Annotated in this window: 45 protein-coding genes (1 of these 45 running past the window's edge); 18 read left to right on the top strand and 27 right to left on the bottom strand. The window is 72.9% G+C overall.

Annotated features, from left to right (window positions below):
* From ACFP1K_RS27190 to ACFP1K_RS27175, 4 genes are all read right to left on the bottom strand, one after another.
* Positions 1–601, bottom strand: the beginning of a protein-coding gene (locus tag ACFP1K_RS27190) for a deoxyguanosinetriphosphate triphosphohydrolase (protein WP_380758398.1). Its footprint begins 704 nt before the window's first position; 601 of the gene's 1,305 nt are visible here — the first part of the coding sequence; its start codon is at positions 599–601; its stop codon lies beyond the left edge, outside the window.
* A gap of 147 nt (positions 602–748) precedes the next feature.
* The gene (gene ppdK / locus ACFP1K_RS27185; protein ID WP_380758396.1) at positions 749–3,409 is read right to left on the bottom strand and encodes a pyruvate, phosphate dikinase; all 2,661 of its coding nucleotides are present in this window, start codon (positions 3,407–3,409) and stop codon (positions 749–751) included.
* A gap of 220 nt (positions 3,410–3,629) precedes the next feature.
* On the bottom strand, positions 3,630–4,487 hold the full coding sequence (locus tag ACFP1K_RS27180; protein WP_380758394.1) for a PHP domain-containing protein: 858 nt from the start codon (positions 4,485–4,487) through the stop codon (positions 3,630–3,632).
* 46 nt (positions 4,488–4,533) lie between these two features.
* Positions 4,534–5,835, bottom strand: a complete 1,302-nt coding sequence (locus ACFP1K_RS27175) for a cytochrome P450 (RefSeq protein WP_380758391.1) — start codon at positions 5,833–5,835, stop codon at positions 4,534–4,536.
* Between the two features lie 117 nt (positions 5,836–5,952).
* Here ACFP1K_RS27175 and ACFP1K_RS27170 point away from each other — a divergent pair, with 117 nt between their 5' ends.
* From ACFP1K_RS27170 to ACFP1K_RS27155, 4 genes are all read left to right on the top strand, one after another.
* Positions 5,953–7,011 (top strand): alpha-hydroxy acid oxidase, encoded by a 1,059-nt coding sequence (locus ACFP1K_RS27170; protein ID WP_380758389.1) that lies wholly within the window; start codon positions 5,953–5,955, stop codon positions 7,009–7,011.
* A gap of 22 nt (positions 7,012–7,033) precedes the next feature.
* Positions 7,034–7,708 (top strand): sulfotransferase family protein, encoded by a 675-nt coding sequence (locus ACFP1K_RS27165; protein ID WP_380758387.1) that lies wholly within the window; start codon positions 7,034–7,036, stop codon positions 7,706–7,708.
* 39 nt (positions 7,709–7,747) lie between these two features.
* Positions 7,748–9,019 (top strand): serine hydrolase domain-containing protein, encoded by a 1,272-nt coding sequence (locus ACFP1K_RS27160; RefSeq protein WP_380758385.1) that lies wholly within the window; start codon positions 7,748–7,750, stop codon positions 9,017–9,019.
* A 79-nt stretch (positions 9,020–9,098) separates the two neighbouring features.
* The gene (locus ACFP1K_RS27155) at positions 9,099–10,667 is read left to right on the top strand and encodes a serine/threonine-protein kinase (RefSeq protein WP_380758383.1); all 1,569 of its coding nucleotides are present in this window, start codon (positions 9,099–9,101) and stop codon (positions 10,665–10,667) included.
* A 39-nt stretch (positions 10,668–10,706) separates the two neighbouring features.
* On the opposite strand, the gene ACFP1K_RS27150 is transcribed toward ACFP1K_RS27155, so the two are convergent.
* The 14 genes from ACFP1K_RS27150 to ACFP1K_RS27085 all read right to left on the bottom strand — a co-directional run bounded on the left by ACFP1K_RS27150 (position 10,707) and on the right by ACFP1K_RS27085 (position 34,419).
* Positions 10,707–11,570 carry an FHA domain-containing protein gene (locus ACFP1K_RS27150; RefSeq protein ID WP_380758381.1) on the bottom strand — a complete coding sequence of 288 codons (864 nt, stop codon included), beginning with the start codon at positions 11,568–11,570 and terminating at the stop codon, positions 10,707–10,709.
* A gap of 218 nt (positions 11,571–11,788) precedes the next feature.
* Positions 11,789–13,816, bottom strand: a complete 2,028-nt coding sequence (locus ACFP1K_RS27145) for a hypothetical protein (protein ID WP_380758379.1) — start codon at positions 13,814–13,816, stop codon at positions 11,789–11,791.
* Positions 13,813–14,886 (bottom strand): hypothetical protein, encoded by a 1,074-nt coding sequence (locus tag ACFP1K_RS27140; RefSeq protein ID WP_380758377.1) that lies wholly within the window; start codon positions 14,884–14,886, stop codon positions 13,813–13,815. Before ACFP1K_RS27140 ends, ACFP1K_RS27145 begins: the two co-directional genes overlap by 4 nt.
* Positions 14,879–16,006 (bottom strand): hypothetical protein, encoded by a 1,128-nt coding sequence (locus ACFP1K_RS27135; protein ID WP_380758375.1) that lies wholly within the window; start codon positions 16,004–16,006, stop codon positions 14,879–14,881. Before ACFP1K_RS27135 ends, ACFP1K_RS27140 begins: the two co-directional genes overlap by 8 nt.
* Positions 15,999–18,437 carry a hypothetical protein gene (locus tag ACFP1K_RS27130; protein ID WP_380758374.1) on the bottom strand — a complete coding sequence of 813 codons (2,439 nt, stop codon included), beginning with the start codon at positions 18,435–18,437 and terminating at the stop codon, positions 15,999–16,001. The genes ACFP1K_RS27135 and ACFP1K_RS27130 overlap by 8 nt, the downstream gene beginning before the upstream one ends.
* Positions 18,434–21,568, bottom strand: a complete 3,135-nt coding sequence (locus ACFP1K_RS27125) for a tubulin-like doman-containing protein (protein ID WP_380758372.1) — start codon at positions 21,566–21,568, stop codon at positions 18,434–18,436. Before ACFP1K_RS27125 ends, ACFP1K_RS27130 begins: the two co-directional genes overlap by 4 nt.
* A gap of 31 nt (positions 21,569–21,599) precedes the next feature.
* Positions 21,600–23,819: a VWA domain-containing protein gene (locus ACFP1K_RS27120; protein ID WP_380758369.1), complete on the bottom strand. Its 2,220-nt coding sequence runs from the start codon at positions 23,817–23,819 to the stop codon at positions 21,600–21,602.
* A 339-nt stretch (positions 23,820–24,158) separates the two neighbouring features.
* Positions 24,159–25,979 (bottom strand): dynamin family protein, encoded by a 1,821-nt coding sequence (locus tag ACFP1K_RS27115; RefSeq protein WP_380758367.1) that lies wholly within the window; start codon positions 25,977–25,979, stop codon positions 24,159–24,161.
* On the bottom strand, positions 25,972–26,478 hold the full coding sequence (locus ACFP1K_RS27110) for a hypothetical protein (RefSeq protein ID WP_380758365.1): 507 nt from the start codon (positions 26,476–26,478) through the stop codon (positions 25,972–25,974). The genes ACFP1K_RS27115 and ACFP1K_RS27110 overlap by 8 nt, the downstream gene beginning before the upstream one ends.
* A complete protein-coding gene (locus tag ACFP1K_RS27105) occupies positions 26,475–28,619 on the bottom strand; it encodes an outer membrane protein assembly factor BamB family protein (RefSeq protein ID WP_380758363.1) in 2,145 nt (714 codons plus the stop codon). Before ACFP1K_RS27105 ends, ACFP1K_RS27110 begins: the two co-directional genes overlap by 4 nt.
* A gap of 26 nt (positions 28,620–28,645) precedes the next feature.
* Positions 28,646–30,094, bottom strand: coding sequence for a dynamin family protein (locus tag ACFP1K_RS27100; protein WP_380758361.1), 1,449 nt, complete (start codon positions 30,092–30,094; stop codon positions 28,646–28,648).
* On the bottom strand, positions 30,084–31,685 hold the full coding sequence (locus ACFP1K_RS27095) for a vWA domain-containing protein (RefSeq protein WP_380758359.1): 1,602 nt from the start codon (positions 31,683–31,685) through the stop codon (positions 30,084–30,086). The genes ACFP1K_RS27100 and ACFP1K_RS27095 overlap by 11 nt, the downstream gene beginning before the upstream one ends.
* Entirely contained in the window at positions 31,682–32,500 is an 819-nt protein-coding gene (locus ACFP1K_RS27090; protein WP_380758356.1) for a hypothetical protein, read from the bottom strand. The genes ACFP1K_RS27095 and ACFP1K_RS27090 overlap by 4 nt, the downstream gene beginning before the upstream one ends.
* 8 nt (positions 32,501–32,508) lie before the next feature.
* Positions 32,509–34,419: a hypothetical protein gene (locus ACFP1K_RS27085; RefSeq protein WP_380758353.1), complete on the bottom strand. Its 1,911-nt coding sequence runs from the start codon at positions 34,417–34,419 to the stop codon at positions 32,509–32,511.
* Positions 34,420–35,025: 606 nt separating this feature from the next.
* Here ACFP1K_RS27085 and ACFP1K_RS27080 point away from each other — a divergent pair.
* Positions 35,026–36,687 (top strand): solute symporter family protein, encoded by a 1,662-nt coding sequence (locus tag ACFP1K_RS27080; protein WP_380758351.1) that lies wholly within the window; start codon positions 35,026–35,028, stop codon positions 36,685–36,687.
* Positions 36,688–36,729: 42 nt separating this feature from the next.
* Here the strand turns inward: ACFP1K_RS27080 and ACFP1K_RS27075 are convergent, their stop codons facing one another.
* The 3 genes from ACFP1K_RS27075 to ACFP1K_RS27065 all read right to left on the bottom strand — a co-directional run bounded on the left by ACFP1K_RS27075 (position 36,730) and on the right by ACFP1K_RS27065 (position 40,145).
* Entirely contained in the window at positions 36,730–37,443 is a 714-nt protein-coding gene (locus tag ACFP1K_RS27075) for a hypothetical protein (protein WP_380758348.1), read from the bottom strand.
* Positions 37,444–37,482: 39 nt separating this feature from the next.
* Positions 37,483–38,349 (bottom strand): phosphorylase family protein, encoded by an 867-nt coding sequence (locus tag ACFP1K_RS27070; protein WP_380758346.1) that lies wholly within the window; start codon positions 38,347–38,349, stop codon positions 37,483–37,485.
* A 74-nt stretch (positions 38,350–38,423) separates the two neighbouring features.
* Positions 38,424–40,145 (bottom strand): hypothetical protein, encoded by a 1,722-nt coding sequence (locus ACFP1K_RS27065; protein ID WP_380758343.1) that lies wholly within the window; start codon positions 40,143–40,145, stop codon positions 38,424–38,426.
* Between the two features lie 90 nt (positions 40,146–40,235).
* Here ACFP1K_RS27065 and ACFP1K_RS27060 point away from each other — a divergent pair, with 90 nt between their 5' ends.
* The gene (locus ACFP1K_RS27060) at positions 40,236–40,997 is read left to right on the top strand and encodes an NUDIX hydrolase (protein WP_380758341.1); all 762 of its coding nucleotides are present in this window, start codon (positions 40,236–40,238) and stop codon (positions 40,995–40,997) included.
* On the opposite strand, the gene ACFP1K_RS27055 is transcribed toward ACFP1K_RS27060, so the two are convergent.
* Genes ACFP1K_RS27055 through ACFP1K_RS27040 form a run of 4 tightly spaced genes read right to left on the bottom strand, consistent with a single transcriptional unit; the run spans position 40,892 to position 47,311 of the window.
* Positions 40,892–41,929: a hypothetical protein gene (locus tag ACFP1K_RS27055; protein ID WP_380758339.1), complete on the bottom strand. Its 1,038-nt coding sequence runs from the start codon at positions 41,927–41,929 to the stop codon at positions 40,892–40,894. The two genes, ACFP1K_RS27060 and ACFP1K_RS27055, sit on opposite strands and share 106 nt — an antisense overlap.
* Positions 41,926–44,361, bottom strand: a complete 2,436-nt coding sequence (locus tag ACFP1K_RS27050; RefSeq protein ID WP_380758338.1) for an AAA family ATPase — start codon at positions 44,359–44,361, stop codon at positions 41,926–41,928. The genes ACFP1K_RS27055 and ACFP1K_RS27050 overlap by 4 nt, the downstream gene beginning before the upstream one ends.
* Positions 44,361–45,509, bottom strand: a complete 1,149-nt coding sequence (locus ACFP1K_RS27045) for an exonuclease SbcCD subunit D (RefSeq protein WP_380758336.1) — start codon at positions 45,507–45,509, stop codon at positions 44,361–44,363. The genes ACFP1K_RS27050 and ACFP1K_RS27045 overlap by 1 nt, the downstream gene beginning before the upstream one ends.
* 14 nt (positions 45,510–45,523) lie before the next feature.
* Complete coding sequence (locus ACFP1K_RS27040; protein ID WP_380758334.1) at positions 45,524–47,311, bottom strand: ATP-binding protein; 1,788 nt, start codon at positions 47,309–47,311, stop codon at positions 45,524–45,526.
* Positions 47,312–47,421: 110 nt separating this feature from the next.
* Between ACFP1K_RS27040 and ACFP1K_RS27035 the strand changes: the two genes are divergently transcribed.
* The 5 genes from ACFP1K_RS27035 to ACFP1K_RS27015 all read left to right on the top strand — a co-directional run bounded on the left by ACFP1K_RS27035 (position 47,422) and on the right by ACFP1K_RS27015 (position 50,662).
* Positions 47,422–47,778: a nucleotide pyrophosphohydrolase gene (locus ACFP1K_RS27035; RefSeq protein ID WP_380758332.1), complete on the top strand. Its 357-nt coding sequence runs from the start codon at positions 47,422–47,424 to the stop codon at positions 47,776–47,778.
* Positions 47,779–47,930: 152 nt separating this feature from the next.
* The gene (locus ACFP1K_RS27030) at positions 47,931–48,635 is read left to right on the top strand and encodes a TIR-like protein FxsC (protein WP_380758330.1); all 705 of its coding nucleotides are present in this window, start codon (positions 47,931–47,933) and stop codon (positions 48,633–48,635) included.
* The gene (locus ACFP1K_RS27025; RefSeq protein ID WP_380758328.1) at positions 48,632–49,273 is read left to right on the top strand and encodes a TIR-like protein FxsC; all 642 of its coding nucleotides are present in this window, start codon (positions 48,632–48,634) and stop codon (positions 49,271–49,273) included. Before ACFP1K_RS27030 ends, ACFP1K_RS27025 begins: the two co-directional genes overlap by 4 nt.
* A gap of 124 nt (positions 49,274–49,397) precedes the next feature.
* Complete coding sequence (locus ACFP1K_RS27020) at positions 49,398–50,255, top strand: AraC family transcriptional regulator (protein WP_380758411.1); 858 nt, start codon at positions 49,398–49,400, stop codon at positions 50,253–50,255.
* On the top strand, positions 50,252–50,662 hold the full coding sequence (locus ACFP1K_RS27015) for a VOC family protein (protein ID WP_380758325.1): 411 nt from the start codon (positions 50,252–50,254) through the stop codon (positions 50,660–50,662). The genes ACFP1K_RS27020 and ACFP1K_RS27015 overlap by 4 nt, the downstream gene beginning before the upstream one ends.
* 136 nt (positions 50,663–50,798) lie before the next feature.
* Here the strand turns inward: ACFP1K_RS27015 and ppk2 are convergent, their stop codons facing one another.
* The gene (gene ppk2, locus ACFP1K_RS27010; RefSeq protein ID WP_380758323.1) at positions 50,799–51,614 is read right to left on the bottom strand and encodes a polyphosphate kinase 2; all 816 of its coding nucleotides are present in this window, start codon (positions 51,612–51,614) and stop codon (positions 50,799–50,801) included.
* 128 nt (positions 51,615–51,742) lie between these two features.
* Between ppk2 and ACFP1K_RS27005 the strand changes: the two genes are divergently transcribed.
* The 4 genes from ACFP1K_RS27005 to ACFP1K_RS26990 all read left to right on the top strand — a co-directional run bounded on the left by ACFP1K_RS27005 (position 51,743) and on the right by ACFP1K_RS26990 (position 54,406).
* Complete coding sequence (locus ACFP1K_RS27005) at positions 51,743–51,868, top strand: hypothetical protein (RefSeq protein WP_380758321.1); 126 nt, start codon at positions 51,743–51,745, stop codon at positions 51,866–51,868.
* A gap of 126 nt (positions 51,869–51,994) precedes the next feature.
* Complete coding sequence (locus ACFP1K_RS27000) at positions 51,995–52,342, top strand: hypothetical protein (RefSeq protein ID WP_380758318.1); 348 nt, start codon at positions 51,995–51,997, stop codon at positions 52,340–52,342.
* Between the two features lie 119 nt (positions 52,343–52,461).
* On the top strand, positions 52,462–53,406 hold the full coding sequence (locus ACFP1K_RS26995; RefSeq protein WP_380758316.1) for a hypothetical protein: 945 nt from the start codon (positions 52,462–52,464) through the stop codon (positions 53,404–53,406).
* 148 nt (positions 53,407–53,554) lie between these two features.
* Complete coding sequence (locus ACFP1K_RS26990) at positions 53,555–54,406, top strand: SCO6745 family protein (protein WP_380758314.1); 852 nt, start codon at positions 53,555–53,557, stop codon at positions 54,404–54,406.
* A 539-nt stretch (positions 54,407–54,945) separates the two neighbouring features.
* Here the strand turns inward: ACFP1K_RS26990 and ACFP1K_RS26985 are convergent.
* On the bottom strand, positions 54,946–55,974 hold the full coding sequence (locus ACFP1K_RS26985; protein WP_380758312.1) for an aldo/keto reductase: 1,029 nt from the start codon (positions 55,972–55,974) through the stop codon (positions 54,946–54,948).
* A 134-nt stretch (positions 55,975–56,108) separates the two neighbouring features.
* Between ACFP1K_RS26985 and ACFP1K_RS26980 the strand changes: the two genes are divergently transcribed.
* The 3 genes from ACFP1K_RS26980 to ACFP1K_RS26970 form a co-directional block, all read left to right on the top strand.
* Positions 56,109–56,984 (top strand): helix-turn-helix transcriptional regulator, encoded by an 876-nt coding sequence (locus ACFP1K_RS26980; RefSeq protein WP_380758310.1) that lies wholly within the window; start codon positions 56,109–56,111, stop codon positions 56,982–56,984.
* An 82-nt stretch (positions 56,985–57,066) separates the two neighbouring features.
* Positions 57,067–57,381: a CU044_2847 family protein gene (locus tag ACFP1K_RS26975; protein ID WP_380758308.1), complete on the top strand. Its 315-nt coding sequence runs from the start codon at positions 57,067–57,069 to the stop codon at positions 57,379–57,381.
* A partial coding sequence (locus tag ACFP1K_RS26970; RefSeq protein WP_380758306.1) for a trypsin-like serine protease occupies positions 57,382–57,671 on the top strand: 290 nt, incomplete at its 3' end.

The raw sequence follows: 57,671 nt of genomic DNA, 5'->3' as shown, positions 1-57,671 counted from the left end.
CCATGACCTGGGCCTCGAAGGCGACCTCGCCGGCGGGGATCCCGGCCCGCACCCACTCGAACACCGGCAGGTCGTCGGCGTAGACGCCGTACTTGGGGCCGTGCGCGGAGGTCCAGGGGTACTTGAGCGCGGAGTCCAGCGCGGCGCGGGTGAGGTTCAGGCCCGCGCTGCGGCCGTCGGGGGTGAGGACCTTGGCCTCCAGCCGGGTGAGCAGCCGTAGGCTCTGGGCGTTGCCCTCGAAGCCGCCGCAGCGGACGGCCAGCTCGTTGAGCACCGCCTCGCCGTTGTGCCCGAACGGCGGGTGGCCGATGTCGTGGGCCAGGCACGCCGTCTCCACCAGATCGGGGTCGCAGCCGAGCGCCTTGCCCATCTCGCGGCCGATCTGCGCGCACTCCAGGGAATGGGTCAGCCGGGTACGCGGCACGTGCCTGCCGTGGTCGCTGACGTCTCCCGGCCCGACCACCTGGGTCTTGGCCGCGAGCCGCCGCAGCGCCGAGCTGTGCAGCACCCGTGCCCGGTCGCGCTCGAACGCGCTGCGCTCGGGGTTGCCGGGTGGTTCCGGTACCCATCTGGCCTGGTCGGACTCGTCATAACCTTCCATCGGTAGCGGGATGCTACCCCCGGGACCGCACTCCAACGACGAACACCGGCAAAACTCCCCAAGACCGGCACATTGCGGGTGTCACCGCAGGTCAAGCAGCCCTTAACATCCCCTTACCATCACATCGTCGTACCCCTTACGAGGAGGTCACCGCGTGTCGGAGTCGTCGGATGCCACCACCGCGCGCCCGGCCTCCAGGCGGGCCACCGGCACCCGGAACGGGGAGCAGGAGACGTAGTCGAGGCCGATGCGGTGGCAGAAGCGCACCGACTCGGGGTCGCCGCCGTGCTCGCCGCAGATGCCGAGCTTGAGGTCGCGCCGGGTGGCGCGCCCCTCCCGCACCGCGATGCTCATCAGCCGCCCCACCCCGGCGCGGTCCAGGCTCTCGAACGGCGAGACGCCGAAGATGCCGAGGTCGAGGTAGCGGGCGAAGAACGCGGCCTCGACGTCGTCCCGGGAGAATCCCCAGGTCATCTGGGTGAGGTCGTTGGTGCCGAACGAGAAGAACTCCGCCGCCTCGGCGATCTGCCCGGCGGTGAGCGCGGCCCGCGGCACCTCGATCATCGTGCCGATCATGGCCCGCACCCCGGTGTCGACCAGGATGCGCCGGGCCTCGTCCCGGACGTACTCCAGCTCCTGAACGGCCCCGACCAGCGGGATCATGATCTCTGGCCGGGGGTCTCCCCCGGCGGCGCGCCGCTCGACGGCCGCCTCGGCGATGGCGCGCACCTGCATGGCGAACAGCCCGGGGATGGCCAGGCCGAGCCGTACGCCGCGCAGCCCGAGCATGGGGTTCTGCTCGTGCAGCCGCCGCACCGCCTTGAGCAGCTCGCGGTCGCGCGGCGTGGCGTCGTCCCCCGCCAGGGCGACCTTCACCGACATGCTCGTGAGGTCGGGCAGGAACTCGTGCAGCGGCGGGTCGATCAGCCGGATGGTCACCGGCCGGCCGTCCATCGCCTTGAGGATCCCGACGAAGTCGGCCTTCTGCAGCGGCTCCAGCGCGTCCAGCGCCGCCTGCCGCGCCTCCCCGGGCCCGGCGAGGATCAGGTCCTCCACGAGCTGCCTGCGCTCGCCGAGGAACATGTGCTCGGTGCGGCACAGCCCGATGCCCTGCGCGCCGAACCGGCGGGCCCGCGCGGCGTCCTCGGGGGTGTCGGCGTTGGCGCGGACGGCCATGCGGCGGCGCTCGTCGGCGTGGGACATCACGCGGTGCACCGCGCGGACCAGCTCGTCGTCCGCGTCGCCCACGCCCTCGAAGTACTCCACCACCGGGGAGGCCACGACCGGCACCTCGCCGAGGAACACCTCGCCGCTGCCGCCGTCGATGGAGATCACGTCGCCCTCGGCCACCGTCACGCCGCCCGGGGCGGTGAAGCGGAGCCCCTCGGCGTCCACCTCCAGCTCCTCGGCGCCGCAGACGCAGGTCTTGCCCATGCCGCGCGCGACGACGGCCGCGTGCGAGGTCTTGCCGCCCCTGCTGGTCAGCACACCCCTGGCCGCGATCATGCCGGACAGGTCGTCCGGGGTGGTCTCGCGGCGGACCAGGATGACGTCCTCGCCCTCGTCGGCCAGCTCCTGCGCGCGTGCGGAGGAGAACACCGCCTTGCCGACCGCGGCGCCCGGCGAGGCGTTCATGCCCTTGGTGAGCAGCCGCCGCCCGCCGTTCTCGCCGAAGCGGGGGAACATGAGCTGGGCGAGCTGGTCGCCGGTGACGCGGGTGAGGGCGTCGTCCATGTCGATGAGGCCCTGGTCGGCGAGCTGGACGGCGATGCGGAACGCCGCGGCGGCGGTGCGCTTGCCCACCCGGGTCTGGAGCATCCACAGCTTGCCGCGCTCGATGGTGAACTCGATGTCGCACAGGTCGCGGTAGTGGTTCTCCAGGGTCTTCATGATGTCGAGCAGCTGCCGGTACGACCCGGGGTCGATGTCCTGGAGCCGTTCCAGCGGAACGGTGTTGCGGATGCCCGCGACGACGTCCTCGCCCTGGGCGTTCTGCAGGTAGTCGCCGTAGACGCCCTGCTGGCCCGTGCCGGGGTCGCGGGTGAAGGCGACGCCCGTCCCCGACTCCATGCCGAGGTTGCCGAACACCATGGCCACGACGTTGACGGCGGTGCCGAGGTCGGCGGGGATGCGCTCCTGGCGGCGGTACAGCACGGCGCGCTCGGCGTTCCACGAGCCGAACACCGCCTCGACGGCCATGCGGAGCTGCTCGCGGGGGTCGGCGGGGAAGTCGGCCCCGGTCTCGGCGCGGATGATCTCCTTGTACCTGTCCACCAGGGGCTGGAAGTCGCCCGCGTCCAGGCCGAGGTCGCTGTCGACGTCCTTGGCGCGCTTGGCGTCCTCCAGGGCCGTCTCGAACAGGGCGCCGTCGATGCCGAGCACGGTCCTGCCGAACATCTGGATGAGCCTGCGGTAGGAGTCCCAGGCGAGCCGCTCGTCGCCCGCGCGCTTGGCGAGGCCGTGCACGGACTCGTCGTTGAGGCCGACGTTCAGGACGGTCTCCATCATGCCCGGCATGGAGAACTTGGCGCCGGAGCGCACGCTGACCAGCAGTGGGTCGTCGGGGGCGCCGAGGCGGCGGCCCATCCTGTCCTCCAGCGCCGCCAGGTGCGCGGCGACCTCGTCGGTCAGGCCCGTGGGAAGCCCGCCGCCGCGCAGGTAGCTGCGGCAGGCCTCGGTGGTGATGGTGAAGCCCGGGGGCACCGGGAGCCCGAGGTTGGTCATCTCCGCGAGATTGGCACCCTTGCCACCGAGCAGGTCCTTGAGATCTTTGTTTCCCTCGGTGAAGTCGTATACATACTTGGGCACTTCAAGCTCCTTCAACGACCTCGACGGCCTACGTTTCCACCCCGTTCCCCGACTGTACCGAGGAAAAGGTAGAGGAAACCTCACTCATCTCGCCTGAGGACATCTGCCCAGCTAGAGACCAATATACCGGTCTAATCCAATTTCAATCCCGGGGCCGGAGAGGGTAAATCCGGGGAGATCAAGCGTCAATTCGCGGGGGAATTGAAATGGTGTAGACCAATTACTCGCCGCCGCGCAGCGGAGGGACGCCCGCGGCCGTGGCCACCAGTTCCTCGAACACCTCGCGGCCCGTGGTGAACGCGCCGAGCCGCACGTCCTTGATGTCCCCGTGATAGTCGCTGGACCCGGTGACGCGCAGCCCTAGGTCGCGGGCGAGCCCCCGTACGTGGTCGCGGTCCCCGGGGCCGTGGTCCGGGTGCGCGGCCTCCACGCCCCACAGCCCGGCCGCCGCCATGGCCGCGATCGCCTCGTCGGGCACGACGTGGCCGCGGGCCGCCGCCCGGGGGTGGGCGAGCACCGTCACCCCGCCGGCCGCCGCGACCAGGCGGACCGCCGCGAGCACGTCGAGCTCGGCCTTCGGCAGCCGATAACGTCTCCCGAGCCACCGCGGCCCGAACGCCTCGTCCACCGACGCGACCAGCCCCCGCCGTACCAGCGCCTTGGCGATGTGCGGACGGCCGACCGTGCCTCCGGCCGCGTCGGCGAGGATCTCCTCCAGCGTGACGCCGACGCCGTCGGCGTTGAGCAGCTCGACGGTGGCCGCCGCCCGCCGGTCGCGGGACTCGCGGACGCCGGCGAGCCCGGCGGCCAGTTCCTCGTGGCCCGGGTCGAACAGGTAGGCGAGCAGATGGGTGCCGAGCGACTCCTCTCCCCCGTGCCACCGGGTGGACAGCTCGGCCCCGCGCACCAGCGTCAGCCCGGACGGCAGCGCGCCCGCCGCCGCGTCCCACCCGGCCGTGGTGTCGTGGTCGGTGAGCGCCACCACGTCCAGCCCGGCCTCGGCCGCCCGCGCGGGGAGCGCCCCGGGCGGGTCGGTGCCGTCGCTGGCCGTGGAGTGGGTGTGCAGATCGATCCGCATGACACGAGGCTCTCAGCCGGGCCCCGGTGCCACACGGGCGCCCCCGTCAGGGAGAGGCCGGGTGCTCGGCGAAGTGCCGCTCGCACAGGCGGAGGCGGCGGGCGTGCCAGACCATGTAGGTGCCGAGGACCAGTTGCTTGAGGCTGCGGCCCACGTTCTCCCACCGGTCGCGCAGGCGCAGCCAAGTGAGGGCCACCGCGCGCGGCGCGCGGGCGGCCTGGCGGGGGACGGCGAGACAGGGGGCCCGGTTGGGGAGGGAGCGGGTGTGGGCCGCCGTGGTGGCCAGGGTGTAGCGGGCGAGGACCTCGCGGGTGACGGCGCGGACGGTGAGGGGGGCCAGGTGCCAGGCGGGGCAGGGGCGGTTGACGGCCACGCCGAACGGGATGTGGTTGGGGCGCGAGCGGCGGTAGGGGTCGAAGCGGTCGGGGTCGCGGTACCCGGCGCGGTGGAACTCCAGGTAGTTGAAGCACACGACCGAGCCCTCCGGGATGGCCGTCCCGTCGTCCAGGTCGATGCCGGCCGAGGTGACGCGGTGCGCGATGCCGAACAGCGGGTACAGCCGCAGCGTCTCGTCGATGACGTGGTCGAGCAGCTTCTCGTCGTCCGCGGCCTGCCGCTGGATCTCGGGGTGGCGGGCCAGCACCATCAGCACGTGCGCGGTCGCCTCGGCGCTCTGCACCACGGCCGTGGTGAAGAAGGTGCCCTGCAGGTACAGCGCACGCTGCCGCCGGTCCAGCAGCACGGGCAGCGCGTGCGGCACCTCCCTGAGCGCGCGCTCCAGGTGGGCGGTGAGGCGCGCCCGGCGGTCCATGTGCCGCAGCGAGCAGCACTTGAGCGCGTCGGCCACGTCCTCGGCGTTGGCCACGATCATGTCCCGCACCCCGGGCGGGCACGGCACGCCGAACACCACCCGGTGGTAGAACTCCGCCCACACCGGCATCAGCTGGTCGCGCAGCCGGACCAGCCCGGCCCGCCCGGGGTAGGCGTCCCGCACGCTGGACACCGCGAGCCGGTCGGCGGCGTGGCTCGGCATGGTCAGCACGCGGCGGGTGCAGCGCGCCACCTCGTCGTACAGGGGCCCGGGTTCCAGGTGCTCCTGGTGGATCTCCGCCCCCGGCGACAGCCAGTACCAGAACAGGTCGGACAGCGCGGCGCCTCGGCTGCGACCGTCCGCCGCGGGGTGGGAGTAGACCTCGAGGAAGCGGGACACGTCAAGGTCGCCGGGGATGGCGATGCCCTCGGTGCCGTTGATCCGGGCGAACAGCCGCATCCGCAGCGCGATCACCGCGGGGGGCAGCCAGTGCGGGAGGGTCACGGCGCATATCGAGAAGACGATCAGAACGATCATGTTACTCTCATCCGTGCGGGGACCTGACATACGGAAGTAACCTCACAAAAGATCCCTGTGTAATCCCCTGTACCGGTGTCATCCGTGTAACCTCCCGAGCCACAACCTGGGGACCCCGTGACCCTGGACCTGACGCCCGGCCCGGTCAACCTGCGCGACTTCGAGACGGCCGCCCGCGACCGGCTGGACCCGGTGTACTACGACTACTTCGCCAGCGGCGCCCAGGACGAGCTCACCGTCGCGGCCAACGAGGAAGCTTTCAGGCGCCACTCCCTGGTCCCCCGGGTGCTGCGCGGCGCCGGACGGCCCCGGCTGGACGTCACCGTGCTCGGCACCCCGGCCGCCATGCCGGTCCTGCTCGCCCCCACCGCGTTCCACCGGCTGGCCCATCCCGAGGGCGAGCCCGCCACCGCCCGCGCCGCCGCCGCGGCCGGGGTCATCATGATCGCCGCGATGCTGTCCACCGTCACGGTGGAGGAGATCGCCGCGACCGGCGCCACGCTGTGGTTCCAGCTCTACCCCCAGCCGGACCTCGCCTTCACCGGGTCGCTGATCCGCCGGGCCGAGGCCGCGGGCTGCCGCGCCCTGGTGGTCACCGCCGACTCCCCCGCGCTCGGCCGCAACGAGCGGGGCGACCGCAACGACTTCCACGACCTGCCCGCGGGCATCCACTGCGCCAACATGGGCGAGAACGGCCACGTCCGCCAGGTGGTGCTGTCGCCGGACATCTCGTGGGAGTACCTCGACCGGCTGCGGGCCATGACCTCGCTGCCGATCCTGCTCAAGGGCGTGCTGCACCCGCGGGACGCGAGGCTGGCGGTCGAGCACGGCGTGGACGGCATCGTGGTGTCCAACCACGGCGGCCGGCAGCTGGACACCACCCCGGCCTCGCTGGACCGTCTGCCGCTGATCGCCGCGGAGGTGGGCGGCCGGGTGCCGCTGCTGCTGGACGGCGGCGTCCGCCGCGGAACCGACGTGGTGAAGGCGCTGGCGCTCGGCGCCACCGCCGTGGCGATCGGCCGCCCGGTGCTGTGGGGCCTGGCGACCGGCGGCGAGGAGGGCGTCGGCCGGGTGCTCTCCCTCCTGCGCGCCGAGCTGGACAACGCCCTCACCCTGTGCGGCGCCGCCACCCCGGGCGAGGTCACCGGGGACGAGCTCGGCGGAATCCTCGCATGACGGCTCTCGGAAAGGACCGCGCGTGACCCTGAAGGTGATCGGCGCCGGCGTCGGGCGCACCGGCACGCTGTCGCTGAAGGCCGCGCTGGAGCGTCTCGGGTACGGCCCGTGCTTCCACGGCCGCCACGTGCTCGACCACCCGGACCGGCTGCCGTTGTGGCGGGCCGCCGCGGACGGCGAGCCGGTCGACTGGCACGCGGTGTTCGCCGGGTACGCCGCGAGCGTCGACTGGCCGGGCGCGGCGTACTGGCGCCCGCTGGCCGCGACGTTCCCGGACGCGAAGGTGATCCTCACCGTGCGGGACGCCGGTCGCTGGTACGACAGCGTGCGCGACACCATCTTCCAGATGTTCGGCGACGGCTCGGGGGACGCCGACCCCCGGGTGGCCGAGGCCCGGGACGTCGTGCCCGGCCTGGACGTGTTCACCTCGTTCCACCGGCGCATGATCTGGGACGGCTTCTTCGGCGGCAGGTTCGCCGACCGCGGCCACGCGATCGCCGTCTACGAGGCGCACAACGCCGAGGTGCTGCGCGAGGTACCCCCCGGGCGGCTGCTGGTCGTCGAGCCCGGCTCCGGGTGGGAGCCCCTGTGCGCGTTCCTCGGCGTGGACGTGCCCGCCGAGCCGTACCCGAGGCTCAACGACCCCGCCGCCTTCTGGTCCCGCGTGGCCGCCCGGGTCGCCGAGTCCCGTTCCTGACCCCCCGGGGCCGCCGGGTCCCGCAGAAAGGACACACGAATGCCGTTCCCCCGCTCGCTGGCCGCCGCCGGGCTCGCGCTCGGCCTCGCCCTGGTGACCTGCGCCGCGACGACCGTTCCCGCGACCGCGCGGACCGCGACCGCGGGCCTGGACCGCGCCCTGCTGCGCCAGTCTCTGGACGCGATCCGCGACGCGGGCATGTACGGCGTCTACTCCGCCGTGCGCGACGGGCGGGCGGACTGGCGGGGCGCCTCGGGTGTCGCCGACGTGACCACGCGGCGGCCGGTGCGGCCGGACATGGCGCACCGCGTCGGCAGCATCACCAAGTCGTTCACCGCCGTCGCCCTCCTGCAGCAGGCCGAGCGGGGCAGGCTGGTGCTGGACGCGCCGATCGCCAGATATCTCCCGGGACTCGTGCCGGGCGAGCGCGGCCGGGCGGTGACCGTGCGGATGCTGCTCAACCACACCAGCGGCATCGGCGACCACATCCTCGGCGCGTTCCCGTCGCTGCTCCAGGGCTCCACGGCGAGCCTCGACGACAACAGGTTCCGCCGGATCCGCCCGCGGGAACTGGTCGCCCTCGGCCTCGCGGCCCCCGCGCCGGGGGAACCGGGGCAGCGGTTCTCGTACTCCAACACCAACTACGTCATCGCGGGCCTGCTGCTGGAGCGGCTGACCGGCGAGGACGCCGAGGGGTACATCACCAGGAACGTCATCCGCAGGGCGGGCCTGCGCGACACCGCGTTCCCCCGCACCCCGTTCATCCCCGGCCCGCACTCCAGGGGCTACGAGGCGTTCTACGGCCTGATCGACCCGCCGCGCGACTACAGCGTCTACGACATGTCGTGGATCTACACCGCCGGCGCCCTGGTGTCCACGACCGAGGACCTGTCCGCGTTCTACCGCGCCCTGCTGGGCGGCCGGCTGATCGGGCAGCGGTGGCTGGACGAGATGCGCACGACGGTGACCGTCCCCGACCAGACCGGCGCCATCCCCCTCTACGGCCTCGGCATCTACGCCGTGGACCTGCCCTGCGGCCGCTTCTGGGGCCACGACGGCGCCGTCTTCGGCTACGGCACCATCTCCCTGTCCAGCCCCGACGGGTCCCGCCAGTTCTCCGTAGGCATCAACCTCATGAAGTACCAGCAGGTCAACGCGGACGGCACCCTGGAGCCGCACGCCATCGACTTCGCGTTGAACGACCACCTGTACATCGCTTTGTGCGGCCCGGACGCCGCCGGAACGGCCGCCCGCGGCACCGCCCCGCTGAATTTGTTCCGCATGGACGGACATTGGAACGGCTTGAAGTAACCGAACTCGACGACCGTCGCCGTTCTGGAAGATATGAAATAGGAGGCTAATGCGTTTGGGTTGACGGATGGAGCATCGGGTGGGTCACGTGGTGGTGGAGCCGTTGTCGCGGCAGGACCCTCGGCGGGTCGGCGCCTATGTGTTACTCGGGCGGCTCGGCGCCGGGGCGATGGGGCGGGTCTACCTCGGGCGGTCGCTGGCGGGCCGCCTGGTCGCGGTCAAGATGATCAGGAGTGACCTGGCGGACGACCACGACTTCCGCGCGCGGTTCGCGCACGAGGTGGCGGCGGCGCGGCGGGTGAGCGGCATGTTCACCGCGCCGGTGGTGGCCGCCGACGCGCAGGCCGAGGTGCCGTGGCTGGCCACCGCCTACGTCCCCGCGCCGTCACTGGAACGTCTGGTGAGGCTGTGCGGGCCCCTGCCGGTGCCCGCCGTGCGGTGGCTGGCCGCCGGGTGCGCCGAGGCGCTGGAGTCCATCCACTCGGCCGGCCTCGTGCACCGCGACCTGAAGCCCGCCAACGTGCTGGTGTCCCTGGACGGGCCGAGGGTCATCGACTTCGGCGTGGCACGAGCGGCCGAGCGGATGACGCTCACCGCGACCCGGCAGGCGGTCGGCACCCCCGCGTACATGGCGCCCGAGCAGGCGCGCGACACCCGCGAGGCCGTGGTGGCCAGCGACATGTTCTCCCTCGGCTCCACGCTGCTGTTCGCCGCGACCGGCCACTCGCCGTACCAAGGCAAGTCGATGTCGGAGATCCTGGTGCGGCTCGCCACCGAGCCGCCCGACCTGTCCGGGCTGCCCGAGGGCCTGGCCGACACGGTGAGCTGGTGCCTGGAACGCGACCCGGACCTGCGCCCCACAGCCGGGTGGCTGCTCGCCCACATGGCGCGCGACGCCGGCGAGGAGGACCAGGGGTTCTCCGCGGCGTCGCTGCCGCCCCGCGCGGTCGGGCTGATCGAGCGGTACCGCCAGGCGGCGCACGCCCCGCCGCCGGCCGACCTCGCCGGCGAGAAGCCGTTGGAGGAGGACGAGCTGACCTACGTCCCGCCGGGGCCGAAGAGCGGGTCCGCGCCGAGCGGCGCCTCCACCCCGCCCGAGCAGCCGCCGGACGCGACGACGCGGCGCGCCGACAACGGCGACGACCGGCCCTCCCTGCCCGCGGCCCGCTGGCGGGGCGGTCCCGCCCAGATGGCGGTGTACGCGCTGTCGGTGGTGCTGGCCCTGGTGCTGGGCGGCACGGCCGGGCTGGTGCTCAGTTCCCAGCGCACCGATCCGTACGCGCGCTCCGACGGCGCTCCGCCCGGCGGCCCGCCGCCCGGGGATCCGCCGGTGCCGCACGGGGGCACCGCGGAGCCCGGCGGGAAGCCGCGCATCCTGCTGAACCAGCCGAGCGGCGACGGGTGGACGGTCTTCGTGGTGCACGGCCGGGGCTGGCCCCCCGGGCAGCGGGTGACGATACGGCTCGGCGACGGCCGGGCCTCGCCGGCCAGGCCGGTGGTGGACCGGCAGGGGACGTTCAACTACGCCGTCAACCAGCAGCGGGAGTTCTTTCCCGGCAAGATCCCCCCGGGGGTGCACGAGGTGAAGGCCCGCGCGTCCGGCGGGGGTCCGGACGCGCGGGCCAGCTTCAGCGTCCACGACGGGTAGCGTCACGGACGGGCCGCGCCGGGCTTCCCACGGGCGATGTCATGGCATCCCGCTCCACCACAGGTCCTCCTGGCGGGAGCACCAGACCGGGTCGTCGAGGCGGGCCAGGTCGGTGAGCGTGATGATCTCGTGTTCCAGCAGTACGCCCACGACCACCTCGTCGGACAGCCTGCTGCCCGCCCGCGCCAGGCCCCTGCCGACGATCTTGCGGCGCAGCACCTTGATGTGCTCCCCGACCCGCGCCGACAACCGGTCGCGGAAAGCGGGGTCGACGGAGAAGCGTTCCAGCTCGTAGCTGGCGTCGGTGACCTCCAGGGCGGCCTGGGCGATCTCCGGCGTGCGGGGCAGCGGCGTGGTGCGGGTCGGGTCGACCAGCCACGGGCGGCACCACAGCAGGGCGACCAGGAACAGTTTGGTCATCGGGTCCAGGTACAGCGGCAGCAGCGTGCTGTCGCCCTTGGCGCGCGGCCCGGAGTGCTCGGCGCGCAGGTCGATCTCGGGTTCGCGCGCGGTGACGACCACACGCAGCGGCTGGCCGTCGTCGAGCATCGCCCCCGACCCCACCAGCGCCGTCCCGCGACGCATGAACCATCCGCCGGACGGCTCCTCGCCGTCCTTGAGCCGGGGCAGCCGGATCCGGTGGCCGTCGCTCTCCACGTACAGCGCGTGCGTGCAGCTCATGTTGGCGACCCACGCCCCGTCGCGCAGCGCGGTGACCACACCGGCCCTGCGAGACAGCCCGCGGTCGCCGGGGAGCATCAGGTCGGCGTCGGCTCCCCTGCCGAACACCAGCCGCATGCCCTCGGCCACCTCGACGGTGCGGCCGGACGGCCCGGTGACGCGCGTCGTGGCCGACACCGACGACTCCAGCCCCATGCCCACCTCGCCCTCGCGCTCCGCCACCGCCCCGCTCCCTGTGTCGTTGCCGCGGATTCTAGAAGCCCGCCGGCCCGTCGCGGCACCCCGGAGTTCGGGGATGGCCGGGCGGCGGGTTCCGGAGTCTGCTGATGTCGTCCGGTGTTCGGCGGGCCGATCCGGTACCTGAGGGGGGACGGATCAGCCCGCCGGCCCGTTCCTCCGGCAGGGCCCGCGGCCCGCCGCGAAACGGACCGAAAAGCGGATCACACCGCAGATCGCGCGATCTCACTGTTTATCCCGACAGCATCGGCGGACAGCCCGAGAGGCACCGGGAGGACCCCGGCCCCTTCCTGCGGTGTCCCTCCCCCGTAGGCCGACACGAACCAGATCATCGCGAACAGGGCCAGCAGGACGAGGAGCACGAGCACCACGAACACCGACCGCTCCAGCGAGAGGAACCCGGGTACGCGGGGGCCCCGGTGGGGCCGCGCCCGGACGGGCCGGGCGGCGGGCCGCTTCGAGGGCTCGTCCGCGTCCGCGGCGACGGGTGGCGCTCCGGCCGCCGGGACCGTCTCGGGCGCGGCGCCGAAGAAGCGGCCACGGTTACGCTTCGGCGGGCGCCGGCCCTCCTCGACGGCGATGTCCATCCACTCCCGCGTCCGCGTCTGCGCGTTGTAGACCGCCAGCTCCATGAGCCTGGACACGACCACCGACGGCGTGTCGGGACGGCCGGCCAGCCGGGCCGACTCCTCGAACGCGTCGCCGTCCGCGACGTCCTCGTCGTAGAAGGCGCACCGGGCCACCTGCTCCAGCGCGACGTCCACGTCGTCCTCCGGCAGCAGCTTCTGGAACAGGTCGTTGAAGCAGTTGTACCTGTCCAGCGCGGCGCGCAGCACGGCGCGGTTCTCCGGGTCGGCGTTGGCCGAGTCGGGGAAGTCGCGCAGGTAGCTGCGGATCTCCTCACCGGTCTTCGCGTACCGCAGCGAGTTCACCAGGATCGTCATCGCGAACGTCTGGCCCGCGCCGAGCGGGTCCGGCACCGGGCCGTGCCGCTCCTCCCGGGGCGGCGGGTCCGGCTCGGGGGACTCCAGCAGGTTGGGCCGGGCGTCCTCGGACGGTCCCACGGGGGCGAACGGGGGCCGCTGGATCGGGGAGCGTCCGGCGCGATGCCGGTACGCCTTGGTCACGCCCACCACGCCGTACGGGTCCGCCCCGGCCGCCTCCTGACCCGCCCGCGTCCCGGCCGAGGGGCCCGCACCGGCCGCGGACGGCTCGTCCGGCACGGGGAATGTCTCCTCCGAGGGCCACGGGGTCTCCGTCTCCTGGCGGGGCGCGAAGTCACGCGGCGTGCCATGGGCGGCGTGCCGGCGGCTTCTGAAGTATTTGAGCAGGCGGGCGATCTGGCTGTGGTCCTTGTCCCGCTCCTTCAAGCCGGCCGCCCGGCACAGCTCGGCCACCTCGCTGGGGTCGTGGAGGTAGGCCTCGACCAGGCGGGCCGCCGCCTCGTCGTGCTCGTCCCCGGCGAAGACGGTGTCCTTGGTCAGGTCGAAGCGGTTGTGCCGCGACTGCTTGGCGCTGTAGGGCCACTGGCCGAGGAAGACGAACCTCGGCAGGCCCGCCGCGAAGTCGTCGCTCTGCTCGGTGGAGAACGTCCAGTACCCCTCGTCGGCGGTCCCGACGACCCGGTCCAGGAGGTCCATCAGGCCCCACATGATCACCCGCGGGTCGGCGTCCGGGCGGGCCTGGCAGGAGAACAGAGCCTCGGGCTTCTTGAGCACCTCGGCGACCAGGCGGGGCAGCCCGGCGGCGAGAGGCGACAGCCCTCCGGACGGCTCGCCGGGCTCGGCGCCGCGCACCCGCGCGGTCAGCGCCCCACGGATGTCGTCGGTCAGCGTCAGCAGCGCGCCGGGGGCGAGCGGCGGCCCCGTCTCGGCCGTGCCGGACAGCCTGGTGTGCCAGGTGTCCGCCACTCCGAGGACCTGCCGCGGCCCGAGCAGCGGCCCCACCCCCTTGTAGGCGTAGGTGCGGATGCGGGCCCGCGGGTCGGGGTCGGCGGTGGGATCGCGGTGCAGGGCCACCGGCTCGCCGCCGACGGTCAGCCTGCAGATGCTGGGCCGGGACGGCGCGCCGGAGTCCCGCTGCACCTCCACCAGCGTGAACAACTGCCGTCCCCAGGGCTCCCACTCCTCGGCGGGCAGCGAGGACCTGCGCAGCGCCAGCCCGCCGTCCTGCTGCCAGGTGAAGACCAGCCAGTCGAGCCCTTCCGTGTACGCGTCCGCCCCCGAGCTCACCGGCCGACCTCCCTGGCCTCTGGCCCGTCGATGACCCCGGTCATGGCGAGCATCGCGATCAGTGGGTTAAGCACGCGCTGCGGCCGCACGCCGCGCGGGAAACGCTCGTCGGTGGACCTGCCGCCGGTCGCCGAGGCGAAGTGCAGCGTGGCCCTGCGGCACCGTGCCGCCGGTAACAGCCATCCCTGCGCGCCGTGCTGATGCAGGAACGCGTACACGTCGCGGCTCTCCATGCGGATCAGCTCGGCGTCCAGGTGGGCGGGGGTGGCGGCGGCCAGCCAGCGGTCCGCGGGCCGCATGAAGCGCAGCCGGTCGCTCTTGCTGACCACGACCACGGCGGGGACGTCGAGCAGCGTCTCCTGCCGGTAGAGCTGGTCGAGGACGTTGCTGAAGGCGAGGTCGCCGAGCACGCCGACGTCCTCGGCCAGGCCGGGCAGCCGCAGCGCCTGCTCGGGGTCCACCACGAAGATCAGGCCGTCGGCCGCCGCCAGGAACCGCTCCCCCTTGCCGACCTTGGCCAGTTGCTCGCCGGAGATGTCGAAGAAGGCCACCGGGTGCCCGCCGGTCTCCCCGGTCCGGCTCACGATGAGGGCGTCGACGAACTCCGGCAGGTCGCTCGGCACGGTGAAGGTGAGCTTGGTGCCGCGGTACAGAGGCTGCACGAACTTCTCCAGGAACACCCGGTGCCGGATCATGTCCAGGGGGACGGCCGTCAGCCCGTGGCCCTGCAGGCCGCCCGCCTCGATCTCGCCCATCATCGCGGCCAGCAGGTGGGTCTTGCCGGTCCGGCTGGCGCCGACCAGGCCGATCACGAGCGGCTTGCGGTAGCGGCCGTAGAGGACCGGCAGGTAGTGCGGCTCCGGCCCGGTGTCCTGCGAGGGATTGGGACACCGCAGGTACGCCGACCGCAGCCGCACCTCGCGCTTCTGCGGGTCGCGCAGGCCGGACAGGTTGATCGGGCGGTACTCGAACCTCTCCGGGTCGAGCTCGAAGAGGTCGGAGCCGTCGCTGGACCAGACGAAGGAGTCCAGGCACACGGGACAGCGGACGTGCTCACGCGCCTCAGCCAACGAATCCTCCAAGGACGAACAGCGCCAACGCGACGATCACCACGACGACCACGACGGCGACGACCATGCCGGCCCCGCCGCCGGGCCGGGTCCAGGCCACGGGCGGGGGCGGCTGCGGCATCGGGCCGGTCGGCTCGGCGGTGGTGCGGGCGGGCTCCGGCTCGTCCTCGTCGACCACCACCCGGTCGGCGGGCTCGGGGGGCCGCCGGTACGCCTTGCCGTGTTTCTGCCGCATCATCTCGTCGAACCGGCGCCCGCCCTCGTCGAACCTCCGGTCGGCCGCCTCCTCGGCGGGCGGGATCGGGTCGGGCACGCGCAGCCGCCGCAGCAGTTCCTCCGGGTGCGGGCGGTGCACGGCCTTCTGCGCGAAGACCCCGGCGAGCACCTCGCGCGTCCTCGGCTCCACCTGCCCGAGGTCCGGCTCGCGGTCCAGCGCGGCGGGCGGGACCGGGCCGGTGGCGACGTGGTAGATCACCATCCCGGCGCTCCACACGTCGTCGCGCGCGCACGTCCCCCCGACGCCCATGCGCTGCTGCGGGGAGGCCCACGGCCGGGCGCCCTCGGGGCGGCGCGGCCGGGACGCCGGGCCGGCCAGCTCGAAGTCGGCGAGCTGGGCGCCGTGCCCGTCCCAGCGGACGCTGTGCGGGGTGATGCCCCGGTGGACGACCCCGGCCTGCTCCAGCACGCGCACCCCGCGCAGCAGGCTGCTCTGGAACCGCCGCTGCTCGTTCAGCAGCAGCCGCCCCGCGACCTCGGCCGCGAAGGCGCCCCGGTACCGCTCGAACAGCACGAACGGCTCGGCGCAGTCGACGTCGTACCCGACGAGCCTCGCCAGCTCCACCGGGTAGGCGGGCCCGCCGAACCTGCGGTGCAGCAGCAGGCCGATCCGCACCTCGTTCTCCAGGCGGCGGTACAGCCCGGCGTCGGCCGCGTCGGCCTCCCGGGTGATCGCCTTCTGCACGAGCAGGGTCGTGCCCGACTCCGACTCCGCCTCGATCTCGACGAGCGACATGCCGGAGCCGGGGGTGGCCGGCACCTCGCGCTCGCCGAGCACCTTCCACTGCCGCGGCGCGCCGTCCGCGTCGGTGAAGTCGATCTTCAGTGTCTCCGGATCAGCCACCGTGCCCCCCTCCAGGCCCCGGCTGGGCGGGCGGCACGGCCGATCCGGCCGAGCCGTTCGGGCCGCCCGCGCCCGCCGTCCAGTCGGGGGCGGGCGCGTTCGCGGTCCAGGTGACGTCCACCATGCCGGTGCGCAGCGGCACCAGGCGCAGCACCCCGGCGAACTGGCTGGCCGCCGTCCACACCACGTCGCCGGGGAACCGCATGGCCTGCCCGGTGCGGTGGCCCCCCGCACCCACCGGGGGCTGGGCCACCCGGGGCACGAACCGCACCGAGACCGCGCCGCCCGTGGCGCGCAGGAACCTCAGCTCGTCCTGGTCGCACAGTTGCGTCATCCGCCCTCCCACCTGCATGCGCACCAGCTCCGCCACCTGGGGCGAGCGCCGCCACACCGACTCGGCCAGCTCCGTGCGGCGCGGGTTGTCGCCCGCGAACGGCGGCCTCTCGTGCACGCCGCGCTGGCGCAGGTGGTCCCAGTAGTCGTCGAGCTCCGCACGGGCCCGCTCCTCGATCCGCCAGGTGACGTCGCGCAGCGCGCCGCCGTACAGCTGCTGCCACAGCGGGTCCAGCACGTGGGCCGCGAGGTCGGCCAGGTCGTCCGACACCACCTGGGCGAACTCGGCGCGGAACTCGGGGAAGCCGACCGACCCCTGGCGCGACACCGGCCGCGTGGCCTCGGCCAGCCGGGCACGCTGCTCGGTGACGCCCCGGTGCAGCGCCTGGATGAGGTCCTCCAGCACCGACGCGTAGGTCTGCGCGGTGTCGGCGGCGGCGCGGCGCGGCCGGGCGAGCACCCACTCCTGGACGGCCACCTCGGTGACGACGGCGGTCAGCCGCCGGGAGGCGTCGTCCGCCTCGAACACGGGGAGCGCGCCGCACCAGCGGGCCACCGTGCCGCGCCACCAGCCGTACAGCGTGAACCCCATGGCCACCGCCACGACGGCCAGGACGACCGCGGCGACCGGCCCGGGCGGCGCGGACCAGTCCCGGCTGAACGGCAGCCGCCAGACGACGTGCCCGGCGAGCACGCCGAGCACGGTGGCCACGCCGTGCGCCAGCAGGGGCCGGGACGGCAGGGCGGCCCAGCCGTGCTCGCCGTACTGCTCGGGAGCCCTGGCGTGCAACAGCATCACGCCCAGCACCCAGGCCATCCCGGTGCACAGGCCGACCCCGGCCAGCCGCAGCACCGAGCCCATCGCGGTGTCCTCGAGCGGGCCGAGGACCAGGCCGACGACGAACCCGAACAGCGCGGCGGCGGCCAGCAGCCCGGCGCGCAGCGCGTCGAGCCGGAAGGGGAACGGCCCGGACAACGCGCCGAGCAGCCGCTCGGGGCAGGCCTGGGCCAGCCGGGGCCGGTGCACACCGCTGCCCGCCGGGGCGACGTGCGCCGCGTAGGCGCGCAGCCGGACGGCGAGGGTGTGCAGCGAGACGCTGCGCCGGAACTCGGACCTGACCAGGTCGCGCAGGGCCTCGGCGGGGTCGCCCTGCCGGGGGTCGGCGTCCACGCGGATCCCGGCCTGCCGCAGCCGGTCCCGGACGGCGTGGTCCTCGCCGTCGAAGCCGTCGGCCTCCTCGAAGAGGCGGTCGGCGCCGTCGCGGAGTTCCCGCAGCGCGTGGCCCGCCGTGCCGAGGCTCCCGGCCGCGGTCGCGGCGGGCCGGTCGGCCCCCACCAGCGCGGTCACCGCCTCCATCCGGGCGCGCAGCCCCGACAGGGCGTGCGCGGCCCAGGCGGCGGCGTCGCGCCGCTTGGCCATCGTCTCGCCCGGGACGAGCGCGTCCGGCGGCTCGTGCCCGGACGCGCCGGCCAGCACCGCGAGCACGCGGCCCGGCGAGCGGTCGGCGGCGGCGAGGTCCGCGGCGGCGCCGGGGTTGGCCCGGGCGGGGTCGGCGCCGCCGATGAGCCGGTCCAGCCCGCTGCTGAGGGCGTCGGCCAGGAGTTCGTCCCCGAAGTGGCCGGACATGACGGTGAACCCCACCGAGGCCACCCGGTCGGGGATGTCCCTGGTCTGCGCGACCACGGTGTCGAAGATCTCCGGCAGCAGCAGGACCTGCTGGAGCTGCAGCAGGTTCCGGTCGGGGTCGCCGCGCCCGGCGTAGGCGTGCCCGCTGTCCATGTCCCACTCGACGCCGGTGAGCTCCCCGGCCCACAGGGTGGCCGCGACGTCGGAGGCCGCCATCGCGGGCGACAGGCGCAGCGCGGGGCCGCCGGTGTCGTCGGCGGCCCCCACCACCAGGCACAGCACGGCGCGCACCGCGCGGGTGCCGAGGATGCGTTCGTAGAACGCGCCGCGCCCGCCGAGCCGGTCGAGCCGGTCGATGACCAGGACGCGTCCGCGGTCGGCCCGGGGCCCGACGGCGCCCCAGCCCTCGTCGCCGAGGTCGCGCTCCCGGATGTCCAGGAGCAGCACCTCGGGTTCCATCCCTTCGGTCACGGCCACCGGCGTACCGCCTCGACGAGATCCACCAGGTTGTTGTTCACCGGGTTGGCGACGCCGGTGAAGGGGGCGCGCAGCGCCTGCTCCAGGGTGGTGCCCCACAGCTCGACCAGCCGCTCGGCCTGCTTCTTGCCCTGTTCCGACAGCGCGGGCATGCGGATCTCCAGGAGCTTCAGCTGCTCCTCCGACACCCGCCAGAACAGGTCGAACATCGGGTCGGGCGGCACCGGGGTGGTCTCCAGCCCGTCGGGGAGAAGCCGCATCAGGCGGGCGGCGAAGTCCCGCCGGACCGTCTGGTCGTCGGTGAGGGTCCACTCCTCGTACGACCGCAGCAGGCTGCCCCACGAGGACGCCCCGGCGAAGGTGGTGAGGCCGAGGCTCATGACCATGGCGTCCTCGCCGCGGTCGAGCACGACGCGGATGCGCTCCGGCGAGTCGGGATTGCCCCGCTCGACCTCGACGTAGCCGTTCCACATGGCGCACAGCAGGCGCTGGAGGATCCTGACCCGGTGCTCCTGGGTGGTGACCAGGTAGCCGAAGTCGTAGCCGAGGCGCTGGCGCCACCGCAGGAAGTCCTGGTCCTGCTCGTTGCGCAGCGCCTGGCCCCAGAAGTGGAGCACCTCGCGCAGCTCGGGGACCTCGGTGACGCCCATGGAGGTGCGGAACTGCACCACCACGATCGCGTCGGTGTCGGCGGGCCGGAACTCCGGCCGCGGGCCGCCCTTGGGGAGGTTGATGTGGTTGTACAGGTAGGACTCCACCTCGGCGTCCGCCGCCGCGGCCGGGTAGGAGATCAGGACCTTCAGCTCACCGGCGCCCTGCGGGGAGAAGCCGCTCGGCAACAGCGCGGCGAGCTCCTGCCGGAACTGCGTCAGGTCGTCCTCCCCCACCGGGGGGCCGTCCTTGCCGGCGGCCTGCGCCAGCAGGTCGGCCATCGGCGGCAGCAGCGGGCGGTCTCCCGTCTCCCGGTGCCGGAACAGCCGTTTGACGGCTTGTTTGATCTGGTCGCGAAGGTAGGCGCGGGCTTCGGCGGGGCTCTGCTCGACGCTGATCTGGAACACCCTGCGCCAGCCGTCCGGCCCGATGATCGCGCCGATCAGCCCGGCCTCGCCCTCGTTGCCGCGGAGCCTGCCGAGCCCGATCTGCTGGGCGACGGCGCGGCCGGTGACCTGCTCGTAGAAGTATTCGAGGTCCTCGCCGCGCGGGGGCAGCAGGTAGGTCACGCCGACCCGCGGGCGGTACAGGTCGCGGGCGCGGCGGGCGAAGCGCGCGTCGTCCTCCTGGGCGTGGGCCATCAGCTCGTCACGCAGCTCGCCGAGCTCGCGGATCACGCGGTTGAGCTTGTGCTCCCAGCGGACCGTCTGGTCCCCCCACGCGGCGTGCCAGATGGCCCTGGCCCGCGTCCGGTACCAGCCGTTCTGGTCCTGGAGCACGCGCTGGACCTCCGGGTCGCCCCAGCGCGCCTTGCGCAGCCCGGACATCCGGTCCCGCAGCTGCGGCACGGGCGGCTGGACCGCCTGGCCGCCCTCGGGGTCGCTGCGCCGCCGCTCCAGCAGCCCGCGGAACCCGATCTGGTCGGCCTCGTCGGCCAGCGCTGGGTGTCCCATGAGGATGCGGCCGACCCGCAGCGGGTCGTGCGCGCCGAGCATCTGCTCGACCCCGCGGCGCGGGTCGAACTCCTGCACCAGCTGCGGCACGGTGGTGCGCAGGTTGTGGTCGAGCGTCTTGAGGTTGTCCTCCATGCCGCGCACCCGGGTGGCGAGCACGCGGTAGATGGCGGCGGCGCCGTCGGTCGCGGGCGGCTCGGTGAACGGCAGTGGCTCCCGGTCGCGCAGCGGGCCGATGTTGGTCGCGCCGAACATGGCCGCCAGCGCCTCGCGGTTGCTCTCGGCCCGCCCGGGTGGCGGCACCGCCAGCTCCGACACGGCCCTCGCCAGGATGCGGGAGGCGACGAGGTCGGCGAGGTCGTCCACCGGCACGGTCATCGAGGCCACCAGGCTGGTGGACACCCCGCGGTTGCCGATCCCGGACACCGCCATGGTCTCGCGCTCGACGCCGCGGTTGATGAAGTCGTCGGCGAACGACTGGTAGACCCGGTCGAAGCCGCGGCCGTGGTCGTCGCCGTGCTGGTCGACGTCGGTGCCGACCAGCGACATGACCAGGGAGACCACCGAGCGGTGCAGGTCCTCGCGGTCCACGCCGGGGGTGCGGCCGAACAGGAAGGCCGTCTGCACGGTGGAGGCGCGCAGCCGGATCTCCCCCTCGACGGGGTAGCGCACGTACAGGTCGCCGGTGACGCCGATGTTGCTCAGCTCGGTCCCGGCGGCGTGGCCGTTCTGGTCGTCCACCAGGCGGAACAGGTCGAGCAGTGCCCGCCCGGCGTTCAGCGTGGCGCGCCGCCCGCCGCCGAGGCCCTCGTCGAACGCGGACGGCATCAGCACCAGCGGGTAGATCTGCGCCCGCAGCCCGGCCTGCTCCAGGGCGTGGCCGACGAGGTGAAGATAGTCGTAGAAGATCCCGCTGCCCGTGCCGCCCGCCACAGAGAACGCCACGAACACGTCGCACGAGGTGCGCAGCCGCCCGCCGAGCTGGGCCAGCTCCCCGCCCGAGGTGCTGATGCGGCCCACCGCCGACGACACCGGGGCCATCGCGGGCCGCAGCCCGTGGCGCAGCGTCTCGAACAGCGCGGTGCGGCCCACCGTCGGCAGCTGGCCCGCGCCGCGCACCAGCGGCGCCACGCGGGGCTCGCCGGCCGCGGGGGGCAGCCAGCCGGAGACCAGCTCCTTGGCGTTCATCCGCAGGCTGCGCGCCACCTCGGGGTAGGTGTCGAACCGCGGCACGAGGTCGGTCACGAGGTTCATGGTGCGCTCGCCCGCCGGGGCGTGCTCGGGGGTCGGGACCACCCGCGTGCGCAGCCTGAGCAGCTCGGCCTCGTTGAGGTCGGCGTACACGAACTGCAGGCAGGACGGCAGCTGGTAGGGCAGGAAACCCTGGCCCGGCATGCGGTCCAGCAGTTCCCGGCCGTCCGGCCCGCAGAGCTCGTCCCGCAGGCGCCGCTCCAGTTCCGCACCGATCAGGCATCCGGTGCCGCCCAGCCCCACGAACAGCATCGGCTGGTAGATCTTCATAGCGCGGTTCCCTTTCCTTTACCGGTGCGGTTCACAGGAGGGGGTCGGTGGAGGGCGAGGAGTAGGAGCCGGACGAGTGGCCGCCGCCGGGAGGCGGGCCGCCGGTGGGCGCCGTGAGGCGGCCGTCGAGCACGGCGACGGCGAGCCCGTCGCCCACCGGCTCGGGGACGCCGGGCCGCATGCCGCGCACGTCCCCCTCCGGGGTGCGCAGGAACAGCCCTCCGGAGCCGCCGGAACTGCGGGACACCGAGTAGATCTGGTCGCCGCGGCCGGGCCGGTCGAAGTGGGGGTGGTCGCGCGGGTCGCGGATGACGAACTCGAGCCTGCGGTTGCGGCCGACCGGCGCCCGCCACTGCGCGGTCTCCCGGTCGCCGCGGTACAGCAGCAGCGTCAGCTCCTGCACGTCGCCGCGGATGCGGCCGGCCCGCGCCCTGGTGAACAGGACCAGCAGCGCGATGACCGCGAGCGCGATCAGGGCGCCGAGGATCCACGGCACCGGGGAGGGCGGGTAGGCCACGGTGACCTTGACGAAGCCCCTGCCGTACTCCCGCGCCGGGTCGGCGGCGTCGCGCAGGACGAGCACGCCGGGGATGTCGCCGAGCGCGCTGCCGTCCGCCAGGACCAGCTCCACGTCCCGCTGGGTCTGGCCGACCGGCATGCGCAGCTCCGGCGAGCGGACCTGGACGCGGTCCCCCTCGCGCAGCCCGTCCAGCGCCAGCGTCGCGGTGATGGGTTTGCCGGTGTCGTTGGTGACGGTGACGGAGCCGCGCACGACCTCGCCGGGCGCCACGGTCTGCTGCGGGACGTCGATCACGGTGCGCACGCGGCTGCCGGGCCGCCCGATCTGGGTCTCGTACGGCACCTTGTCGCCCTGCACGCCCACGGCGTCGACCACGCCGACGAACCGCAGCGCCCCGGTGGCGGTGGACGGCACCGCCACCACGCCGGCGTACTCGCCGTCGCCGGCCTTGCGGTCCGGCCCGGTGCCGTCGTCCTGGAGCCGGACGTGCACCGTGTCGGGCACGCCGTCGCCGGTCATGTCCACGCTGAAGGCGAGCGCGTCGCGCGCCTCCGGCGACACCACGACCTCCCGCCGGGTCTGCAGCCGCGAGCGCACGACCACCTGGCCGCCCGGCTCGGGGTTCTGCTCGTCCAGGGTGATGGTGGAGCGGACGGCGCCCTGCCAGGTCACCGCGGCGACCACCTTCTCGGGCCGCACGCCCTCGGGGGCCTCCACCTTGACGGTCCACTCGCCGGGGCGGGGCAGGCCGATGCGCAGGCCCTCGACGGGGCTGTCCTCGCCGTACACCTGGAAGGTCGAGCCGTCGTGGTTGCCGGTCTTCGGCACCACGTTCCCCGCGGGGTCGATGTAGGTGACGCGGAACCTGGGGTTGTACTTGGCGACGGTGATGGAGGCGTCGGTGGCGATCTCGGGGATGCTCAGGTGGTACTCCCTGCCGCCGGGGCCGTCCACGACCTGCGGGTCGGCGACCTGGGACCCGGCGCACCTGGCCGTGCTGTACACCCGGACCATCGCGGAGAAGACCTGGTCCTCGCGCTGGATGAGCTGCGCCTGGGGCCGCGAGCCGGTGAGGTTGTTGCACGGCCTGCCCACCGCGAACGACTTCAGCTGCCCGAGGTCGGCCTTGCCGAAGCCGAGCGGCCAGATCTGGATGCCCGCCCCCGCGGCCTCGCGCAGGTGGGCGTCGAGGTACTGCCGGGCGGCGTTCTGCCGGGCGTCCGGGGTGTCACCGTAGTTGGGGCTGCGCCGGACGTCGAGCACGCCGTCGGTGAGCAGGAACACGATCTTCTGCCGGTCGCGGTCCCCGGTGGCGCGCAGCGTCGAGACGGCGCGCCCGATGGCGGCCACGTGGTCGGTGTCGTTGCCCTCCTCCGGCGTGCGCCGGTGCAGTTCCCGCACGCAGTCGACGACGGCCTCGCGGTCCTCGCGGGTGGCGAGCGGACCGAGCGGGCACACGACGTCCAGCGCGTTCTGCCCGCTGTCGTTCTTGCTGCCGAACCCGACGACCTCGACCCTGGACTTGGACGAGAACTCACCGACGGCCAGCAGCGCCGCGGCGGCGCGTTCGGCGGTGACGGCGCTTTCCGAGAGGCTTCCCGACTCGTCCACCAGAATGACCACGTCGATGGGCTGCACCTGGATGGGACTCGGAATGGCGGCCGCGGCCGGCGCGGCCGATAACGGCAGCGCCACCGCGAAGATCAATGGCAGGGCCAATTTTCGGCCCATCGAGAACGAAGGCATACGGATACAGCCCCCTGAAGTAGCCCCCACCTGCCCGTTCTCCCTTCTCCCCAAAGGCGACGGGACGTTCGCACGGCTCCCAGTGAGGAAAAGGAACCATGTTGATCGACCAACGCGTGTCAACGGTAAAGGGTTCCCGTTGATCATTACCATGGCCGCGCCGTCTCTTCATTCCTCTCGCACAACAGAAGTCACGGCGCCGCCGCCTCCGCCCTCAATAGGTAAAGACGCCTCTCATGCTCCCTGAGATGGCAGGCGAGGGAAATCCGTGCCGGCGAATAATCTACATAAAAGCGATAAATCACCCCTTCGCCGAAAAACCGGTCACTCATCGAGCCGCCCGAGGATGTCGTCGCCGCGCTCCCGGAGCGTCAGCAGCCGTTCCAGCCGCGCGTCCGCCGCCGCCCGGCGGACCCGCAGCGTGTCGCGCTCCATGCCGAGAGCCGCCTCGGCGTCCTCCAGCACCGAGGCCAGTTCGCGGCGGGCCCGCGACAGGCTCCGGTCCACGTGCGCCCCGAGCGCGTCCCCCGTCGTCGCCATCGCGTCGCCGACGGCGGCCGACAGATCGTGCCGCATGCTTCCCAGCAGGCGTTCGAGCTGGTCGCGCAGGTCGGCCTCCCGCGTGGCCTCCTCCTCCGCCCGCCTGCGCCAGCGGCTGAGCACCGCGACGATGGTGACGCCGACCACGGGGGCCAGCCACGGCGACAGCAGCGCCGCGACCGCGGTGCCCACCACCACGCCGATGTCCACGTACCGCGACGCCCGGTCGACGTCGGAGATCAGCCCCCGGGGCGCCCGCGCGCCCCCCGGGGCCGCGGGGATGTCGACGGGGAGCGCCAGCTCCACCGCGGCGGCCTCGGCGCCCTCGGCGTCGAACTCCTCGGCGATGCCCGCCGCGACCACCGCCAGCCTGGCCCGCAGGTCGCCCTCGAACTCCATCAGCAGCCCGCGCGCCCCGGCGGACGCCTCGGCGGGGAACCCGGCGTGCAGGTTCCTGTCCCCCTGCGCGATCCGCCGGTCCAGCGACTGGCGCAGCTCCTCCAGCCTCCGGTCCATCCGGCGCCGCAGCTCGCCCGCCTCGGCCTCCATCCGCCGGTCCAGCCGCTGACGCCAGCCCGCGTTGCGCCGCTCGTGCTCGGCCAGCAGGTCGCGCTGCCGGCGGACCCGCGCCAGAAGGCCCGGGTCCTCGCGCAGCGCCATGGCGCGGCGCTCGGCCTCGGCGATCGCGCCGCCGAGCAGGTGCCTGGCCATCCTCACGGTGTTCGCCAGGCGCACCACCTCGGCCCGGTCCGCGACCGAGCCGCGCAGCGCGGCCTCCAGGGCGCCGAAGCCGCTGGACTCGTAGCGCCGGGCGGCGGTGTCCCGCCGTCCCTTCTCCTCGGCGCGGTCGGCGTCGGACTTGCGGCGGCTGCTCACCGGGAACCACGGCGCGCCGGCGTAGTCGCCGGCGTGCCTCGCCACCAGGTCGCGGTCGATCCGCAGGGTCTTCTCCCAGCCGGGATGGCGGTCCGTCTGGGTCAGCACGAACATCACCCTGTCGACCCGCCGGGTCGCCAGATCCAGGAAACGCAGCTCAGAGGCGGTCAGCTCCCCCGAGCCGTTGACGACGAACAGCAGCGCGTCCGCCTGGGCGAGCGTGGCCAGCGTGATCGCGGTGTGCCCGGCCACCAGCCCGCCGACGCCGGGCGTGTCGATCAGCGCCAGCCCGCCGGCCAGCAGCGGCGCGGGCAGGTACACCTCCACGTGGTGCACGCCGTCCCGCCGGGGGCGCTGGGTGACCGGGTCCAGCGCCGCGTACTCCCCGATCTCCGCGAAGGGGACCTCCCGGCCCTCCGGGTGCTCGTCGTCGACGACCACGGCCCGTTCCGTCGTCCCGTACCGGACGGCCACGTGCACGCTGGTGGCGACGTCCACGTCCTTGGGCAGCAGGTCGGGGCGGCCCACCAGCGCGTTGATCAGCGAGCTCTTGCCCCGCTTCTTCTCGCCCACGACGACGACCGTGGCGGCCTGCCGGGGCATCTCGGCCGCCGCGCGCTCCACGCCGACGGCCGACGCGGGACGTCCCTGCTCGCGCATGGTGGCCGCGACGTCGGTGAGGAACGCGTGCACCTCGCCCGCGAGGAAGTGACCGTTGTCCTCAGGCATCGGCCGGCCTCTTCTCCGCGTAGACGACCACCTCGGGGATCCGGATCTCCCGGTCCCGGTCGGACACCCCGCACAGCTGCGTGTGGGCCACGGTCATGTGGAGTCCCGGGTCGTCGGTCGGCTCCCTGCCGATCGCCCGGTGCCGCTTGGCGTCGAACCGCTCGCCGTCCACCACCGCCAGCGTCACCCCGACCCCCTCCAGGCCGTCGCGCAGCAGCGCCCACAGCCCGGCGTGATGGACCCGCAGCCGGTCGGCCAGGTCCACGCAGGCCATGACCAGCTGGTCGCGTTCCCCGGCCCGCGCCAGCACCGCCTCGAAGGCGGCCGCGCCGTCCTTCTGCGCCTGCTCGAACGCCGCCCGTGCGTCCCCCGGCGCGACCTCGCCCCCGGCGACGGGCCCGGCGGGCTCCGGCTCGGGCGCGGTGTCGCGCGGCCACCACGGCCACTCCCACCACGCTTTCCGCGGTCCCGGCATCTTGTCCTCCTCGTGGTCGGTCATCGCGGCCAGGCCCCCGTGGCCAGGTCGACGGTCTCGATGTGGCCGGTGGAGACGGCGATGTAGGCGAACGCCGAGCCGATCGCGGGCGGCCCGGCGACGGCGCCTCCCGCGTCCCTGGTCCACCGCGTCTCCCCCGCCGTCAGGTCCAGGGCGGTCAGCGAGTCGCCCGCGACGACGTACGCGGTCCCGTCCCGGACCACCGGGGTCGCGGTCACCGGCCCGCCGACGGGCAGCGACACGCGCTCGGCGCCCGATTCGGCGTCGAGCCCGAGGAGCCGGCCGTCCGCCGTGCCCACGTAGACCCGCCCGCGGTCGAACACCGGGCCGGTGCCGCGCGGCACTCCCACCGGCCTGGACCACAGCACCGGGTTGTCCCCGGCGCGGTCCACCGCGTACACCACGCCGTCCTCGGCGGCGGCGAACACGATGTGCGCCGTCACCGCCAGCGGGGCGGCGATCGGCGCGGGCAGGCGGCGTTTCATCCGCCGCTCCCCGGTCGCCGCGGTCACGGCCGTCACCCGGCCGGACTGGCTGCCGGCGAACACCAGGTCCCGCACGGCCACCGGCGGGCAGCCGTCCACCCCGGCGATGCCGTACGTCCACAGGCGCTCGCCGTCGACGCCGTAGCAGTACAGCCCTCTCTCCTCGCAGCCCACGAAGACCCGGTCGCCGTGCACCACGGGAGAGGCCGTGATCCGCCTCTGCCTGCGGGGGGTGGCGGGCCCGAGGAAGCGGTACCACTGCCGCACCCCGTCCTCGGCGGCCAGCGCGCTCAGCCTGCCGTCGGCGTCGCCGATGTACAGCCGGTCGCCGTGCACCACGGGCGGGGTGACCGCGGCGCAGACGGCCCGGTACCATACCCGCTCCCCGGTCGCGGCCTCGAAGGCGTAGATGAACCCGTCGCCGGTGCCCACGTACAGCGTCTGCCCGGACAGCACCGGGGCCGTCGGGCGTCCCACCACCTCGCGCCGCCAGAGCCGGAGCCGCGGCGGCGCCCCCTCGGGCGGCGGCGGCTCGGTCAGCGCGCCCAGCGCCACGGCGGCCTTGGGCTCCGGGGCGACCACCGCGTCGAGCCGGCCTCCGGAGTCCTCTCTGATCATCCGGCGGATCAGCGGGATGGCGCTGGACCCGCCGGTCAGGTAGACGGTGTCCACACCGGCGCCGGTGGGGGCGACCTGACGGATGGCGGCGCCCAGTTCGCGCACGGTCTTCAGCACCATGCCGCTGATCGCTTCCTCGAACTGACCCCTGGTGACGAGGATGCCGGGCTCGTAGAACCCCTCGCCCCTGATCAGCCACCGCTCCCGCTCCGAGAGGGACTTCTTGGCCACGGTGACGTCCTTGGCCCACTGGCTCTGCCACATCCGGGCCTTCCAGTCGGTGCCCTCCCACACGGCGTACGCCGCCCGCGGGTCGCGGCGGCGCGCCTCCGCCTGGACGATCTCCAGCAGCGCCTGGTCGAAGTCCTCCCCGCCGATGTCCTCCCGCCCGCCCGGCTGGCCGCGCACCTCGAACCCGTCGTCGGTGCGGCGCAGCACCGCGGTGTCGAAGGTGCCGCCGCCGAGGTCGTACACCACGACGTACTCGCCGACGGACAGCTCGCGCATCCTCAGGTACCACCGCGCCGCGGCCACCGGTTCCGGCACGAAGTCCACCGCGCCCAGCCCGGCGCGGGCCGCCGCCTGGGTGAGGCGGTCCAGCGGCTCGCCCGACCAGCGCGCCGGATGGGTCAGCACCACCCGCTCGGGGCCCTGGCCGGTGAACGCGAACTTCCGCAGCGCCACGGCGAGGACCTTCCGGAAGATCGCCGCGACCAGGTCGGCCGTCTCGATCAGGCGGTCGTCGACGAGGGTGTGCGCGCTGGCCCGCAGCTCCCGCTTGGGCAGCCGGACGACCCTGGCCGGGTCGAGACCGGCCCGGTTCAGCGCCTCGGTGCCGACCACGAAGCCGTCGCCGTCCTCACCCTCCTCACCGTTCAGGCCGTCCTCGCCGCCGGTGACCACCACCACGGACGGGAAGTACCGCGCCTCCCCCGGTTCCAGCTCCAGGGGCTCGACGTCACCCGCGTACAGGGTGGCGGCGGAGGTGTAGCAGGTGCCGAAGTCGATGGCCAGCTGCCAGCCGGATCCACCGGTCGTCATCAGTGTCTCCATGTTCTGTCTTCCGCTCATCGGCGCACGTCGGGGTGATGGCCGTGGCACAGCTCCATCGCGGTCCGCGCGGTGCGCCGCAGCCGCGGCGGCAGCGCCGGGTCCTGCTCGACGCGCCGCCATCGGCTCACCTCGCGCCCGGCCGCCCGCGCCAGCTCGTCCCGGGTGGCCCCCGGGGGCAGCCCGAGGGCCTCGGCGGGGTGCGGGCGCGTGGCCAGGCGGCGCAGCGCCTCGATGTCCTCCGCGGGAAGGCGCGGCCGTCCGGCCTCCATCTCGCGCAGCGCCTCCCGGAGCTCGGCCCGGACGAAGGCGGGCCGCCGCCCGAGCTCTTCCACCGTGTCCAGCAGCCACCCGCCGCGGGGGTCGGCCAGCGCCGCCTCGGTGAGCCGCGCCAGCGCCGAGACGGCGCGCAGCCAGTCGGTGCGCGGGGCCAGCGCGACCTCGATCCGCTCGATCAGCCGGTCGACGCCGGACCGCTCGCGCAGGTGGTCCAGGATCTCCGCCGGGGACCTCGGGCCCGCCGCGCAGAACTCGGCGCACAGGCGCAGCCCGTAGACGCCGAGCATCCGGAACAGCCGGGCCCGGGCGGCCTCGGCCAGCGGGCCCTTGTCCCAGCCGAGGAAGTTGTCGGCGTCGTAGAGCGCCTCGTCCAGTTCGTCGAGGTCGTGCCGGGCCAGCCTGCCGAGGGCCTCCGCGTCGTCCTCGGTGAAGTCCCCGCCGAGCGCGGTCTCGGCCAGCAGCCCGGCGACCGGGATCACCTCGGTCACCTCGTCCCGCAGCTTGGCGGTGTACGTCGCGGCCACCCGGCGCGCGTCCGGCCAGGGATCGTCGCCGGAGTCCTCGGGCATCCAGTCGATCTGGCTGATCACTCCGATCCGGCCGGTGGCCGCGGCCCAGGAGGTGCCCGTGCCCCGGCGGATCTCGGCGAACGCCTTGGCGTCCTCCCCGCCGGGGTGCGGCATGACGAAGAACGTCGCGTCGGCGTCCCGCAGCGCCGCGAGCGAGGCCTCGTCGCCGTGGTTCGGCGAGTCCAGTCCCGGCGTGTCCACCAGCAGGCAGCCAGCCGGGGTGGACCCGGAGAACTCGACGTCGACCCACTCGATGTCCTCCGGCTCCCACCCGAGCCCGCCCGGCTCCACCGGCAGCCCGCCCCGCGGCCCCATGCGCACCTCGCGCGCGGCCCCGGACCTGGACCTCACGGTGACGCGGTCCAGGTGGGAGGGGTGGTACCGGGTGACGACCAGCGTGCACTCGGTGTTGTCGGTGGGCGCGATGCGCCGTCCGATGAGCGCGTTGACGAGGGTGGACTTGCCGGCGTTCATCCGGCCGCCCACGGCGATCCGCAGCCGCCCGTCGGCGAGCCGCTCGGCGACCCGCCGCGCGGTGTCCAGCAGGCGGCCTTCGGTGTGGCGGGAGGCCACCCGGTCGCAGAGCCGCAGGACCGGCCCGCAGAGGTCATCGTTCATTCGCGTCCTCGTCCGGCTTCTCGTGGTGGGTGAACCGGACTCCGCCGATCAGCACCGTGCCCCAGTAGGGGAGGATCTTGCGCTCGGGCGGGGCGCCGTTGCGGGAGAACTCGACGACCAGCTTCCTGGTGCCCGGCAGCAGGCCCCGGCCGCTGACCGTGGCGACGGGCTCGTCCGCGTCCTCTCCCAGCGGCCGCACCGCCTGCGGGCCGCGTCTGCCCGCCAGCGACGCCGTCGTGCCGCGGCGCGCGACCGTGCGCCCGGAGGCCCCGGTCTCCCAGTACGTGAACCCGAGGTGGCCGTGCATCCTGGGGTGCCACCGGTCGCGCAGCCGCACCCACAGGAGCAGGCCCAGCACGAGCACGGCCGTCGCGGCCGCCACGCCGGACATCGGACGCCACACGCCCGTCACGCGGGTCCCGTCCGGAGGGAAGAGGGGCAAGGGGGGTGTGACGAGCCGGGGCGGCGGGGGACTGACCGCCAGCTCGGCGAGGCCCGGCGACCAGGGGGTCGTCACCTCGGCCCGCGCGGTCGCCGCGTTGCCGGCGCGCACCCTGCGGTCCAGAATGTCGTGCGCCGGTGGCCGCCACACCAGGGTGACGTCGCGTTCCACCGTTCCTCGCGGCGGCAGCGCCACCGGGCGCGGGTCGGCGAGCCGCGCCTCCACCGGGAGACCGCCGGGGCCGTCCGCGGTGACCACGAGGCCGGAGACCTGGACGGGGACGTACCGGAGCGTGGAGCGTAGGCGGAGGCGGGCCGTCCCCCGGCCGGCCGCCAGGTCGAGGCGGCCGGGGCCGGTCAGCCATTCGGCGGTCACGCCGCGGCCCTCCTCGGCGGCCAGCAGCCCGCGGGCCGTGTCCCTGCGGGCGAGCTCCTTGAGCGCGGCGAGGTCGTGTTCCTCGCCGGCGTTGCGGGGCTCGTGGATGAGATAGCGAGGGAACACCCGGCCGAGCACCTTCTCCTGGCCGAGGCGCAGCTCCCGGCCGCGCCGCTGCCGCAGCACCGGGTCGGCGGGGTAGGGCAGGGAGTACACCTGGAGCCAGGGGATCTTCTTCTCCAGGTCCCTCCCCCGTTCCGCGAGCCGCCGCCAGGCCGCGCCGCCGGACGCGCCGTACCGGCTGCCCGGCGCGGGGTAGTGCTCGTTGTCCGAGGCGAGCATGATCGCGGCCAGCGGGGACGGGTGCCCGTCCAGCCAGGCGACGGCCTGGTCGAGAGCCGCGCCGATGTCCGTCCATTGGCCCTTCGGGACCCGCAGCCGGTCGACGTCCTCCGGGCCGTCCAGCGGGATCTCCCGGCGCACGTGCTCGTCGAACGGGAACAGCAGGACCTGGTCGCCCGGCTCGACCCCCCGCAGCAGCGCCTTCAGCTGCCGGCGGACCAGGGGGAACCCCTTGGCGACGCTGCCGGAGGTGTCCAGCAGGACCAGGTACGTGGCCCGGGTCCGCTTCAGGTCCAGGCCCGCGTACACCTGCTCCAGGTCCGGGTCGGCGGCGGCCTCCACCGGCCGGGCCGTCCCCAGCGCGCCCGCCACGACGCAGCAGGTGATCCCGCTCAGCACGGCGCCCCGCAGCCGCCGCAGGGTGCCCGTCACGACGCACCTCTGATCATCCGGGCCAGCTCGACGAAGGGCTCGACGACGTTGATCGGGTGGACCTCCCCGAGGATCCGGGAGCCCTGGGCGTTGACGAAGTCGTCCAGGTCGAACCGGCGGCGATCCGATTTGAAACCGATGGAGGAGGTGACGAAGTAGGCGGTGCGCCGCGGGTCGAACTGCTTGAGGATCTCGGCGCGGAACCTCTCCCCTTTGCCGCCGCCGAAGTGCCCGCACGCCCAGGCGAAGAATCCCTCGGCGTCCGCCACCCGGGGGAACCGCGGCTCCGCGTCCTGCTCGGTGCCCCAGCCGTGCCCGAGGGCGGGCAGGAAGACCTGGGGGTCGTCGTACTTGACGCAGCAGACGGACAGCGGCTTCGGGAACTCGCCGTCGGGGCAGTGCGCGTTGACGCGCTGGGCCAGCGCGGACACGAAGCCGTAGCCGTCGCCTCGCCAGCGTTCCCCGATCGGGTCGAACAGCAGGACGTATCCGTCGCACGACGCCAGATCCTTGGCGATCGTCTCCCGGTCCTCCCGGTCGTGGCGGAAATGCTCGCCCGGCCTGTTCACGACGTCGGCCCGGAAGTCCGGCCGCACGCCGCGCGAGAAGCCGAACCCCAGCGGGCTGCGGGAGCCGCGGACCGGGTCGCGGACCGGGAACCGCTTGTCCTCGGTCAGGGTCTTCGCCGCGGAGGTCACGAAGTCGACGGTGGCGGCGTCGGGCCTGACGACCCAGTTCCCGTAGTCCGCGATGGGCAGCGCCGACAGGAAGGTCAGCTTCCCGCTGCCCGGCGTGCCGAGAAGGCCGATGCGCATCCGTTCGGTCACCTCGTACCTCCGGACGCCCGCGCGACCGGCGTCGCCGCGGCGGGGACGGCGAACGGGAACTCCGCCTCGGCCCCGCCGAGGCCGACGGCGCTCATCAGATCCGTCACCGACGCCGTGACGTGCTTGAAGTAGCCGTCCGCCCCGATCTCCCGCCAGATCCCGGCGGCGTGCTCGCGCTGGTGGCGGGCCTGGAGTTCGGGAAGGGCCGCGTTCGCCGGATCGCCGGCGGCCTCCGCGGGATCGCCGACGGCCAGGAAGCGCACGCCGTGCTCCCGCATCTCGTCCATCTGCTCGCGCCAGGCGAGCCCGTTGACGCACCGGGTCTCGTACCCGCCGCCGTCGCCGACCTGGCTGCGGACGTGCGGCACCCGGCCGCCCACGGTGATCACGAACCGGTCGCCGCCCTCCCGCCACCTGGTCCGCGCGGCGACCTCGAACGCGTCCTCCACCGCGGCCGACACCGGGTCGGCCGGGGGGCCGGTCCACCGCCACCCGCCCAGCGCCTGCCACGCGTCGTCCGGCGCGCCGAGCTCGCACGGCTCGGCCAGGCACGGCTCGGGCAGCCCGTGCTGCCGGTATCCGATCAGGGCGACCTCCACCATGCCGTCGCCGAGCACCGCCCGCTGGGCCTGGACGACGACCCCCTCGACGATCTCGCGGCGGCGCAGGAACACCTCTTCGGTGACGGCGTTCAGCTCGACGGCGAAGACCAGGTCGATCGGGGTGTCGCGGCCGGCCCACGCCTCGTACTCCCGGTGCAGCGCGGCCCACGACCGGCCGTCCTTGCGGCCGAACGGGCGGCCGGCGCCGCGGTCCGGACGCCTCAGCCGCACCTCCCCCGGGGCGACCAGGTCGAACGCGATCCGCGTCGGCGCGCCGTGGGTGAGCGGGACGTTCAAGGCGCAGATCATCGTGCGCTCACCCGGGCTCGCCTCCGACGGGCTCAGCACCACGGGCAGGCAGACCCGGCGGCCCGCCGCCCGCGGCGCCTCGACGGCGACCACCGTGGAGGCCGGGGCCACGGTCCCGGCCTCGAACAGCGGGACGTCCCTCAGCTCCACCTCGCCGGACGTGCGGACGGCGCCCGCCCTGCCGGGCCTCGGGCTGACGTCCGCGAGGACGAGGGCGTACCGCGCGGCCAGCGGGACACGGCCGCACAACGCCTCCAGCACCTGGTCCGGTGTGACGCCGGGCCCCGGCACGTCGAAGGCGACGTCCGCCTCGAACGGCCATCGCAGGCAGCGCAGCACGCGCCGGAGGACCGGCCAGCCCGGCATCCACTGCACGGCCACGACGTGCGACCAGGCCGTGGCGTTGACCTCCAGGGGCAGCACCGGGCGCAGCGCGGCGGCGATCTCGGCCGTCCCGGCGCAGGCCGCCCCCGCCGTCCCCACGCCGCCGGCCAGCACGAAGGCGCGCGCGATCGGGTCGTCCGGCAGGCCCGGCAGGATCGAGGACCAGGGGAGGTTCAGGACCGGGCCCTCCGTGCGCGGCACGCCGGTCGTCCCGTCCGGTCGGATCCGGTGGCCGAGGAGGCCCCCGGCGGTGATCTGGAGGACCAAGGTCGCGTCGGGCTCGCCGTCGACGACCTTCTGGAAGCCGGACACGAGCACCTCGCTCTCCCGGATGGGTGTGATCCAGTCGTGGTCACCGGCCTGTCCGGCGGCCGTGATCAACGCCCGGCGTTCGCGTTCCTCGAATTCCGGAATTCCGGCCGAGGGCTCGCGCACGGCGGGCATCAGCCGGGCGACGGTGTCCTCGTCGAACCAGCAGGAAATGTCCTCCCGCAGCGCGGCGCGGAGAACGGCGCGCAGGTCACGGAGATACCGGGCCTCGGGCAATGAAACGGAGCCGTCCCCCTCGATCGGCCACGCGCAGTCGGGACACTCCTTGATCGTTGGATCCACCCATGAGTCACAACAAACCTGGCAGGTCTGCCTGTTCATCCGAATGCCAGACGTCGCCGAAAGCCGGGCAAATGATCGTCACCATCCCAGACGACTATTGATCGCCTATCTTACGTAGAAGGAGACGTCTGACCCAGGGAAAAGGTTTCCCGCGCGGAGAACTTCCAGTTGCCCTTTAGGGATTTCCCTACAGCGCGCACACCGAACACCAAATCACAATTTAGTACTACAAATCACCACACATCTCCTCACTTCTGACGCCCCGGATTGTGCGAAGAACACCCGCCGGGCGCTCGGCCGGCCGTGACCCTCCCGGCCGGCGGAGGCGGCGGCCTCCCGGCGCCCCGGTGGCGCGCGGCCTCAGTGGCACGTCACATGACCAGGTTTCGGTCACCGAGCCTCGGACGCTTCGGCGTGCGAAACCGACCGTCCGGCGCCACAGACCACCGTTCGGCGCGGTTTTCCCGCCGCCGGTCCCAGCGGCCGGGACTCCGGATCATCCGCTTTCTACAGTGACATGACCTAAATCACCTGGTGATCGGTGGCCCGCCGGGTCCCGGCGGCGTGCGGGGGAAGAGCAAGTCACGTTCCAAGGAAGACGCACCAGTGAGTCATCAGACCCTCGCCATCGTCCTCTTCGTCGTCTTCATCGCCGTCACCCTGTGGATCACGGTGTCGGCGAGCCGGCAGACCAGGGGCATCATCGACTTCTACGCCGGAGGGCGTGCCTTCTCCAGCGGGCAGAACGGCCTCGCGATCGGCGGCGACTACATGTCGGCCGCGTCGTTCCTCGGCATCGCGGGGATCATCGCGCTGTACGGCTACGACGGGTTCCTGTACTCCATCGGCTTCCTGGTGGCCTGGCTGGTGGCGCTGCTGCTGGTGGCCGAGCCGGTCCGCAACGCCGGAAGGTTCACCATGGCGGACGTGCTGACGTTCCGCACCAACCCGCACCCGGTCCGGGTCGCCGCCGGGGTCTCCACCATCGTCATCTCGATCTTCTACCTGCTCGCCCAGATGGTGGGGGCGGGGGCGCTGGTGTCGCTGCTGTTCGGGTTCACCGGGGACGCCGCCAAGGCGGTGACCATCGTGCTCACCGGCGCCCTGATGATCATCTATGTCGCGGGCGGCGGCATGAAGGGCACCACCTGGATCCAGATCATCAAGGCGTTCCTGCTCATCGGCGGCGCCCTGGTGGTCACCGTGCTGGTGATGGTGAAGTTCGGCCTGAACCCCTCCGCGCTGCTGCGCGAGGCCGCGGCCCGCAGCGGCGAGGGCGACGCGTTCCTGGAACCGGGGCAACGCTTCGCCACCGAGGCCCAGGGCCTCGCCGGCAAACTCGACCTGATCAGCCTCGGCCTGGCCCTGGTACTCGGCACGGCGGGCCTGCCGCACATCCTCATCCGCTTCTACACCGTCCCCTCCGCGCGGGACACCCGCAGGTCCGTGCTGTGGGGCATCGCCATCATCGGGACGTTCTACCTGCTGACCCTCGTCCTCGGCTTCGGCGCCGCCGCCCTGGTGGGCCCCGAGGAGATCGCCAAGGCCAACCCCGCGGGCAACACCGCCGCCCCCCAGCTGGCCGAGAAGATCGGCCGGCTCCTCTTCGGCGAGATCGGCGGCACCGTCCTGCTGGCCGTCATCGCCGCCGTGGCGTTCGCCACCATGCTCGCCGTGGTGGCCGGCCTGGCCCTGGCCACCTCGTCCTCCGTGGCCCACGACCTCTACGCTCACGTGGGCAAACGTGGCCGCGTGACCGAACGCGACGAGGTCCGCTTCGCCAGGATCGCCGCCTTCGTCATAGGCGGCGTGGCCATCGTCCTCAGCCTCGCCGCGCAGAAACTCAACGTCGCCTTCCTGGTGGGCCTGGCCTTCGCCATGGCCGCCTCCGGCAACCTCCCCGCCATCCTCTACAGCCTCTACTGGAAACGCTTCAACACCGCCGGCACCCTCACCACCATCTACGCCGGCCTCGGCACCGCCATAACCCTCGTCACCTTCTCCCCCATCACCTCCGGCCGCCCCACCTCGCTGTTCCCCACCGTCGACTTCCACTGGTTCCCCCTGGAGAACCCCGGCATAGTCTCCATCCCCGCCGGCTTCTTCTTCGGCTGGCTGGCCACCGTCCTCAGCCCCGAACACGACCCGAAGAAGCACGCCGAACTGGAGGTCCGCGCCCTGACCGGCGCCGGCGCCGAACGCGCCCCCCGGACAACCGACAACTACACCCACGGCAAACACGCCCGCCCGCAACGCGACTACTACTGAGGATCCGCCGGGTGACGCCACCTGGAGCCGGCCTGGTCCGCGTCACGCCGCGTCCACCGCCCTGCGCGGCTCCGCGGGCGGCGTGGCGCGGCCGGTCCCCTGCTCGATCGGGCGGCTGGACTCCCATGCCGTCGCGAACAGGCTCGCCGCGTAGTCGTACAGCGCGCCCGGGCGGCGGGCGACGAGGCAGGGCGAATTGCGGCCGTGCCGGTCGCTGCGGTAGATCGTGAGATAGGCCACCTCGTCCGTGAGGATCACCCGGTGAAGGTTGGGGAGCTCGTAGAACCTCAGCCGCACCTTGCCGGTGCGGCGGGCGATCTCCTCGATGTACGCCGCGTTGAGGCACACCTGACTCGCGAGGAGGGCGGGCGTGAACCCCATGTCCACCCGGTGGACCTCCGCCGCCCGGCGGGACAGCCAGGACGGCGCCCCCGGCACCGGATCGGGCAGCAGGACCTCCACGAAGTCCAGCTGCGGCCCCTCGGCCCTCTCCCAGACCGGTCCGAACCCGTCGCGGGTCATCTCGTTGCCGCGTCCGGCCAGGACCTTCACCCACCGGGCCCGGGACAGCGCGGCGGGGAGGTCGGCGTTGGCCTGTGCCTGGCGGCGGTAGACGCGCACGACGCCGAGCCCCATGAGCCTCCCCAGGAGCACACCCGGCAACCGGCGCGCCCACCGCGCCGTGACCCATCCCGCCACCACCGTCAGCGCCGTCACCGACACCGAGCTCAGCAGGTCGAACAGGAACGTCTCCACATCCGCCTCCTCCACCGCTCGTCTCGCCGCGCCCCGCGTTCAGCCGCCGCCCGGCGTCCGGCCGTCCAGCGGAAGGTAGGGAAGCAGCAGCCGCAGCGACGTCGCCGCGTGCCAGGCCGCCACGGCCTGCGGATCGTCACTCTTGTCCGGGTCGGCGTTGTCGGAGATCCCCCGGATGACGAGCCATCCGTCGACCTTCCGGGCCCCCGACTGCTCGTAGAAGGCCTGGACCAGCCCCCCGGCCTCCATCTCCACCGCCCGCGACTTGTCGTTGTACGCCTGAAGGAACCCCCGGATCGGCGACCGCGCATCGGTGATCACCGCCTCCCCCGACCCGATGGGCCCGGTCAGCACCTGATAGTCCCGGGTGACGTCATCGGGCCCCACCGCCCGCAACCGCGCCGGCTCCTCGTGATCGTCGAAGAAGGAGTTCACCGCCCGCACGACCGGCACCGGCGCCACCGGCCCCTCCTCCCCCCGCCGCACCGTCCCCTCCGGCGTCTCCTTCCGCGACTCGTAGTACACGACCCGAGTCGCCACCACGACATCCCCCACCTCGACCTCCGGATGAATGCCACCCCCGATCCCGACGAACACCACGATCGAGGGACAGTAGTGCTCACGCAGATCGCCGAACGCGGTCACCGTCGACCGTTGCCCCTGAGCGATCGCCCGGACGGCGGCGACGCGCACGACACGCCCCCGTACCTCCACCTCACCTTCGTGGAACGGGATCTCGGCGTCCGGCACCCGGCGCAGCCCGAGCACCTCCCGGACCGCGCGCAGTTCGACGGGCTTGGCGGTGATCACCCCGACGTCGGCCTTCCTCCGCTCACCCCTCCCGGAGGCGGCGGGGGCGGCGTTGAACGTGGCCCCGGTGCCCACCGCCACATTCCTCACGTCCATCCGCCCACCCGTGTTCATGATCCCGGAATTGCGTATGTCACCGTGCACGATCCACCGCTTTCTCGATTCGGGAATCAGTTCTCGCCGTCGCCGACACGCGTATCCAGACGCAACTCGGAGTTCGTCCCCACCGTCGACTGGTTGACCTCCGTCTTGCCACCCATGTTCAGCACACCGCTGTTGATGATGGTGGTCGCCTGCGTCTTGAACGCCGACGTATCGAGACCCTTGTCGGAAAGGAACTCCTCGGCCGCCTTCAGAAGGTGCTGCTCGATGATCTTTATGTGGTCCTGGATGGTGAAATGGTCCAGCCGCGCCTCGTTCCACTTGGTCGTCTTCAACTGCCGTATGCTCAGTCGCGGCCCCACGGTCGCTCCCCGTGAGCGGCGCTGCGCATGACCGACCCTGGCGACGCGGAACAGCATGAGCGGCACCTCCACGACACGCCAGGACGAGATCAGCGTCCGGGGAAGTTCCCAGGCTCCGCGCAACGCCGACCGGATGACGCCCCCCGCACCGCTCGGCGTGAACGCGTTGAGCATCTGATATTCGACCGGGGTGCGCGTCAGCGCGCAGGCCGCGAAATCAAGGCTGAGCGCACGGCCTTTGATAGTGACCCGGAGAAAGACAGTGGTGACCACTTCGCCGGTATCGCTGACGCGTATCTCCAGGAAATGGTGGACCATGGTGAAGTGCGCGTCGATGATGCCGTCGATGTCACCGGGTGTGGGTTCGTCGCGCAGCCATGCCCGATCACCCGCGACGTCCTCCTCGGCGACGTACAGCCGATCGTGCACCTCGAGTCCGCGCAGTCTGGTCGGCCCCTCGATCCGCCGTAGCCCGCGAATGGTCTCTCTGAGGTGGTCCACCAATTCGTGCGCGGGGAACGGTGGGACGATCTCCCAGCTCTCGCCGGTCATGTTCTGGTCGCGCTGGACCAGCCTGACCACCAGCGGAGGCTTCCAGCGATGGACGAGCTTTCCGCTGCCGAAGAACAGCGTGGGGTCGTCGGCCTTGCCGTCGTCCTCCGCCAGCATGACGGGGGCCACCGGATCGTCCGGGGCGACCGGCCGCGTCCGTGGGTACACCACCAAGGGGTGCTGCTCCTGATGGTGAATCGCCTTCAGGCGTCCACCGAGCACGCTCTCCGTGTCGGGTTCGACCGGCCGGTCCAGAGTGTCGATCAGCAGCTGCCGGACGGCCTCCGACCCCGCCGTGACCATGGCGGCCAGTACCGCGAGGGTGCCGGCCTGCCTCATCACCTCGGTCAGCGGCACGCCGGTCACCCAGGCCACCACGAGAGGGACGACCAGGAGCGCCAGGCAGGCCCACATGCTGATCTGCGCCAGCCGGGTGTGCTCCCGAAGGCGGGCCACCTCGCTGTTCCACCTGGGCTGCCGCAGCAAAGAGTTCCGTACCGCTCTGGCCTTCAGCGGCAGCAGCGCCCGGGTGTTGTGGAGCAGGACACGCGCCAGGCAGCAGGCCACCAGACCGCTCACGGTCACGACGGCGGCCGGCGTGTTGGACGAGAAGCCGATCACGAACACGGCGACGAGGGTCACGTATCGCGCGGCGTCCAGCGTCCACGCCCACCAGGCGTGCCGGACGACAGGGATGAGCTCGAAGCCGTACGCGGGGGCCACCCGGTGCTTGACGTCGCAGTACACCCTGCGGATCACCAGATCGCGGAAGGCACGGTCGACATAGACGCCGGCGCAGAGGTTGCGGGTCGCCGCGTCCTGCCGGACCTTCTCGTGCAGCCCTGAATACGCGGTGGCCTGCTGTGGTCGCGTCATGCCGCCTCCGACACCCCCGAGTTTAAGTAAAGATGACTTTAATCAGAGGTCTATTTAAAGTCAATACGACCTTTAGCTAGGCTGTGCGGCGTGATCAAGCAATCCGGGAGGGCGGCCGAGCACTCGCCCATCTTTGTGACCGTGGATCTGGTGATCTTCACGGTGCGGCAGGACGCGTTGCAGGTGTTGCTGATAGAGCGGGGCAACGAGCCGCATCTCGGGCGGTGGGCGCTGCCGGGCGGGTATGTGCGGGACGGGGAGACGCTGGACGAGGCCGCGTCGCGGGAGCTCGGGGAGGAGACGGGGATCGACGGGGGGCGGCTGCATCTGGAACAGTTGCGGGCCTACAGCGAGCCGGAGCGCGATCCCCGGGGGCGGATCATCACGGTGGCCTATCTCGCCCTCGGGCCGGAGCTTCCGCTGCCTACGGCGGGGACCGACGCCAGGGCGGCGCGGTGGGCGCCGGTGACGTCACTGCTGGGACGGGCGGGCACGCTCGCGTTCGACCACGACGTCATTCTGCGGGACGCGCTGGAGACAGCGCGGTCGCAGCTCGAGTACACCACCGTGGCCGCGGCCTTCTGCGCGGAGCCGTTCACGATCGGGGACCTGCGGCATGTCTACGAGGTGATCTGGGGGGTCACGCTCGACCCCAGCAACTTCCGGCGGAAGGTGACGCACGCGGAGGCGTTCCTGGTGCCGACCGGGGAGCGGCGGTTCCCCGAGGTCGGGCGGCCCGCGACGCTCTACCGCAGGGGGGTCGCGCGGCTGCTGATCCCGCCGTTGCTGCGGTCCGGCGACGTCGCCGGCACCGGGACGTCGCGGGTGGCGGCCGTGCGGAGGGAGCGGTAGAGGAGGCGGGGGTCGCCCAGGCGGTGGCGGAGGAGCTTTTCGAGGCCGCCGATGGGGACGAGGTTCTGCGGGGCGCGGGGGTCCTTGTAGTCGACGCCGGCCAGCGGGGGGAGGGTGAGGGTTATGGCGTCCGCCAGGGATTTGACCTCGTCGGGGAACAGGTCGGCGCCGGCCTCGCAGCGGACTATGCCCGCCCAGGGGGTGGTGGAGCGGACGGGGAGGCGGAGGTACCAGGTGTGGCGGCGCCAGCTCGTGCCCATGAGGAAGACGGGGGTGCGCTGGGCCGGGCGGAGGGCGGAGACCACCGCGGCCTGGGGCGGGGGGAGGTAGGCGGTGTGGTGGGTCTTGATGTAGCCGACGGTTCGCGGGAGGTGGGTGCGGCCGCGCAGGGGGCCGTCCACCAGGAGGAGGTCGTCGCCCGCCTCGGCGCGGTGGCGGATGGCGAGGTCGACCTCCTGCTCGGCCAGGTGCTGCTGGAGGGCCAGGGAGAGGTGCTCCATGGTGGGCTGGGCGGCGCGGCGGGAGGTGTACGTGGCGGCGGGGGTGACGATGTCGGGGGTGCGGGGCGCGGCGCTGAACACCGAGCGGCTGACCTGCACGGCCGCGAGGGTGGCGGGGGTGCCGCCGCCGGGGACGCAGCGGACGATTCCCACGGCGGTGGACGCGGCGATGCCCGGCGAAGGCATCGCGCCGTCGGTCTCCGGGTGCGTCCAGACGCGGGCGTCGATGCGGCGGACGCCGTCCGCGATCAGAAGGACGGCGGGGATGGGGGTGCCGGGGGCAGGGGTGACGGGCTCCCATTCGGAGGCCGGGATCTCGACGTCCAGGTCGAGCTTGGCGGTGGTGGATTCGAGGCCGCCGTCGGTCTCGTGGTCCAGGGCGGCGCCGTACGACGGGTCCCAGGGGTCGACGGTGAAACGGGCCGCGGTCATGAGGCCGCCCTTCGCAGGTGGGAGCCCTTGGGGTCGCGGGTGACCTCGTAGCGGACGGGGATCCTGTCGGCGAGGGCGGGGACGTGGGTGACCAGGCCGACCATGCGGTCGCCGCTGGTGGCGAGGCGTTCCAGGGTGGAGGCGACGATGTCCAGGGTGGCGGGGTCCAGGGTGCCGAAGCCCTCGTCGAGGAAGATGGAGTCCAGGCCGCGGGACGCCACGGCGCCGAGGCCCGACACCTGTTCGGACAGGGCCAGCGCCAGCGCCAGGGCGGCCTGGAAGGTCTCGCCGCCGGAGAGGGTGCGGACGTTGCGGCGCATGCCGGCCTCGGCGTGGTCGATGACCTCGATCTCGTTGCGGCCGCCGAGAGCCAGCTCGTACTGGCCGTCGGACAGTTCCCGCAGGGTGTCGGACGCGGCGGCGACCAGCAGTTCCAGGGCCTCGGCGCAGAGCCAGCGCTCGAACGCGTCGGCCCGCAGCAGCTGCGCCAGCTCGTGCGCCACCCGGGACTCGTGCTCCCTGGCCGCCGCCTGCTCCGCCAGCTCGCGTGCCTGGCGGCGGTTCTCCTTGATCCGCTCCACCTGGGCCTCGGCCCGGGCCACGGCCTTGACGACGGCCTCGGCGATGGCGTCCGGGGCGGGCTCGCCCGGCAGGACGATCTCGTGCTCGGCGAGCCGCTTGAGCAGCAGGACACGGCCGGCGTCCCGGTGGCTCACCATGCGGGCCAGTTCGCCGTCCTGCGCGGCGAGCGCGGCCCGCTGCTCGGCGCCGGCCCGGTCGCGCCAGGCGAGCAGATCGGCCCAGGCGCGCCGCAGGTCCTCGCGGTCCAGGGGCGGCGCGCCGAGGGTGACGACGGTGTCCCGGGCGGCGTCCAGGTGCCGCCAGGCCCGCTCGGAGCGTCCCGTGGCCTCGTCGGCGCGGCGGCGGGCGTCGTCGTACGCGGACCGGGCGGTGGACCTGACGCGCCGGGTGCGGGCCGCCGCGCTCTCCGCCGCCTTGATCGCCTCCAGCCGGGCCACGATCTGCTCCCGGTCCCCGCGCGGGGCGGCGCCCGCCAGCCGCGCGGCCAGCTCCTCGACGCCGCGGGCGGCCAGCGCGGCCCGGGTCACGGCCGCGCCGTGCCGGGTCCTGGCCTCATCGGACGACCGGCGGGCCGTGTCGAAGGCCCGCTCGGCGGTGCGCACGTCCACGCGCTCGGGATGGTGGGGCAGCTCGGTGACGGCACGCAGGCAGGTCGGGCAGGGCTCGCCCACCGAGAGCCTGCGGGCGATGTCCGCGGCGGCGTGCGCGTCCCGCAGCCGGTCGCGGTCGCGCTCGGCGGCGGCCAGGGCGGCGGCGGCCCGGCCCGCCTCGTCCTCCAGCCTGGCCAGCTCGCCGTTCGCCCGGTCGGCGTCGGCCACGGCCTTGGCGTGCGCGGCGGTGAGCCGGTCGTGCTCGTCCAGGGCGTTGAGCCCGGCGGCGAGCGTGGCCTTGTCGCCGAGCCCGGCCAGCTCGTCGTGGGCCCGCTGCTCCTCGGCCTCCGCGCGGTGCAGCTCGGTGCCGCGCGCCTCGACCTCGGCGCCGATCTCGCGCAGCGTCGCGGCCAGGGCGGTCACCGCGGCGGGCATGGCGAGGGCGTCCAGCGGGGCGAGCCGCCCGGCCGCGGCAGCGCGTTCCTCCCTGGCCCTGCGCAGGGTGTCGTCCTCGGCGCGCAGGGATTCGACGTCGGTCCTGATCCGCTCCGCGAAGGTACGCAAGGTGGTGAGGCGGCCCGCGGCCGTGCGCTCGGCGCTCTCGTCGGCGTCGGGCAGCCGGGCCAGCTGGTCGCGGGCGAGCGCGGCGGCCTGCTTGGCGACGGCCTCCTCGCGCACCGCGCGCTCGCGGACCCGGTCGTAGACCTCGGCGTCCAGGAGCTGGACCAGAAGGTCCTGCCGGTCGCTCGGCTTGGCGTGCAGGAACTCGGCGAACTTGCCCTGCGGGAGTACCACGCACTGGGTGAAGAACTTGTACGCCAGCCCGGTGACGCGCTGCACCTCGGCGCCGACGGCCTCGCCCTCGGCGACCGGCCGCAGCACCGCCGAGGTGACCGCCGCGAGCCCGGCCGTGGCGGGCACGCCGGGGTCGAGCTCGTCGATGCGGGCCTCGCGGGTGTGCACGCGGCCCCGTGAGTCGCGGCGCAGCGCACGGACGACGGTGTGCCGCCGCCCGCCGGTCTCGAACACCAGCGCCACCTTGCCGTCGATGGCGGACGGCGCGAGGGCGTGCGCGATCGAGTTCTCGTTGTTCCAGCGCGGCACGGTGCCGTACAGGGCGAAGCAGATGGCGTCGATGACGGTGCTCTTGCCTGCGCCGGTGGGGCCGATCAGGGCGAAGTAGTCGACGTCGGTGAAGTCGACGGTGACCGGCTCGCGGAAGCTGCCGAAGTTGTCCAGGTGGAGCAGCAGGGGGCGCATCAGCCGGTCACCTCGTCGTACAGCCGGTGGAACAGCTTCTCGACCTGCTCGTCGCCGCGGCCGGTGGCGGAGAGGTAGTCGTGGAACAGGTCCATCGGGCCGCGCGAGGCGGAGCCCTGGGGGGCGCGGGTGGCCCGGGTGGGGCGGAACCGCTCGTCGACGGCGACGTCCAGGGCGCCGGGGAGGATCTGCCGCACCGTCTCGGCCAGCCCGGGGCGGGGTTTCTCCGCCACCACGACCCGCAGCCACATGTCGCCGAGGTCGCCCGCCATGGCCTCCAGCTCGCCGAGGGTGCCGCGGACCGTCGCCATGGCGCGGGCCGAGCGGACGGCGGCCTCGCGGACCACGGCGGGACGGCCGGGCTCGACGTTCACCAGCAGGGCGCCCGGGGTGTTGCGTTCCTCGCCGAAGTCGACGGAGATCGGCGAGCCGCTGTACCAGATGGGGCACGGGCCGGGGATGCGCTGGCGGCGGTGCAGGTGGCCGAGGGCGGCGTACTGGGTGGAGACGGGGAACGCGGTGGCCTCGAAGTAGTAGGAGAAGATGGACTGCGCCTCGCGCTCGCCGCCGCCGAACGTGCCGCTCGGCAGGGTGCCGTGGGTGGTGACGATGTTGACGGTGCCGGCGGCGAAGCCCGCGGTGAGGGCGCCGATCAGGCCGCCGACGCGCGCGGCGTAGTCGCGGTTGTGGTCGGTGGCCCCGCCGGTGAGCACCTCGGCGGCGCGGACCACGTAGCGGTGCGACAGGAACGGCAGCACGGCCAGGCGCACGTCCTCGCCGGACCTCGCCTTGAACGCCAGCGTGCCGCCCTGGTCGGGGCGGCGGAACGCGCCCACCACGTGGATGCCGAGCGCGCCGAGCACCGGCCGGTACACCTCGAACAGGTGGGGGTTGTCGTGGTTGCCCGCCAGCACCACCACGTCGCGGCCGTCCTCGCGCAGCCGCATCAGGGTGGGCAGCACCAGCGACTGCGCCTCGGGGGTGGGGGCCGAGGTGTCGAACAGGTCGCCGGCGACGATGACCGCGTCCACGTCCTCCGCCTGGGCGAGGTCGGCCAGTTCCCTGAGCACCGCGCGGTGCTCGTCGACACGGGAGCGTCCCTTGAGGACCTTGCCGACGTGCCAGTCGGCGGTGTGCAGGATCTTCATCCTTCCGGCCTCCTCTAGAACGGCGGGATGTCGTCTTCGGGGCCGGGCAGCCCGGCGAACGGGTCCGCGGCGCGCGTCACCGCGCCCGCCGCCGGGGCGGGGGCGGCCTCGGACGGGCGGGTGGCCCAGGCGGGGAACGGGAAGGTGACGGCGAGCGGGAGCGGGATCTCGGGCTGGGCGACGAACATGGTGCCCGGCTTGGCGATGGTGGCGCGTTCCCGGACGCCCGGGGGCAGCCAGCCGTACTCCGATCGCGCGGCCTCGGCGGGGTCCAGGCGGCCGGCGACCCGGACGGCGCAGTTGGCGACGATGCGGCGCTCGACCTCCGAGGCGGTCTGCTGGGCGCCGATGAGGATGACGCCGAGGGAACGGCCGCGCTCGGCGACGTCCAGCAGGATCTCCTTGATCGGGGAGTCGCCCTCGCGGGGGGCGTACTTGTTCAGCTCGTCGAGCACCACGAACAGCAGCGGGCGGGCGGTGCCGGAGCTCTCCTTGCGGGCGAACTCGCCGCGCAGCACCACGCCGACCACGAACCGCTGGGCGCGCTCGGGGAGGTTGTGCAGGTCGACGATGGACACCTGGGCGTCGGAGGTGCTGATCGAGTGGTCGCGGCCAGGGGGCAGGTCGCCGCGGATGATCGGGGACAGGGGGCGCACCGCGCTGCGCAGGCGGCGCAGGAAGGCGTTCACCGTGCCGAGGGGGGTCTGCGCGCCGGTCCAGGTGGCGCGGGTGTCGTCGCCGGTGAGCTGGTCGGAAACCACGTCGACCAGGTCGGCGAAGGTGCGGCAGACGCCGGTGACGGTGCCGTCCGGGAGCCTGATCATCACGGCGCCGCTCTGGCCGGCGGTCTCGGCCCACGACTGGAGGCGGGCGGCGACCTGGCCGATCAGCAGGGAGTACTGGGCGCGTTCGTCGTCGGCGTCGGCGAACGCGTAACGCAGCAGCTCCTGGTCGCAGAACTCGCGCAGGGTCCAGTAGAACGAGCCGACGCCGTGGGTGCGGGCCGACACGTGCGGCACGCCGTTGACGTCCCCCGGGCGGGGCGGCGCGAAGACGTGCACGCTGCCGAACGGGCGGGCGGGCAGGCCGAGCAGGCCGTACGCCCTGATCGCGGCGTCGTCCAGGCGGGTGTTGGCGTGGTCGAGGAACAGCAGGTCCTCGCCCTTGACGGAGAAGATCAGGGCCTTGGTGTTGGCGGCCTCGGCGTCCAGCACACCCGAGTTGAAGATCGAGTACAGCAGGAAGGTGGCGAACGACGTCTTGGTCGCCACGCCCGACACCCCCGAGATCGACACGTGCGCCCCGCGCGTACCGTCCATGAAGTCGAAGTTGACGTACAGCGGCCGCCCGTCCCGCCCCAGCCCCATCGGGATGCGCCGGTCCATCACGTCGAAGTACAGCGCCTGGTCCCGGTCCTCCGCCTGCGCCCGGTACACCACCGCCCCCGGCACCGGCGGCACGAACACCTCCGGCTCCAGCCGCGTGACCCGCACCTCCGCGCTCTCCATGACGGCGGCGGGCAACGCCCCCTCCGCGATCAGGAACACGTCGGAGTCGAACCCCGCCCCCTCGTGCCGCGCCTCCACCCCCACCACGACGCCCGCCACCAGCACCGGCCCGATCCCCGGCACCTCCCGCCGGGTGACCACCACGTCGTCCAGCTGCAGAACCCGCCCGGCCTCCACCCCCACCCAGAACGAAAGCGGCGAAGCGGCCTGAGTCCCCAGCACCCGCCCGACGACCTCGGGAGCACCCTGCCCCCCGTTGAGCCCCGACCGCCCCGCCACTCCGTTCTCGATCACTCGGATGTCTCCCACCCCACCGTCCACAAATCCATCACTCGGCAGCATAGCCACACCCCCCGACCGGCCATCCTGGCTTCACCACACCGCGTTCCGGATAGCTTGCGCTCATGACAGAGATCGAGGAGCTCGCCGCCCGGATACGGCGCTTCACGGAGGCCAGGGACTGGACCCGCTTCCACACCCCGAAGAACCTCGCGATGGCCCTGGCCGGCGAAACGGGCGAGCTGATCGCGGAACTCCAGTGGCTCACCCCGGAGGAGTCCACCCGCACGATGACCGACCCGGACGCCGCCGCCCGCCTGCGCTCCGAGATCGCCGACGTCATGATCTACCTCACCCGCCTCGCCGACGTCCTCGGCATCGACCTCGTCCAGGCCTCCCACGCGAAACTCGACGAGAGCGAGAAACGATACGACGTCACGGCTTATCGGGGGTCGGCACGGAAGGCGCCGCCGCTCTCCTGAGGTCCTGATGAACCTTGACGACCGAACGAAGGCGACCGGATACTGACGGAACTTGCGCCGGAACTCCGTGGAAGCGGGAACCCGGCCCTCGCGCTTTCCGGTCTCATGCGTGCCGTCGCGCTGTTCGCTATCGACCTGAACGGGTTCGCCGCATGGCAGAGAACGACGATGATCCGTGGGCGGCGGCCCGGCTCGCCGAATCGGCGCTCTATTTCTTCATCAGCCACGCGCATGTGAAGCCGCATCGCCTGATCGACGACGATCCCGGCCGGCACGTCATGAACTTCTTCCGTGATCTCTGCTCGCATATCATGCACATGACGGACTGCCCGGCGGGAGCGCTGCCCGGTTACGTCGACATGGGGATGCGCGGTGGAGTCGAGTGGATCACCGAGATCAAGAAGGCACTCGGGTCGTGCCGTGTCTTCGTGCCCCTGTACGGGCCGCGCTATTTCGCCAGCACGGCCTGCGGGTTCGAATGGGGGGCGTTCTCCCACCGGGAGGAGCGACATCGCGGCGAGGCCGCGGGAAACTCGGCGCAGCGGGCCATCGTCCCCGTGCTGTGGACCTCGGTGAATCTCGACAGGATGCCCGGTGTCGCCAAGGGGATCCAGCTGACGAGCTTCGAGCTGGACGGCCCTTACCGGCGTGACGGGATATACGGGCTCGTGTCGACCAAGAAGTGGGACGACTACGACGCCGCCACCTACGAGATCGCCAGAGAGATAGTCGCGACGGCGGAACTGACCCGCCTCCCGCCGTGTGACCCGTCGTTGTTCTCGGACATCCGCAACCCGTTCCGGCACGACGACCTGGCCGACGGTTCACTCGGACAAGATCGCGAGGTGAATCAATGAGCGACCAGCACGCTCTCGCCGGTGCCGCGGACGGTCCGTACTTCTTTCTGAGCTACGCGCGGACACCACGAAGCGGACCGTTCGACGACGTCGATCCGAACCGCTGGGTGACCAAGCTGTTCAGTGACATATGCGCCGACATCATTCAGCTGAGCCCGATGAGCGGCCGTCCCGGCTTCATGGACCTGCAACTACGGACCGGCGAACCCTGGCCCGAGGTCGGGACCGCACTCGCCACCTGCCGGGTCTTCGTGCCCCTCTACTCCCCGAGATATTTCCACAACCCGGTGTGCGGCAAGGAATGGGCGACCTTCTTCCAGCGCGACTCACCCGGATCCCAGCTCACCCAGGCCATCGTCCCCGCGCTCTGGGTTCCTATAGCCTCCGGCGAGCTCCCGCCGTCCGCGTCGCAGGTCGGCCTGCCGGACGCGAAGCTCGGGGTGCACTACCGCGAGCACGGCTTCTACGGCCTGATGAAGCTCAGCAGGTTCCGTGACCACTACCGGCGCGCGGTGTTCGGTCTGGCGCAGACAATTCTCGAGGCCGGGACGCGAAACATGGTCCGCGCGGGAAAGCCGTCCGACTATCTGTCCGCGGGGAACGCGTTCGACCGCCTGGACGGCCCGCGAATGATTTGAAAAAGCGGCAGCCGTGGCCGTCGCGGCCTCCGATGTCCCGGCCTCGTCTCATGGGCCCCGAGGACTCCTGACCGCGAGGCCGTCCTGAGGGCATGATGGCGGGGAGGGGGTGGGATGGGTGGAGATGGCGTACGGGGTGCCGGTGGTGGGGCTGCGGAGGCTGGTGGGGGGTTATCACGGGTATCGGGAGGTCGGGGAGGCTCCGGGGACGCATCGGGGGCTGCCTTCGCCGTATCTGACGGTGATCTTCACGTTGGAGGATCCGGTCGACGTGGCGGCTCATCCGGATCCGCGGCAGGGGCCGGGGCGGTACGACACGCTGGTGGGCGGGCTGCACACGTCGCCGGCGTTGATCACGCATGAGGGGCGGCAGGCGGGGGTGCAGCTGGGGGTGAGTCCTCTGGCGGCGCGGGCGTTGTTCGGGGTGCCCGCCGGGGAGCTGGCGAACATCGACGTGGAGGCGGGCGAGTTGCTGGGGGCCACGGCCCGGGAGGTGTACGAGCGGCTGAACGCGGCGGCGGACTGGGGGGCGCGGTTCCAGGTGCTGGACGAGGCGTTGTCGCGGCGGGCGGACCCGGGGCGTGAGGTCTCGCCCGAGGTGGCGCGGGCGTGGCGGGTGCTGATGGGCAGCGGGGGGACGGTTGGGGTCGGGGAGCTGGCGCGTGAGGTGGGGTGGAGCGCGCGTCATCTCGGGGCGCGGTTCGGGACGGAGATCGGGCTGACGCCCAAGGTGGCGGCGCGGGTCATCAGGTTCGACCGGGTGCGGCGGGCGTTGCAGGCGCGGGCGGGGAAGGCGGGCGGTGTGTCCGGGGACGTGCTCGGGCTGGCGGATCTGGCGGTGGAGACGGGGTACTACGACCAGTCCCACCTTGTACGGGAATTTCGGGATTTCTCGGGGTGCTCGCCTACGCGGTGGCTGGCGGAGGAGTTCCGAAACGTCCAAGCCACGGCCGTCCCCGCCGGGGCAGAGTCAGGGGCATGACACAGACACCGCAACCACAGGTCTGGCCCACACTGCGGGCCCGGGACGCGCGCAAGCTCATCGCCTTTCTTGTGGAGGCGTTCGGCTTCGAGGAGACCGCCGTCTACGGCGAGGGCGACATGGTCGCGCACGCCCAGCTCAGCTGGCCGCTCGGCGGGGGGATCATGCTCGGCTCCGGCCGGGAGCCCACCGAGGACAACCCCTGGAACCTTTCGCCGGGCACCTTCGGCGCGTACGTCGTCACCGACGATCCCGACGCTCTGTTCGCCCGCGCCACCGCGGCGGGGGCCGAGATCCTGTACGGGCTCCGCGAGACCGACTACGGCTCCCGGGAGTTCGCCGTCCGCGACCCCGAGGGCAACCTGTGGTCCTTCGGCACCTACCGGGGCGAGCCCCGCAAGGGCTGACCCCGGCGCCCCGCCCGCGCCGGGCGTGCGGGGACGGCCGGAGACCGTCACCGGCACCGAGCGGAGGACGGCCGGGTGCGGGGAAGGCCGGAGACCGTCACCGGCACCCGAGGGGAGGACGGCTGCCCGTGCGGGCTCAGGGGGACGGCTTGAGGGTGGCGGCGTGGTCGGGGACGCGGTTGCGTTCGTTGCGGGGCAGGCGGCGGTAGCCGGTGGACGGGGGACGCGGGGGCAGGTGCAGCGGGGGGCGTTCGATCTCGTGGTACGGGACGGTCGAGAGCAGGTGCGCGATCATGTTGACGCGGGCGCTGCGCTTGTCCTCGCTCTCCACCTCGTACCACGGCGCCTCGGAGATGTCGGTGTGCACCAGCATCTCGTCCTTGGCCCGTGAGTAGTCCTCCCAGCGGGTGATGGACTCCATGTCCATCGGGGAGAGCTTCCACTGCCGCATCGGGTCCTTCAGCCGCGACTTGAAACGGCGTTCCTGCTCGGCGTCGCTGACCGAGAACCAGTACTTGCGCAGCAGGATGCCGTCCTCGACCAGCAGACGCTCGAACACCGGGCACTGGTGGAGGAACCGGGTGTACTCCTCGGGGGTGCAGAACCCCATCACCCGCTCCACCCCGGCGCGGTTGTACCAGCTGCGGTCGAACAGCACGATCTCCCCGGCGGCGGGAAGGTGCTCGACGTAGCGCTGGAAGTACCACTGGGTGCGCTGCCGCTCCCCCGGCACCGGCAGCGCGGCGATGCGGGCGACCCGCGGGTTGAGGTATTCGCTCACCCGCTTGATCGTGCTGCCCTTGCCCGCGGCGTCCCGCCCCTCGAAGAGCACCACGAGCCGGACGCCCTCGGCACGCACCCACTCCTGGAGCTTCACCAGCTCACCCTGCAGCCGGTACAGCTCTGCCTCGTAGACCTGCCGGTCGAGCCGCCCGTTCTTCTTCCCGCCCACACCCACCTCCGCACAGCATTCCTCCTGGGATCGTAGTTCGCGCGAAGGCTTGACCTTGACCCTGCGTCAAGGTCGGAGCATCGACGCATGAACGAGACGAGAAACCCCCACAAGCCCACCGAACCCCCGTGGGACGCCGCTACGACGTCGGAGGCCGACGGCTGTACCTGCCCGGGCACAGCACCCTGCACACGGAGCGGCCGGACGCGGTGGTCCAGGCGATCCGCGACCTGGTGGGCAGGGTGACCGCGTGAGGAGGGGCGGATGCTCACGATAGGCTCGCCCACCATCGCCGCAGGATCGCCCAGCTGGACGGGAGCGAGGCGCTGTTCCTGCCCTCCGACGTCATCGACATCCTCGACCGGCTGCGCGGCATCGGGGTGAGCGAGCGGATGGTGCGGGTCGAGCGGGACGTGTGGATCATGCTGGTGGCGCTGTCCCCCCGCTCGGTGTCCGGCTGGGTGGCCGGGAAGAACTCGATCTTCGACGACCCGGAGTTCCAGCGTATCTACCTCGCCTGCGACCAGGCGTTCGACTGGGACCCCGGCGACGAGCGGCTCGCGGACCTCGCCGGCGCCATCACGGACTGGACCGCGCGGCGCGGACCGGAGGACCCGGGGTCCGAGCCCGGCACCCTCGGCCTGATCTTCTCGCGCGTCCTCGACTCGTCACCGGCGTGGCGGCGGCTCGTCCAGCTCCTCGCGCTGCCGGTCCCGCGCCCCGCGTGACGTTCCGCGGCCGGCAGCTCCGGGTGCCGGGGCCCGTGCCGCATGCCGGGCATATGCCTCGGACCGGATCCGGCCGAGGGCATCCCGTCGTGGTCACGGCTCCACTATGCTCTGCGCCCGTGACCGCGCCCAAGCAGGCCGTGGCCGGTCTCCGTGCCGTCCTTACGCGGCACGCCGTCCCGGCGCCGCAGTGGGTCGGCGCCCCTCGTCATCGGGCAGGTCACGCCATGGGCGAATACCAGTACTACGAGTTCCTGGCCCTGGACCACCCGCTCACCCCGGACCGCCAGGCCGAGGTCCGCGAGCTGTCCGCGAGCGCCGAGGTGGGGGGCACCGGCTTCGTCGACCGCTACGAGAACGGCGACTTCCCCGGCGACCCGCGCCAGCTGATGGAGCGTCACTTCGACGCTCACCTGTACCTCTCCGACTGGGGCATTCGCCAGCTGGTGGTCCGCGTCCCCGAGAAGCTCCTCCCCCTGGACACCGCGCGGCCGTACCTGCTGGACGAGCAGGTGGAGGCGTGGGTGGCCGGCGACCACCTCGTCCTGGACCTGCGCAGCGAGGACGAGGACGCCGACTGGGACGAGGACGACGAGCGCCTCCTCCCCTCCCTCCTCGCCGTCCGCGACGAGCTGGCCTCCGGCGACCTGCGGCCTCTCTACCTCGCGTGGCTGGCCGCCGTCGGCACATGGGAGCGCGACGAGGACGCCTTCGACGACGACTTCGAGCACGAGACCGAGCCCCCCGTCCCCGCCGGCCTCGCCACCCTCACCCCCGCGCAGCACAACCTCGCCGACTTCCTCCGCCTCGACGCCGACCTGCTCACCACCGCCGCCACCCTCTCCCCTGCCCTCTCCGCGCCCCTCAGCGCTCAGGCCGGCTCGATCGCCGCCCTTCCGGACCCCGACAAGACCGCGCTCCTCGTCCGCGTAGCCTCCGGTGAGGCGCCCGAGGTCCGTCTGGAACTCCTCCACCACGCCACCGCCGTGCCGTCCCCCGCTCCGGGGTCCCGGACGGTCGGCACCCTGCTGGACGACGCCGCGGTGACGCGTCAGCGGTCCTGACCCCGTCTTTCCTCCCCTCGTGGCGACAGCCGGTAGACATTGGATAGTCCGACTATCTAATATGGGTTCCGTCGCTGCGAGCGTCAGCGGCGTCGGAACGTTTTCGGGAGGGTTCGCCATGGGGCGGGATGCTGGTTTCGCGCGGAGCATGTGGCATCAGATCGAGCCGGTGCACGCGGTGTTCTGGTATTCGCCGGAGGTGTTCGCGGAGGCGGCCGGGCTGGGTCTCCCGGTGGAGACCCGCTGGCCCAGCTACTTCGCCTGGCGGGCCGCGCCGCTCGGGGAGCCCGGCGTGGCGCGGGTGGCCTCGGCGTTCTACAGCTTCAGCCCCCGCATGGTGGGCGAGCATGTGCCCGACGTGTGGGGCGTGGCGTCCGGGGAGCGGGTGCTGGCCGCGAGGGAGCGGGCGGTGGATCGGATGTACCGCGCCCTGCTGGGTGACGGCGTCGGTTCCGCCGAGGTGGCCGAGGCCGCCGGCCTGGCCCGCGAGGCCGCCCTGGCGGCCGGCCACTCCGGCCGGCCGCTCTCGGCCGCCAACGCCGGCCTCCCCTGGCCCGACGAGCCGCACGTGGCGTTGTGGCACGCCATCGGAATCCTGCGGGAACACCGCGGCGACGGCCACATCGCGGCACTGCTCACGGCGAGCCTGGATCCCTGCGAGGCGCTGGTGTCGTTCGCCGCGGTAGGCGCGGCCCCCGTGGAGACGTTCGCGAGCCGCGGCTGGTCCGAGGAGGAATGGGGAACCGCTCGGGAGCGTCTCCTGTCCCGGGGCCTGATCACCGCGGACGGCACGGCGACCCCCGCCGGACACGCCCTGCGAAACGACGTGGAACGCCTCACCGACGACCTGGCCTACGCCCCCTGGGCGTCCCTCGGCCCCGAAAAGTCCGAACGACTCGCCAAGCTGACCACCCCGATCCTCATCGCGGCCCTGGAGTCGGCCTTGCTCCCCGCCACCAACACCCTAGGCATCGGCAAGATCCCACCCCCCACCCGCTAACCCCCACCCGTCCCAGCCCCCCGTCGCGACGCCCCCTATCCCAACGCCCACCGTCCCTCGGCCCACGTCGCCCCGGGATTTGCCCCTCGGGTTCCGGCTCCGTTTGGTCTCCCGGAGGGTTCGGCCCCCCGGGTTCCCGGGGTTCGCATCACCGAGGTTCGTCCCACCGGCGCCGGGTCGGCGGGTCGTGGTACGGCGAACACGGCGCCGCCGTACGGTGAGAAACCCGCCACCGGACGCCAGACCAACGACAACTGTCACCAAGGGGACAACAACCACAAACCCACATCGGCTGAGGTGGATGGGCCCACCCGTTGTCGGTTCCCACCATGTCGACCATGGCCCACCCGATTCCGGGAGTATCCATCACCGCACGTGGACGCCACCCCGCGAACCCGGGTGCCCCGCGAAGGGTCATCCGCATTCCCGGGCAATCCATCACCGCGCATTGCACACCAGCCCGTGGGCGTGGGCACCCCGCGGAGGCGGACCTACTGCTTGAAGGTGTCCCGCAGAAGTGGGCTCCGGGCGGCGGGAGTTTAGCGGCGGCGGAGGGCCTTATCGGTGAGAGAAGGGGGTGTGTAGTAGCTGTCGCCCGGGTTGAGGTCGGTACCCGGCGGGACGATTTCGTCGATTCGGTCGAGGATGTCGGCGGTGAGGGTGGTCCCGGCGCCGGTCAGCAGGGATTCGAGGTGGTCCATGGTGCGGGGACCGATGATCACTGAGGTGATGGCGGGGTGGGAGAGGACGAAGGCCAGGGCCAGGTGAGGCAGGGAGAGGCCGGCCTCGTCGGCCAGCTTGGCGAGTTCGGTGACGGCCTGGAGTTTGCGGGCGTTCTCGGGCAGGGAGACGTCGAACTTGTGGCGTTCGACGCGGCTGCGGTTGCCACCGGTGAGGTCGATGTCCTCGGCGGAGCGGTAACGGCCGGACAGCCAGCCCGCCGACAGCGGCCCCCAGGTGAGAACGCCCATTCCGTACTTCTGAGTCGTGGGCAGGACGGCCGCCTCGATGCCGCGGGCCAGGATCGAGTACGGCGGCTGCTCGGTGCGGAACCGGACATGACCGCGGCGCTCCGACACCCACTGAGCCTCGACGATCAGCTCGGCGGGGAAGGTGGACGAGCCGACGGCACGCACCTTGCCCGCCCGCACCAGATCGGTGAGTGCGCCGAGGGTCTCGTCGATGTCGGTGGCGGGGTCGGGCCGGTGGATCTGGTACAGGTCGATGTGGTCGGTGCCGAGCCGCCGCAGGCTGTTCTCCACCTCGCGGACCAGCCAGCGCCGCGAGTTGCCGCCGTGGTTCGGGTCCGGCCCCATCGAGCCGTGCGCCTTGGTGGCGAGGACGACATCGTCCCGGCGCCCCTTCAACGCCTGCCCGACGATCTCCTCCGACGCTCCGGCCGAATAGATGTCCGCGGTGTCCACGAAGTTGATCCCGGCGTCGAGGGCACGGTGGATGATCCGCACGCCGTCGTCGCGATCGTCGTTGCCCAGCGGCCCGAACATCATCGCGCCGAGCGCGAACTCGCTCACCGAGATGCCGGTACCGCCGAGGATCCTGCGCTGCATGAGATAAGCCTCCAAAGAGCTATCTGTCTCTCGACCTCTCCCACACTCCCCCGTCACCCGGGAAAGGCACCAGGCCCGGCTCAACCGGGGTCGGCCAGAACCACCCAGGCGGCCGGCCGTCGCATAATGCAGATATGGGGCATGGGACAGAAGAGGTCACACCATTTCTGAAAACCAGGCGCGCCGCACTGGACGCCGCCGCGCTGGGCCTGCCGGACGGCCCGGCCCGGCGCCGGGTGCGCGGCCTGCGCCGTGAGGAGGTCGCCCAGCTCGCCGGGATCAGCGTCGACTACTACACCCGCATCGAGCAGGGCCGCGCACCGTCCATCTCCGACTCGGTGGTGGACGCCGTCGCCCGCGCGCTGCGCCTGACCCCCGACGAGCACGCGTACCTGCGCAACATCACCCTGCCCCACCGCTACGCCGAGACCACGTGCTGCACGGCGGACGGCCCGGCCGCACGCATCACCCGTCCCACCGTCCGCCCGCAGATCCTGGAACTGCTGGAGGCCATGGACGACACCGTCCCCGCCGTCGTCTTCGGCCCCGGCCTGGACATCCTGGCCTGGAACCGGCTCGCGGCCCGGATCTCGTTCGACTACGACACCCTCCCCGAACGGGACCTCAACTCCGCGCGCCTGATCTTCCTGCACCCCGACGCCAGGACGCTGTACCCCGACTGGCCCGACGTCGCCGCGGAGGCCGTCGCCACCCTGCGCGGCGAGGTAGGCCACTACCCCGACCTGTTCCAGGTGCACAGCGTGATCTGCGACCTCCAGGAGGCCAGCCCCGAGTTCCGCGCCCTGTGGGACACCCAGTCGGTCCTGGAGGGCAACCACGGCACCAAGCGCATCCGCAACCCCGAGGTCGGCGAACTGGTCCTGACCTACGAGTCCCTGTCCCTGTCCGGCGACCCCGGCCAGCGCCTCTGCACGGACACGGCCCCCCGCGGCTCGGTGACCGAGGAACGCCTCCGAACCCTGGCGTCACGGGTCGGCGTCCCCGGATAGCCGTCTCGGCACGCGTGCCCGGCGCGTTACGATCCGTGTCATTCGTCGTGTCCGGGCACATTCTCATCCAACGGGATCCGCCATGAGTGAGCTGATGTCGATCGCGCTGTCCGGTGGCGGCGAAGTCCTGGTGGAGGTCTCCCCCAATGACCCCGGCATCCGCCGCGCCGGCCGCGCCGGCGACGTGATCGAGGCCTCCACCGAATCCCTCCAGGCCGCCCTCCAGCCCATCCGCGCCGCCGCCGAGGCCGCCCTGGACGCCTTCCGCAAGTCCGCCCCGAACGAGGTCGAGATCGAGTTCGGCGTCCGCCTGACCGCCGAAGCCGGCGCCGTGATCGCCAAGTCCGGCGTAGAAGGCCACCTGACCGTCAAACTGACCTGGCGCGGAGAGTCCTGAATGCGCCCCTGGTCCGCCCGCGTCCACGGCGCCGGCGGCATCTGCGGCGCCGCCGTCCTGATCACCGAGCACCACGTCCTCACCTGCGCCCACGTGGTCAACGCGGCCTTGGGCCGCCCCCCCACCGCCACAACCCGCCCCGAATCCCTGATCAACTTGGACTTCCCCGCCGCCCCCGGCACCCCCCGCGTGCAAGCCGCGGTAGCCGAAGACGGCTGGTTCCCCATAGAGCCCGACGAACGCGGCGACATAGCCATCCTCCACCTGACAACCCCCTCCCCCACCGGAAC

It is taken from the genome of Sphaerisporangium aureirubrum, assembly GCF_042658925.1.
GTDB lineage: Bacteria > Actinomycetota > Actinomycetes > Streptosporangiales > Streptosporangiaceae > Sphaerisporangium > Sphaerisporangium aureirubrum.
This window is presented reverse-complemented; position numbering and strand designations above follow the sequence as displayed.

Excerpts from the sequence above, each read along its gene's own strand:
- ACFP1K_RS27055 (WP_380758339.1), bottom strand. The coding sequence starts at position 41,929 with ATGACCGCGGCCCGTTTCACCGTCGACCCCTGGGACCCGTCGTACGGC.
- ACFP1K_RS27035 (WP_380758332.1), top strand. The coding sequence starts at position 47,422 with ATGACAGAGATCGAGGAGCTCGCCGCCCGGATACGGCGCTTCACGGAG.
- ACFP1K_RS26980 (WP_380758310.1), top strand. The coding sequence starts at position 56,109 with ATGGGGCATGGGACAGAAGAGGTCACACCATTTCTGAAAACCAGGCGC.
- ACFP1K_RS27100 (WP_380758361.1), bottom strand. The coding sequence starts at position 30,094 with ATGAACGATGACCTCTGCGGGCCGGTCCTGCGGCTCTGCGACCGGGTG.
- ACFP1K_RS27125 (WP_380758372.1), bottom strand. The coding sequence starts at position 21,568 with ATGAAGATCTACCAGCCGATGCTGTTCGTGGGGCTGGGCGGCACCGGA.
- ACFP1K_RS27180 (WP_380758394.1), bottom strand. The coding sequence starts at position 4,487 with ATGCGGATCGATCTGCACACCCACTCCACGGCCAGCGACGGCACCGAC.
- ACFP1K_RS27070 (WP_380758346.1), bottom strand. The coding sequence starts at position 38,349 with ATGGACGTGAGGAATGTGGCGGTGGGCACCGGGGCCACGTTCAACGCC.
- ACFP1K_RS27045 (WP_380758336.1), bottom strand. The coding sequence starts at position 45,509 with ATGAAGATCCTGCACACCGCCGACTGGCACGTCGGCAAGGTCCTCAAG.
- ACFP1K_RS27065 (WP_380758343.1), bottom strand. The coding sequence starts at position 40,145 with ATGACGCGACCACAGCAGGCCACCGCGTATTCAGGGCTGCACGAGAAG.
- ACFP1K_RS27030 (WP_380758330.1), top strand. The coding sequence starts at position 47,931 with ATGGCAGAGAACGACGATGATCCGTGGGCGGCGGCCCGGCTCGCCGAA.
- ACFP1K_RS26985 (WP_380758312.1), bottom strand. The coding sequence starts at position 55,974 with ATGCAGCGCAGGATCCTCGGCGGTACCGGCATCTCGGTGAGCGAGTTC.
- ACFP1K_RS27110 (WP_380758365.1), bottom strand. The coding sequence starts at position 26,478 with ATGACCGACCACGAGGAGGACAAGATGCCGGGACCGCGGAAAGCGTGG.
- ACFP1K_RS26975 (WP_380758308.1), top strand. The coding sequence starts at position 57,067 with ATGAGTGAGCTGATGTCGATCGCGCTGTCCGGTGGCGGCGAAGTCCTG.
- ACFP1K_RS27090 (WP_380758356.1), bottom strand. The coding sequence starts at position 32,500 with ATGCGCATCGGCCTTCTCGGCACGCCGGGCAGCGGGAAGCTGACCTTC.
- ACFP1K_RS27025 (WP_380758328.1), top strand. The coding sequence starts at position 48,632 with ATGAGCGACCAGCACGCTCTCGCCGGTGCCGCGGACGGTCCGTACTTC.
- ACFP1K_RS26990 (WP_380758314.1), top strand. The coding sequence starts at position 53,555 with ATGTGGCATCAGATCGAGCCGGTGCACGCGGTGTTCTGGTATTCGCCG.
- ACFP1K_RS27015 (WP_380758325.1), top strand. The coding sequence starts at position 50,252 with ATGACACAGACACCGCAACCACAGGTCTGGCCCACACTGCGGGCCCGG.
- ACFP1K_RS27050 (WP_380758338.1), bottom strand. The coding sequence starts at position 44,361 with ATGCGCCCCCTGCTGCTCCACCTGGACAACTTCGGCAGCTTCCGCGAG.
- ACFP1K_RS27120 (WP_380758369.1), bottom strand. The coding sequence starts at position 23,819 with ATGGGCCGAAAATTGGCCCTGCCATTGATCTTCGCGGTGGCGCTGCCG.
- ACFP1K_RS27020 (WP_380758411.1), top strand. The coding sequence starts at position 49,398 with ATGGCGTACGGGGTGCCGGTGGTGGGGCTGCGGAGGCTGGTGGGGGGT.
- ACFP1K_RS27160 (WP_380758385.1), top strand. The coding sequence starts at position 7,748 with ATGCCGTTCCCCCGCTCGCTGGCCGCCGCCGGGCTCGCGCTCGGCCTC.
- ACFP1K_RS27105 (WP_380758363.1), bottom strand. The coding sequence starts at position 28,619 with ATGACGACCGGTGGATCCGGCTGGCAGCTGGCCATCGACTTCGGCACC.
- ACFP1K_RS27175 (WP_380758391.1), bottom strand. The coding sequence starts at position 5,835 with ATGATCGTTCTGATCGTCTTCTCGATATGCGCCGTGACCCTCCCGCAC.
- ACFP1K_RS27115 (WP_380758367.1), bottom strand. The coding sequence starts at position 25,979 with ATGCCTGAGGACAACGGTCACTTCCTCGCGGGCGAGGTGCACGCGTTC.